At 72.0% G+C, this 57,671-nt stretch carries 46 protein-coding genes and 1 tRNA gene (1 of these 47 cut by a window edge); 28 read left to right on the top strand and 19 right to left on the bottom strand.

Going from position 1 to position 57,671, the window contains the following annotated elements; all coding sequences use genetic code 11:
• Positions 1–228: 228 nt before the first annotated feature.
• The 3 genes from OOJ98_RS28600 to OOJ98_RS28590 form a co-directional block, all read right to left on the bottom strand.
• Positions 229–627, bottom strand: a complete 399-nt coding sequence (locus OOJ98_RS28600; protein ID WP_267057937.1) for a GNAT family N-acetyltransferase — start codon at positions 625–627, stop codon at positions 229–231.
• 123 nt (positions 628–750) lie between these two features.
• A complete protein-coding gene (locus OOJ98_RS28595) occupies positions 751–1,302 on the bottom strand; it encodes an AAA family ATPase (protein WP_267057936.1) in 552 nt (183 codons plus the stop codon).
• A gap of 367 nt (positions 1,303–1,669) precedes the next feature.
• The gene (locus tag OOJ98_RS28590) at positions 1,670–2,185 is read right to left on the bottom strand and encodes a DUF4232 domain-containing protein (RefSeq protein ID WP_267057934.1); all 516 of its coding nucleotides are present in this window, start codon (positions 2,183–2,185) and stop codon (positions 1,670–1,672) included.
• Between the two features lie 313 nt (positions 2,186–2,498).
• Between OOJ98_RS28590 and OOJ98_RS28585 the strand changes: the two genes are divergently transcribed.
• Both OOJ98_RS28585 and OOJ98_RS28580 read left to right on the top strand, forming a co-directional pair.
• Complete coding sequence (locus OOJ98_RS28585; RefSeq protein WP_267057933.1) at positions 2,499–3,476, top strand: DUF4232 domain-containing protein; 978 nt, start codon at positions 2,499–2,501, stop codon at positions 3,474–3,476.
• A 377-nt stretch (positions 3,477–3,853) separates the two neighbouring features.
• Entirely contained in the window at positions 3,854–4,681 is an 828-nt protein-coding gene (locus OOJ98_RS28580) for a PRC and DUF2382 domain-containing protein (RefSeq protein ID WP_267057932.1), read from the top strand.
• 125 nt (positions 4,682–4,806) lie between these two features.
• Here the strand turns inward: OOJ98_RS28580 and OOJ98_RS28575 are convergent, their stop codons facing one another.
• Positions 4,807–5,067 (bottom strand): hypothetical protein, encoded by a 261-nt coding sequence (locus OOJ98_RS28575; protein WP_267058272.1) that lies wholly within the window; start codon positions 5,065–5,067, stop codon positions 4,807–4,809.
• A 151-nt stretch (positions 5,068–5,218) separates the two neighbouring features.
• Here OOJ98_RS28575 and OOJ98_RS28570 point away from each other — a divergent pair, with 151 nt between their 5' ends.
• From OOJ98_RS28570 to OOJ98_RS28555, 4 genes are all read left to right on the top strand, one after another.
• The gene (locus OOJ98_RS28570) at positions 5,219–5,755 is read left to right on the top strand and encodes a hypothetical protein (protein WP_267057931.1); all 537 of its coding nucleotides are present in this window, start codon (positions 5,219–5,221) and stop codon (positions 5,753–5,755) included.
• A 356-nt stretch (positions 5,756–6,111) separates the two neighbouring features.
• Positions 6,112–8,283 carry a M4 family metallopeptidase gene (locus OOJ98_RS28565; protein ID WP_267057930.1) on the top strand — a complete coding sequence of 724 codons (2,172 nt, stop codon included), beginning with the start codon at positions 6,112–6,114 and terminating at the stop codon, positions 8,281–8,283.
• 247 nt (positions 8,284–8,530) lie between these two features.
• Positions 8,531–11,533, top strand: a complete 3,003-nt coding sequence (locus OOJ98_RS28560; protein WP_267057929.1) for a LuxR family transcriptional regulator — start codon at positions 8,531–8,533, stop codon at positions 11,531–11,533.
• A gap of 76 nt (positions 11,534–11,609) precedes the next feature.
• Positions 11,610–11,684, top strand: a tRNA-Trp gene (locus OOJ98_RS28555).
• A gap of 91 nt (positions 11,685–11,775) precedes the next feature.
• On the opposite strand, the gene OOJ98_RS28550 is transcribed toward OOJ98_RS28555, so the two are convergent.
• Positions 11,776–12,720, bottom strand: a complete 945-nt coding sequence (locus OOJ98_RS28550) for an aminoglycoside phosphotransferase family protein (RefSeq protein WP_267057928.1) — start codon at positions 12,718–12,720, stop codon at positions 11,776–11,778.
• A 184-nt stretch (positions 12,721–12,904) separates the two neighbouring features.
• On the opposite strand from OOJ98_RS28550, the gene OOJ98_RS28545 reads away from it, so the two are divergent.
• Positions 12,905–13,864: an SDR family NAD(P)-dependent oxidoreductase gene (locus tag OOJ98_RS28545; RefSeq protein WP_267057927.1), complete on the top strand. Its 960-nt coding sequence runs from the start codon at positions 12,905–12,907 to the stop codon at positions 13,862–13,864.
• 68 nt (positions 13,865–13,932) lie between these two features.
• Here OOJ98_RS28545 and OOJ98_RS28540 read toward each other — a convergent pair whose 3' ends face one another.
• Positions 13,933–15,483: a hypothetical protein gene (locus tag OOJ98_RS28540; RefSeq protein WP_267057926.1), complete on the bottom strand. Its 1,551-nt coding sequence runs from the start codon at positions 15,481–15,483 to the stop codon at positions 13,933–13,935.
• A gap of 132 nt (positions 15,484–15,615) precedes the next feature.
• On the opposite strand from OOJ98_RS28540, the gene OOJ98_RS28535 reads away from it, so the two are divergent.
• From OOJ98_RS28535 to OOJ98_RS28515, 5 genes are all read left to right on the top strand, one after another.
• On the top strand, positions 15,616–16,050 hold the full coding sequence (locus OOJ98_RS28535) for an SDR family oxidoreductase (protein WP_267057925.1): 435 nt from the start codon (positions 15,616–15,618) through the stop codon (positions 16,048–16,050).
• Positions 16,051–16,414: 364 nt separating this feature from the next.
• Entirely contained in the window at positions 16,415–16,804 is a 390-nt protein-coding gene (locus tag OOJ98_RS28530) for a hypothetical protein (RefSeq protein ID WP_267057924.1), read from the top strand.
• 5 nt (positions 16,805–16,809) lie between these two features.
• Positions 16,810–17,601 carry a transcriptional regulator gene (locus OOJ98_RS28525; RefSeq protein ID WP_267057923.1) on the top strand — a complete coding sequence of 264 codons (792 nt, stop codon included), beginning with the start codon at positions 16,810–16,812 and terminating at the stop codon, positions 17,599–17,601.
• A gap of 41 nt (positions 17,602–17,642) precedes the next feature.
• Complete coding sequence (locus tag OOJ98_RS28520; protein ID WP_267057922.1) at positions 17,643–18,032, top strand: roadblock/LC7 domain-containing protein; 390 nt, start codon at positions 17,643–17,645, stop codon at positions 18,030–18,032.
• Positions 18,033–18,106: 74 nt separating this feature from the next.
• Entirely contained in the window at positions 18,107–18,481 is a 375-nt protein-coding gene (locus OOJ98_RS28515) for a hypothetical protein (protein ID WP_267057921.1), read from the top strand.
• A gap of 108 nt (positions 18,482–18,589) precedes the next feature.
• Here the strand turns inward: OOJ98_RS28515 and OOJ98_RS28510 are convergent, their stop codons facing one another.
• A complete protein-coding gene (locus tag OOJ98_RS28510; protein WP_267057920.1) occupies positions 18,590–19,165 on the bottom strand; it encodes a TetR/AcrR family transcriptional regulator in 576 nt (191 codons plus the stop codon).
• A 129-nt stretch (positions 19,166–19,294) separates the two neighbouring features.
• Here OOJ98_RS28510 and OOJ98_RS28505 point away from each other — a divergent pair, with 129 nt between their 5' ends.
• Both OOJ98_RS28505 and OOJ98_RS28500 read left to right on the top strand, forming a co-directional pair.
• On the top strand, positions 19,295–20,029 hold the full coding sequence (locus OOJ98_RS28505; RefSeq protein WP_267057919.1) for an SDR family oxidoreductase: 735 nt from the start codon (positions 19,295–19,297) through the stop codon (positions 20,027–20,029).
• A gap of 157 nt (positions 20,030–20,186) precedes the next feature.
• The gene (locus OOJ98_RS28500; RefSeq protein ID WP_267057918.1) at positions 20,187–20,810 is read left to right on the top strand and encodes an endonuclease; all 624 of its coding nucleotides are present in this window, start codon (positions 20,187–20,189) and stop codon (positions 20,808–20,810) included.
• Between the two features lie 85 nt (positions 20,811–20,895).
• On the opposite strand, the gene OOJ98_RS28495 is transcribed toward OOJ98_RS28500, so the two are convergent.
• The 7 genes from OOJ98_RS28495 to OOJ98_RS28465 all read right to left on the bottom strand — a co-directional run bounded on the left by OOJ98_RS28495 (position 20,896) and on the right by OOJ98_RS28465 (position 32,647).
• Positions 20,896–23,253 carry an Orn/Lys/Arg decarboxylase N-terminal domain-containing protein gene (locus tag OOJ98_RS28495; protein ID WP_267057917.1) on the bottom strand — a complete coding sequence of 786 codons (2,358 nt, stop codon included), beginning with the start codon at positions 23,251–23,253 and terminating at the stop codon, positions 20,896–20,898.
• Positions 23,254–23,414: 161 nt separating this feature from the next.
• Complete coding sequence (locus OOJ98_RS28490; RefSeq protein ID WP_267057916.1) at positions 23,415–24,092, bottom strand: DUF5825 family protein; 678 nt, start codon at positions 24,090–24,092, stop codon at positions 23,415–23,417.
• Between the two features lie 54 nt (positions 24,093–24,146).
• Positions 24,147–26,120 (bottom strand): RiPP maturation radical SAM C-methyltransferase, encoded by a 1,974-nt coding sequence (locus tag OOJ98_RS28485; protein ID WP_267057915.1) that lies wholly within the window; start codon positions 26,118–26,120, stop codon positions 24,147–24,149.
• Between the two features lie 207 nt (positions 26,121–26,327).
• Positions 26,328–28,205, bottom strand: coding sequence for an alpha/beta fold hydrolase (locus tag OOJ98_RS28480; RefSeq protein WP_267057914.1), 1,878 nt, complete (start codon positions 28,203–28,205; stop codon positions 26,328–26,330).
• Entirely contained in the window at positions 28,202–29,602 is a 1,401-nt protein-coding gene (locus OOJ98_RS28475) for an MFS transporter (protein ID WP_267057913.1), read from the bottom strand. The genes OOJ98_RS28480 and OOJ98_RS28475 overlap by 4 nt, the downstream gene beginning before the upstream one ends.
• Before the next feature lie 628 nt (positions 29,603–30,230).
• Positions 30,231–31,955 (bottom strand): acyl-CoA dehydrogenase family protein, encoded by a 1,725-nt coding sequence (locus OOJ98_RS28470; protein ID WP_267058271.1) that lies wholly within the window; start codon positions 31,953–31,955, stop codon positions 30,231–30,233.
• Between the two features lie 134 nt (positions 31,956–32,089).
• Entirely contained in the window at positions 32,090–32,647 is a 558-nt protein-coding gene (locus OOJ98_RS28465; RefSeq protein ID WP_267057912.1) for a PadR family transcriptional regulator, read from the bottom strand.
• 246 nt (positions 32,648–32,893) lie between these two features.
• Between OOJ98_RS28465 and OOJ98_RS28460 the strand changes: the two genes are divergently transcribed.
• The 3 genes from OOJ98_RS28460 (at position 32,894) to OOJ98_RS28450 (ending at position 34,446) form a co-directional block, all read left to right on the top strand.
• A complete protein-coding gene (locus OOJ98_RS28460; RefSeq protein WP_267057911.1) occupies positions 32,894–33,382 on the top strand; it encodes a DUF5709 domain-containing protein in 489 nt (162 codons plus the stop codon).
• 115 nt (positions 33,383–33,497) lie between these two features.
• Positions 33,498–34,124, top strand: coding sequence for a DUF3887 domain-containing protein (locus OOJ98_RS28455; RefSeq protein ID WP_267057910.1), 627 nt, complete (start codon positions 33,498–33,500; stop codon positions 34,122–34,124).
• 85 nt (positions 34,125–34,209) lie between these two features.
• Complete coding sequence (locus OOJ98_RS28450; protein WP_267057909.1) at positions 34,210–34,446, top strand: hypothetical protein; 237 nt, start codon at positions 34,210–34,212, stop codon at positions 34,444–34,446.
• 117 nt (positions 34,447–34,563) lie between these two features.
• On the opposite strand, the gene OOJ98_RS28445 is transcribed toward OOJ98_RS28450, so the two are convergent.
• A complete protein-coding gene (locus OOJ98_RS28445; protein WP_267057908.1) occupies positions 34,564–36,378 on the bottom strand; it encodes a coagulation factor 5/8 type domain-containing protein in 1,815 nt (604 codons plus the stop codon).
• A 470-nt stretch (positions 36,379–36,848) separates the two neighbouring features.
• On the opposite strand from OOJ98_RS28445, the gene OOJ98_RS28440 reads away from it, so the two are divergent.
• The 8 genes from OOJ98_RS28440 to OOJ98_RS28405 all read left to right on the top strand — a co-directional run bounded on the left by OOJ98_RS28440 (position 36,849) and on the right by OOJ98_RS28405 (position 48,864).
• The gene (locus OOJ98_RS28440; RefSeq protein WP_267057907.1) at positions 36,849–37,955 is read left to right on the top strand and encodes a DUF1996 domain-containing protein; all 1,107 of its coding nucleotides are present in this window, start codon (positions 36,849–36,851) and stop codon (positions 37,953–37,955) included.
• Positions 37,956–38,055: 100 nt separating this feature from the next.
• Positions 38,056–39,810 (top strand): discoidin domain-containing protein, encoded by a 1,755-nt coding sequence (locus tag OOJ98_RS28435; RefSeq protein WP_267057906.1) that lies wholly within the window; start codon positions 38,056–38,058, stop codon positions 39,808–39,810.
• A gap of 46 nt (positions 39,811–39,856) precedes the next feature.
• Positions 39,857–42,292: a glycoside hydrolase family 3 C-terminal domain-containing protein gene (locus OOJ98_RS28430; protein WP_267057905.1), complete on the top strand. Its 2,436-nt coding sequence runs from the start codon at positions 39,857–39,859 to the stop codon at positions 42,290–42,292.
• Positions 42,293–42,657: 365 nt separating this feature from the next.
• Positions 42,658–43,698 carry a LacI family DNA-binding transcriptional regulator gene (locus tag OOJ98_RS28425; protein ID WP_267057904.1) on the top strand — a complete coding sequence of 347 codons (1,041 nt, stop codon included), beginning with the start codon at positions 42,658–42,660 and terminating at the stop codon, positions 43,696–43,698.
• Between the two features lie 559 nt (positions 43,699–44,257).
• Positions 44,258–45,574, top strand: coding sequence for a sugar ABC transporter substrate-binding protein (locus OOJ98_RS28420; protein WP_267057903.1), 1,317 nt, complete (start codon positions 44,258–44,260; stop codon positions 45,572–45,574).
• Between the two features lie 14 nt (positions 45,575–45,588).
• Complete coding sequence (locus OOJ98_RS28415) at positions 45,589–46,581, top strand: carbohydrate ABC transporter permease (protein WP_267057902.1); 993 nt, start codon at positions 45,589–45,591, stop codon at positions 46,579–46,581.
• On the top strand, positions 46,574–47,467 hold the full coding sequence (locus tag OOJ98_RS28410) for a carbohydrate ABC transporter permease (RefSeq protein WP_267057901.1): 894 nt from the start codon (positions 46,574–46,576) through the stop codon (positions 47,465–47,467). The genes OOJ98_RS28415 and OOJ98_RS28410 overlap by 8 nt, the downstream gene beginning before the upstream one ends.
• A gap of 17 nt (positions 47,468–47,484) precedes the next feature.
• On the top strand, positions 47,485–48,864 hold the full coding sequence (locus OOJ98_RS28405) for a GH1 family beta-glucosidase (protein WP_267057900.1): 1,380 nt from the start codon (positions 47,485–47,487) through the stop codon (positions 48,862–48,864).
• Positions 48,865–48,904: 40 nt separating this feature from the next.
• On the opposite strand, the gene OOJ98_RS28400 is transcribed toward OOJ98_RS28405, so the two are convergent.
• Both OOJ98_RS28400 and OOJ98_RS28395 read right to left on the bottom strand, forming a co-directional pair.
• Positions 48,905–49,597, bottom strand: a complete 693-nt coding sequence (locus OOJ98_RS28400; RefSeq protein WP_267057899.1) for a response regulator transcription factor — start codon at positions 49,595–49,597, stop codon at positions 48,905–48,907.
• Positions 49,597–50,778 (bottom strand): sensor histidine kinase, encoded by a 1,182-nt coding sequence (locus tag OOJ98_RS28395; protein WP_267057898.1) that lies wholly within the window; start codon positions 50,776–50,778, stop codon positions 49,597–49,599. Before OOJ98_RS28395 ends, OOJ98_RS28400 begins: the two co-directional genes overlap by 1 nt.
• 279 nt (positions 50,779–51,057) lie before the next feature.
• On the opposite strand from OOJ98_RS28395, the gene OOJ98_RS28390 reads away from it, so the two are divergent.
• Positions 51,058–53,295 carry an MMPL family transporter gene (locus OOJ98_RS28390; RefSeq protein ID WP_267057897.1) on the top strand — a complete coding sequence of 746 codons (2,238 nt, stop codon included), beginning with the start codon at positions 51,058–51,060 and terminating at the stop codon, positions 53,293–53,295.
• Positions 53,296–53,350: 55 nt separating this feature from the next.
• Here OOJ98_RS28390 and OOJ98_RS28385 read toward each other — a convergent pair whose 3' ends face one another.
• Together OOJ98_RS28385 and OOJ98_RS28380 are read right to left on the bottom strand one after the other, a co-directional pair.
• Positions 53,351–53,977, bottom strand: a complete 627-nt coding sequence (locus OOJ98_RS28385; protein WP_267057896.1) for a DUF402 domain-containing protein — start codon at positions 53,975–53,977, stop codon at positions 53,351–53,353.
• A gap of 102 nt (positions 53,978–54,079) precedes the next feature.
• A complete protein-coding gene (locus OOJ98_RS28380; protein WP_323177944.1) occupies positions 54,080–55,051 on the bottom strand; it encodes a glycosyltransferase family 2 protein in 972 nt (323 codons plus the stop codon).
• 104 nt (positions 55,052–55,155) lie between these two features.
• Here OOJ98_RS28380 and OOJ98_RS28375 point away from each other — a divergent pair, with 104 nt between their 5' ends.
• Both OOJ98_RS28375 and OOJ98_RS28370 read left to right on the top strand, forming a co-directional pair.
• On the top strand, positions 55,156–57,138 hold the full coding sequence (locus OOJ98_RS28375) for a GtrA family protein (RefSeq protein ID WP_267057895.1): 1,983 nt from the start codon (positions 55,156–55,158) through the stop codon (positions 57,136–57,138).
• 181 nt (positions 57,139–57,319) lie between these two features.
• Positions 57,320–57,671, top strand: the start of a protein-coding gene (locus OOJ98_RS28370; protein WP_267057894.1) for an MFS transporter. It continues 1,385 nt past the right edge of the window; the window shows 352 of its 1,737 coding nt (coding positions 1–352); it begins with the start codon at positions 57,320–57,322; its stop codon lies off the right edge, out of view.

The following is a 57,671-nucleotide window of genomic DNA, read 5'->3' as shown; positions in this document are numbered from 1 at the left end:
ACCGGAGCGGTCTCCCACGACACACGCTCCGGTGCACGATCGGGTTCGGCACGACAGGGGACATGGCCGACCCGATCGAGGATGCCGCCGTCGGCCCCTGTCGGCGGCATCCTCCACGTCCCGGAAGTACGCGGTGCCGCAGGCGAGCAGCAGCCGTCGGGTCCCCGACGGTTACGCAACACCACACAGTGGCGGCTCTTACGTCTGCCCGCCCCATGTGGTGCGCCCCTACACGCAGCGCGTGTACCGGAGTTCGGTCAGCACCACCTCGTCGTACGTGTCGCTCTGCTCGGCGCCGTCGGCCACGTACCCGGCTCGCTCGTAGAACCTGCGGGCCCGCTCGTTCCCGCCGAGCACCCACAGGGCTACGGAGTCGAACCCCTGCGCTTTCGCGGAGATGTGGGCCGCGTCCAGGAGGGCACGGCCGACGCCCTGTCCGATCAGGTCCGGTCGTACGTAGAGGGCGTACACCTCGCCCACGCGTGCCCCGGGTATAGCGCCTCGGTAGGGCCCGACACTCACCCAGCCCACCGCACCGGCGCCGTTATCGGCCACCAGGTCGGTCCCCCGCCTGCGGGGGTCCGACATCCAGGCGCGGCGCCGGCGCGCGTCATCCTCGACAGTCATGCCATCCAGATACGGCTGCGGGACAAGCCCCGCATACGCCGCCTGCCAGCCACGCACCCTCACCCCGGACACGGCCTCGACATCGTCCTCGGTCATCGCCCGCACATCCACCATCGCCCGACCCTATAGGCGGGGTCCACAGGGGGACGGCGGGGGAGGGCGGTCCAGGCCGGTCTCGCGCATGATCAGGCTCACGGTCGCGTCCAGGGAACTGGAGGCGGGGACCACCGTTTCGGTGCCTCCGGGCAGGAGGTCCAGCGCCTGGTACCACTCCCGCAGCTCCTGTTCGCTCACCTCGTGCGCGATGGGCTTGGTGGCGTGCCGGGTCAGGGTTTCCTCGAAGGGCACGTCAAGGTAGAAGCAGTGGGCGCGAGCTGTGTAGTCGGCGAGCAGGCCCTTGAGCATGTCGCCGTAGTGCTGAGTGCAGAGGATGCCTTCGAGCACAGTGTGGAACCCGTGCTCAAGTGCGTGGCGCACGGTCAGGTCGATCAGGCCGATGTTGGCGCCGCCCGCGACATCGCGCTCGCGCAGGACGACCTTCCGCAGGTTGTCCTGCCCGACCAGGGCCAGGCCCTGGCCGTACCGCGCGCGCAGCTCGGCGGCGACGCTGCTCTTGCCACTCGCACTGTTGCCGCGCACCACGACGAGCCGGGCGGGGCCGATTGAGGTCAGCACAGCCTTCAGCCTACTCAACAGGCCTGCCGTACAAGGGCGTTACGGACCAGGGGTGTCAGACGTAGTCAGGTTTCGTACACCGCCAGAGGTGCCGTACGCGGCCAGGGGTGCCGTACGCGGCCAGGTGGGCGGCCGCGCCTCGTGGGCCGCGTCGTAACCGCTCGCGTTGTCAGGCCACATAGCGGCCCACCACATACGCAGCCGTCCCGCCCGTGGCGGGCGCCATCCCTGCGGCGCATCCCCGCCGTCCGCCCGTGGCGGGCGCCCCCTATATGCCGCTATATGCCGTGCCAACCACGCCTGGGGGCGCCGCCATAGGCAGCGCCCCCAGGCACTTGAGCCGGCAGCAACGCGGCATGTACCCCGGTCAGGCGCCGGCCTGGACCGGGCCGATGACCGTGCCCGCGCTGACGGTGAGCTGGCCGTGCGCCGTCGACTTCCCCGGGATCACGCCGCCCGGCGCCCTGAGCGTGAAGGCCGCCTCGTCGGCCCGTGCGCCGCGCTTGCCGTTGGGCACCTGGATGTCGAAGTGGACCGGGTGTCCCGGGCCGAAGGTCACCGCCTTGTTCTGCGCGCCGTACCGCCCGGCGGTGACCTTGTCCGCCGCGCCGTGGTGGTAGAACCGCACATCGGTCGGCGACCCGGCCAGCCTGCACGACTCGTATCCGCGAGCCGCGGTCAGGGTGACACGGTAGTGCCGGTGCCCCGAGGAGGCGGGGGCGGCGGAGATCTTCGCCATGTGGTTCGCCGGGCGGCATGCGGAGGGCGCGTGGGCGCCGAGCGCCCCGACGGCAGAGGGTGACGCCTGCGCCACTCCCCCACCCACGACACCGGCCAGCACGACGGCGGTGGCAGTGGCGGCGATCTTCCGGACGATACGCATCACGCGTACTCCCATCCTGTTCGGCGGCCCCATGAGGGGCCCGCGGAATCCTTGGTCACCCTCCTACCTCCCCGCCGACGCCGTGACCCAATGTCATAAATCCGTCACAACCGGGCAAACGAGAATCGCGGTGCCTCATGGGGGCGGATCACCCCGCCCCGGCGGCACCGTCTTGGCGTGATCGAATTGCGGTGCGTGGAGACCGAGTTGATCTCGGCATCACCTTCAGGAAGAGCGGCCGTCGGACGCTTCCGCGGGCGGAGGTATGGCCTCCACCACACGCTCACGGCACACCTCATGATGAGGTGGCCCCATGCACATACGCCCTTCCCTCGTGCCCGCTCTCGCGGCGACCGCCCTCCTGCTCACGGCGTGCGGAACGGAGCACGCCGGCGCCGGAGGCACGGGCGCCTCCGCCCCGTCGCCCCGTACGGGGATCGACGATCCCGGCAAGGACGGCGTACGCATCACCAAGCTGACCCTGCCGCAGGAATCCCCCACCCCGGACTCCGGCCGTTCCGCCTCCGTCGACGGCCCGCCGTACAGGAACGACCTCGTCGAGGATCCCACCGGGGACTCGGGGATCGCCGCCGCCTTCGAGGTCACCAACACGGCGTCCCAGAGCCTGACTTACACCGTCATCGTCTCGTTCCTGAGCAGCGACGGGGGCGCCATGGCCAGCGGGACCGCGACCGTGCGCGATGTCGGCCCGGGGAAGACGATGAGCGGCTCGGTGCGGGCCGGGCATCTGCCGCCGTCGACACCGCGGGTGACGCGCGCCAAGGTCCTGAAGGTGACGAAGGTGCCCGCGGGCGAGGCACCGGCCGCGTCCGGCGCCTGCCCCGCTTCGGGCATCCGGGTCGGCGCCGACGACGGCGACGCGGCCATGGGGCTGCGCATCGTGGGGCTGCATCTGGACAACTGCGGCACGCGCGACTACACGGTCGAGGGCTATCCGCTCCTTGAGCTGCTGGACACCGATCTGAAGACGGTCCACGGCATCCGGATCCTTGCGGGCAGTGGCGAGATCACCACCGGCGCCGGGCCGGACGAGAAGCCGCGGCGCGTCACGCTCAAGCCCGGCGAGTCGGCGCACTCCTCGCTGGTGTGGCGCAACACCACCGAAGCCGGCCCGGCGGTGAACGTGCCATATGTACGGGTCCGGGCGAAGGCCGGCGCCGAGCCGGTCACGGTGACCCCGAACCTGGACCTCGGAACCACCGGGAAACTCGGCGTGCGACCGTGGGAGAAGGCGGACCCGGCGCACTCGGCCGGCACGCGGCGCCCCTGACCCGCGGGCCGGGCGGTCAGCGGCCGGCATCGGCGGGCTGCGTCAGTGGCTGCGGCGGCGTCCGTGGCGGGGGCGGGCGGTGTGGCCGAAGCCGAAGGTGAGGATGACGGCCATGATGAGTGGCGGCAGCGAAAGCATTGCGAGCGTCATGCAGGTCGCGTGCCCGGGATGCGGGGGATGAAGCTCTGCTCACCCGGTCGGCGTAATGCGCGCATCGCCCCTGGAGGGGCCCAGCCACGGCGTGGAGCGGGTGTCGGCGGGTTTCAGCCGCGCGGTTGCGGTAGCTGGGACGGGCCGGTTGTGGCGGGGTTGGAGGCAGGGACACGGCTTCGCATCCGGATGCCGCCCGCTCCCCCCGACAGTCAGGAGTGATCCGCATGAGCACTGGTGACATGTTCAACCGCCCCGAGGGGCTCAAGGGTCTCGTGGCCTACGACCCCGACGGAGAGAAGATCGGCGGTGTCGAACAGGTCTACCTCGCCGACGACTCGGGCCGCCCGGAATGGGTGACGGTCAAGACGGGTCTGTTCGGCACCAAGGAGTCCTTCGTACCGCTGGCGGGCGCCCGCCAGGACGGCGAGGCCCTCCACGTCGCGTACGCCAAGAGCATGGTGAAGGACGCCCCGCGCATGGACGCCGAGGAGCACCTCGACGTGGACGCGGAGCGCGAGCTCTACCGTCACTACGGCGTCGACGGTCACGGCACGCGCACGCCGGGCCCCGGCGGGGCGGCCGGCAGCGTCGACGTGCCCGGGAACGCGACCGGCACCGACGTGCACGGTCGGTACGCCAAGGACGACGAGGCCATCGTCCGCTCCGAGGAGCGGCTGCGGGTCGGCACCGAGAACGAGCAGGTGGGCCGGGCGCGACTGCGCAAGGTCGTCGTGACCGAGGACGTGTCGACGACCGTTCCGGTCAGCCACGAAGAGGTCCGGGTCGTGCGGGAGCCGATCCGTGAGGGCGACCGGGCGCGTGCCGACATCGGCGAGGCCGAGACCGAGGTCACCCTGCACGCCGAGCGCCCCGTGGTGCGCAAGGAGGCCGTTCCGGTGGAGCGGGTGCGCCTGGAGACGGAGAAGGTCACCGAGCAGCGCGAGGTGACCGACACCGTCCGCAAGGAGCAGATCCAGTACGACGACGCGACCAAGGACGAGCGCCGTCGCGGTGAGGGCCGGGGCGACCGGGGCGACAAGGGTCGCCGCTGACCCGGCCGCGGTTGACCGACCGTCGCCGCCTGCCGTCCCTGGTGATCCGGGACGGCAGGCGGCGACGCGTGTTCACCGGGCGCGCGGCCCGGCGTGGCAGCACGTTCGGCCGCTCACCCGGCCGCTCACCCGGTCGGTTCGTCCGGTACGGGGTGGCCGGGCCGCTTGCTGCCCGAGTGCGGGGCGCCACGGCGGCCGGTGCCCGCCTCGTCGGTGTCGGGGATCTCGGGATCGGGGTGCTCCTGGCTCCGGTCCTTCCCGCCATGGTCGGCGGCGTCCAGGGGGTCGCCCTCGGCACCGGCCTGCTGGTCCGGCAGATCGCGCGGTATGGGCTCGGGCACGGGCGCTCCGGCGTCTCCCGGCCCCTCGGGCCTGCGGTCGCTCACGGTGGGGTGCTCACTTTCGGTCGGCATCGCGTGCCGCTTCGCGTACCCCGGGGGCAGTCTCTTCACCCCGTTCGTCGGACCCCGGCCATACCGATCCTCTACGGTACGAACACGCCGCTGCTCGGCGCGGTCCGTACGGAGGAGGATTCCTGTGCTGTCTCGCTACGGCCCCCAGAACGCTCCCGCGGGCGACGTGGGCACGGCGCTGATGATGGTCGACTCCCGGCTCAAGGGAATTCACAGCGGCACGGCCGGCGGCGATGCCCAACAGCGGGCGCTGACACAGCAGTTCAACGCCTCGCTCGGCCCGGAGGCCGTCGATGACGTGCTGGACGGCACCTGCACCCTGATCTACATGTTCATGACCTGGCTGCGCCAGGCTCACGAGGAGCACGACAAGGACGTCATCGAGTACGTCGTGCCCAACCTCGTGGCGTCGATGCGGATGATGCCCAAGAGCATCCGGCCCGAGGCCATTCCCACCATGGCCGCCCTGGTGATCGCCGCGAGCACCGGCCTGAGCCCCAACCTGTGGCGCATGCAGTACGGGGACTGGACGGACGCGGAGATGACCCCGCTGGAGGCCACCGCCTTCCTCCTGGCGGAGCACATCAACCGCATCACCGACGACCAGGACTTCGCCACCCGCCTCATCGCCGAAGCGCTGCCGTCCTCGGACGACTTCTAGGCCTCCGAGCCGCCGAATCTCCGCGTCCCGGCGCCGTGTTCCGGCGTCCCTGGGACGAACTGCCCTGCCGTAGCGCCGAGTTGTCGGCGCGTCTCCACACGGCAGGGCTTTTCTCGCGCGCCCGGCTCTTCTCTCGCCCGGCACTTCTCGCCCCCCGCGCCGGATAGGGAAACCCCTCGCCCTTCGCGGAGTGCCTGGCCGGCGCCTCCACGGGTGCGGACACTCGTGCGTCGGTGCCGCTTCCCTCACGAGCCGCGCCGTCCGCACCCCCCGCACGTGTCCGCCGCCTTCCTCACGCGCTCTGCCCACCAGCGGCGGCCTCCCCCGTGCACGACGCGAAAGGAACCCCCACTCCTATGGAGATACGAAGAGCCGGGAGACTCTTGACGGCCGCGCTGGCCTGCGTGTCCGCGTCCGCCATCGCCCTGCCCGCCGCCACTGCGGCACCGGTCCCGCAGCCGCATCCCACGCCCGCCGGGCCCGGAGCCTTCGCCGCGGCGCCCTACACCGCCGAGCCCGCTCCGGCCGTCCGCAGCCGTGTCGTGGACGCCGCGCAGAAGGCGCTCGCGGCGCACGCCGGGGCCGCCCACAAGGCCGACGGGGACGCGTTCACGGTCCGCAACCTGGTCGTCGACCGCGACGGTTCCGCCGCCGTCCGCTTCGACCGCACGTACAAGGGGCTTCCCGCTTACGGTGGCGACGTCATCGTGCAGCTGAAGAAGGACGGCGCGTACCAGTCGCTCGCCACGGCTTCACAGAGCTCGGGGGCGGTCTCCACCCAGCCCCGACTGGCCTCGGCCGACGCGGCGAAGGTGTCCCGCTCCGCGTTCAGGGGCAGCGTCGGTTCCGTCTCCGCCCCGCACCTCGCGGTGCAGCTGGCCGGCAGCGACGCCACCCTGGTGTGGGAGACCGTCATCAGCGGTGTGCGCCAGGACCGGACCCCGAGCCGCCTTCATGTCCTGGTGGACGCCCGTACCGGCAAGGTCGTACGGACCAGTGACGAGGTGAGCACGTTCGCGGCCGAGGGGGCCGCGAACGCCGGCACCTCGAAGGTCGGTGCGGCGGCGAAGGCCGCCGCACCGACGGTCGCCGGCACCGGACAGTCGATCTACAGCGGCCGCGTCTCGCTCGACGTCACCCAGAGCGGCAGCGGCTACTCCATGCAGGACCCCTCGCACGGCAACGGGTACACCACCAACCTGAACCACGCGACCAGCGGCACCGGTTCGGTCTTCACCAGCACCAGCGGCACCTTCGGCAACGGCTCCACCAGCGACCCCGCGTCCGCAGGCGCCGACGCGCACTACGGCGCGGCGGAGACGTTCGACTACTACAAGAACGTCCAGGGCCGCAACGGCATCTTCGGTGACGGCCGGGGCGTCCCGTCGCGCACGCACTACGGCAGCGCGTACGTCAACGCCTTCTGGGACGGCACGCAGATGACGTACGGCGACGGGCAGGGCAACGCGCGCCCGCTGGTCGAACTCGACGTCGCGGGCCACGAGATGAGCCACGGCGTGAGCGGCGCCCTCACCGGCTGGGACGAGACCGGCGAGACCGGCGGCATGAACGAAGGCACCAGCGACATCTTCGGAACGATGGTCGAGTTCTACGCCAACAACCCCGTCGACAAGCCCGACTACACCATGGGCGAACTCATCAACATCAACGGCGACAACAAGCCGCTGCGCTACATGTACAACCCGTCCCTCGACGGCTCGTCGCCCAACTGCTGGAACAGCAGCAACGGCGGCCTCGACCCGCACTACTCGATGGGCCCGCTGAACCACTGGTTCTTCCTCGCCGCCGTCGGCAGCGGCGACCACGGGTACGGCAACAGCCCGACCTGCAACAGCTCCACGGTCACCGGCATCGGCAACGACAAGGCCGCCAAGATCTGGTACAAGGCGCTGGCCTCCTACGCCAACAGCAGCGAGAACTACCACCAGGCGCGCACCGACTCGCTGAAGGCCGCCGCCGACCTGTACGGCACGCACTGCGCCGAGTACAACACCATCGACGCGGCCTGGGCCGCCGTCAGCGTCACCGGCGCCGACCCCGTTCCCGGCAGCTGCAACAGCCAGCCGGGCGCACCCTCGGTGACCAGCCCCGGCAGTCAGAGCGGCACGGTGGGCACCGCGGCCTCCCTGCAGATCCAGGCGAGCGACCCCGGAGGCGAGACGCTCACCTACAGTGCGACCGGCCTGCCCGCCGGTCTGTCGATCAGCTCTTCCACCGGCCTCATCTCGGGCACGCCGACCACGGCCGGCACCTACTCCGTGACCGTCACGGCGAAGAACACCGACAACGCCACCGGCACGGCCTCCTTCACCTGGACCATCAGCGGCGGCGGCACCCCGCCGCAGGGCTGCGGCAACCTCCCGGCCTGGAGCGCGAGCACCAGCTACCAGCCGGGTGACCAGGTCGCGTACAACGGCCACAAGTGGTCGTCCCAGTGGTACTCGACCGGCGCCGAGCCGGGCGCGCCCGGTTCCTGGGCCGTCTGGAAGGACGCGGGCGCCTGCTGACCGGGCCACCCCGCGCCACTGGCTGAACAACCGCAACTCGATTGACAGGGCGGGCCGTTGGTCTTCGGACCGGCGGCCCGGTCCGTCATGCCCGCGGCCGGTCGCCGGACGCCGTGCGGGCCGCCGCCAGATCTTCGATTGGTCTTGACCTTTCGTCTCGCGCGGTCCTACATTCGGCGCGGCACCACGAATGGCGGGTTCACGCCCGATGTCACCGGCGTGAACGAGGCTGTGTCCGGGAGGGCTTGTGACGACCGAGCCGACCACCCTGCCGACGAGCCCCCGGCCCCGCGCCGTCGAGCGCACCGCGGTCACCGAGACCGCACGCACCCATCTGTCGCGCGGCGGCGGTGTCCTGCTCACGGGCCCCGCCGGTAGCGGCCGGACCACGCTGGCGGCGCACCTCGTCGCCGAGTTGAGGGGCCGGGGCCACCGGATCCTGCGCTGCTCGCCCTCCCCCGCCGAAGAGGGCACCCCGTTCCTCGGGCTCATCGACCTCCTGACCGACCTCGGCGACCACGCCTTCGCCGTGCTGGCCCCGCACGAGCGGGCGGTCCTGGAGCAAGCCCTGCTCCGCAGCGCGCAGCCCGTGCCGAGCGGCGGGGGCACCGAGCGGGGTCCGGGCGGCGGGCGCGACGCGCTGGTCCTGCGGATCGCCGTCCGCAAGGTTCTCACCGGACTGTGCGGTGCCGGTCCGGTCCTGCTGGTCGTCGACGACGCCCAGTGGCTCGACCGCCCCACGGCGGACATCCTCAAGTACCTTGCGCCGAGGGCCGATTCGGGCATGGCGGTACTGGTCACCGTACGCTCCGAGGAAGGGCCCGGCCCGGTCCTGGCGGGCCGGGGCGACTCCGACCGCGCACCGGGTTCCGGCGACGCACCGGGCTTTGGTGGCGCGTCCGGCTCCCGTCGTGGCGCGGACGGCACCGGCGCCGCGAGCGGCCCCGGCGGTGCGCTGGACGACGCGCTGGAGCTGTGCCCGCACCCGGTCCGCCGGATCCTGGTCCCGCCCATGACCGCCCACGAGACCGGCGAGCTCCTGGCTCGGCACGACCACCCCTCCTGGCCCGGACGGCTGGTCGCCCGCCTGCACGAGGCGAGCGGCGGCAATCCCCGCACGGCCCTGGAGCTCAGTGCCGCCCTCGACGAGCGCGTCCGGAGCGACGGCGCCGACCTGCCCGACCCCGCCGAGCCGCTCCCCGTACCGCACTGTCTGCGCCGGCCGATCCTCGACCGGATCGGCGCTCTGCCCGCCCGTGCCCGCCGCACGCTCGTCGTCGCGGCCGTCGCCGTGCGCCCCACGGTGCGGTTGCTGCGGCGCGCGGGCTGCCACCACGCCCCGTCCGACCTCGAGATCTGCGCACGGCACGGGCTGGTCGGCGGCCCTTCCTCCTCGGACCACGCGACGATCAGGTTCCTGGATCCGCTGACGCCGCTGGTGCTGCGGGCGGAGACCCCGTACGAGAGTGTGGTGGAGGCCCACCGGGCGCTCGCCGACGCCTCCGACGACCCCGTCGAGCGCGCCCACCACATCGCCCGGCTCACCGCCGGACCCGACCCGGTCGTCGCGGGCCGGCTCGCCGCCGCGGCCACGGCGGCGCGGCGCCGGGGCGCCCCGAGGACGGCCGCACGCCTGGGCCAGCTGGCCGCCGAGTACACGCCCGCCGGGCAGAGCGCCATCGACATCGAGCGCAGGCTCACCGCCGCGGAGGACGCCATCGAGGCCGGCGACCTCGGTTTCGCCCGGCACCTCGGGCACGAGGTCCTGGGCGACGCCCGCCGGCCCGCCGACCGCGTCCGCGCCTGGAACGTGGTGATCGACTCCTGCGGGCAGGCGATGGCCGAGATAGCGGACGTCTTCCCGGAGGCGGTACGCGACGCCGGGGGCGACCCCGAGCTGCTGGCCCAGTTGCACTACCGGATGAGCTGGCGCGCGTGGATGGTAGGCGGCTCCGCGGCACGCGCCCACGACCACGCCGTGCGGGCCGCCGGGCTCGCCGCGCGCACCGGGGACCGGCGCACCGAAGTCATGGCACTGACCCAGCAGGCGGCCCTCGAACTCTTCCTCGGGCTGCCGCAGGCCGAGGCGACCCTCGCCGCCGCGCTCACCGCACCGCACGACGTGCACGCCATGACCCATCACAACGGGCCGCTCTACCTCAAACACCGCTTCCACCTGGTCCGCGACGAGCTGGACGAGGCCAGAACCGAGCTGCGCACCCTCGTGTACCGGCTGCGGCAGCGGGGCTCGGCCGACAGCCTGAGCCAGTGCCTCATCGGTCTCGCGCAGGTCGAGATCGAACGTGGACGATGTCGGCCCGCCCTCACCATCGCCCGGCAGAGCCTGCGGATCACCGAGGAGGCCGGGCTGAGCCAGGGGCCCGCCTGGTACGCGGTCGCGCTCGCCGAGACGGCCGGCGGCAGCCTGGGCCAGGCGCTCTCGGCGGCCGAGGCGGCGGAACGGCACAGCGAGGACGACAACGACCGGCTCTTCCTGCCGCGCGCCCTGCATGCCGCGGGACGGATCAGGTTGTTCGCCGGCCAGCACGAGAGGGCCGCCGAACTCCTCTCGCGTACGGGCGCGTTGGAGACGGCGCAGGGTCAGCAGGACCCGGCGACACGGCGGTGGCACGCCGACCTCGCGGAGGCGTTGGCGGCCACCGGCGCGCCGGACGAGGCGGCAGCCGTTCTCGGCGCGGGACGCCGCCAGGCCGAGCGGCTCGGCCGCCCGGGGGTCCTCGCCACTTTGGACAGGGCGGGCGCGGCGATCAATGTGGCGCGCGGTGAACCCGCCCGCGCGGCGGCCGCGTTGGAGCACACGGCGATGCGCCAGCGGGCCATCGGCTACCCATTGGAGGAGGCCCGTACCAGGGCGGCGCTGGGCCGGGTGCGGCGCCTTCTCGGCGACGAGGCCGCCGCCCGCGCAGCCTTCGCCTCGGCCCTGCGCATCTTCACGATGGCCGATGCCCGGCCCTGGGTCGCCATGACGCGGGCCGAACGCGACCGCGCGGCCGACGGCCCCACCCGTGGGCCCGAGCCCGAGGGCGGCTCGTGGTCGGACCGCCTCACGTCGACGGAGCGCAGCGTCGTCGCCCGTGTCGCGCAGGGCGCCACCAACCGCGAGATCGCGGCCGGCCTCGTCGTCAGTGTGAAGACGGTGGAGGCGGCCCTCACCCGCGCCTACCGGAAGCTGGGCGCCAAGTCGCGCGTGGACATCACCCGCATGGTGATGGCTTCACCAACGGCGTGACACGGGCGGGTGTTTGGCCGCGCGACCCCCGCTCCCCCTCCCCGCCGGCACCCTCCCATACGATGCCGGGACGGGCGGGGCCGTAGCGCAGAGGTCGACGCGCGCGGTCTCCAAAACCGCGAGGACGCCGGTTCGAATCCGGCCGGCTCCGCCCCCTGCGACCACCGGGATCCGATGACCTATGCCGTCAACTTCCGTACTGCATGGGCTGGTTGGCTGGATCGTCGACCCGCCACGCGGGCTCACACCGGACGTCGGCCGTTCTCCGTGAGCAACTCGGCCAGCTGTTCGGCGAACTGCGTGATCCGGTCCAGCAGGAGCCCGCCGCGTGCGACCCGGAACCCGTTCAGCCGGCCCCAGAGCGAGGCCTCCACGGCGTGGAACTGGGCCCACCGCCGGACGCGTTCCCGGTCGAGCTCCGCCGCCTCGGAGAACACGTCCAGGATGCGATCGACCGCCTTGCCGAGGTGGTCCGCCCCCATGAGGGTCAGCGCCCGCGACTTGAGCAGGGTGCCGCCGTCGTATGCGGGGTCCCCGACATACCCCTTGGGGTCGACCGCCAGCCACGGCTCACGGTCGGCGCGCAGGATGTTGCGGGCGTGGAGGTCGCCGTGGATGAGGGTGTCCGGCTGGTCCCGGCCCAGTTCGGCGAGGGTCGCGAAGGCCGCGTCCAGGGTGGCGCGCGACAAGCCGTGCGCCACCTTCCCCGCGTTCTCGCGCAGCTGCTCCGCGCGGGCGTCGGCCTGTTCCCGCAGCCGGGGCAGCCCGGTCGGAGCGGGGACGGCGAGCCGACGGTTGAGCCGCCCGGCGACCCTCACCACCACGTCGCCGTCCTCGACCTCCGCGAGGGTCGACGCCCGGACCCGCTCCAGCAGCATCGCGAACCGCTCGTCGCGGCGCTCCAGAAGCCGCACCGCCCCGCGCCCGCCCCACACCGCGAAGGCGTCCGGCTCGTGCACGTTGCCGGGGTGCGGGAACGACACCTTGAGCACGGCGCCCTCACCCGCCCCGCGCCGCACGGGCACGACCACGCCCACACCGCCGTGCATGACCGGCCCGTCCGGCACACACCCCCACCGCGCGAGCAACTCCTCAACCAGGAAAGGAAGTTCATCGACCCACACGGACCCGGCCCGCCCCTCCCGCGCGATGGTGGTCCGCGTGAACTCCTCCGGCATCACGATCATCCGTGCACGATACGGCGCCCCACCCCCAGCCGGTCACCACCCGATCGCCGGGCCCCTGTCGGGGACCTGTCGGTGGCGGCGTCGGTCTGTCGGTGCCGTATCGGGACGGGCTGACACCGTGAACGAGTGCTCGGCCGCACCACGCACCCCGAGCTCTCAGTCCCGGCACAAGGAGCCCGTCATCATGTCCAACCCCTCCCCTCGAACCCGGCCGTGGGACGTCCGGCACCTGCCGTCCGCGGTGGGTAAAGCCGTCCTGGTCACCGGTGGCAACGCCGGAATCGGCTACTTCGTCGCGGAGCAGCTCGCCGCCACGGGCGCCGTCGTCGTGCTCGGCAGCAGGGACCCGGCGAAGGCGGACGCCGCCGCCGGCTCGATCCGCTCGCGGGTCCCCGGCGCGGACGTACGGCACCTCCGCCTCGACCTGGCCGACCTGACCTCCCTCAAGACGTCCGTGGACACGCTCGGTCTCGGTCACCTCGACGCCGTCGTCCACAACGCGGGGATCGCTCTCGACGACCCGCCGCGCAGGGAGTCCGGAGACGGCCACGAGCTGATGTTCGCCACCAACCACCTGGGGCACTTCGCGCTCACCCGGTGGCTCGCCCCGCTCCTGTGCGCGGCTCCGGCGGCCCGCGTCGTGACGGTGGGGAGCTTCGCGGCGCGGTCCGAGCGTCTCGACCTCGACGACCTCCAGTCGACCCGCGACTACCGGCCCAAGCGCACCTACGGCCGCTCCAAGCTGGCGCAGATGTCGTTCGCCTTCGAACTGGACCGGCGTCTGCGCGCCGTCGGCAGCACGGTGCTCAGCGTGGTCGCCCACCCCGGTGGCGCCCTCGACTCCCTCACCCCCTCACGCCCTCCGGTCCACGTCACCACACCCCGCGAACGGCTCCGCTCCGCGCCGGCCGGACTCGTGGTGCAGGGCAAGGACGCCGGGGCCTGGCCGATCGTGCGCGCCGTCCTCGACCCGGAGGTGCGGGGCGGCGAGCTGTGGGGACCCAGGGTGTTCGGCCTGAAGGGGACACCACGGTGCGAACCCGCGCTCCCCCACATGACCGACCTGTCCGTGGCGACCCGCCTCTGGTCCGCGAGCCTCGACCTGACGGGCGTCTCCGATCGGTGGCTCGGCTTCGGCCACTGAGCGGTGCGGCGAAGAGCGTCACCTGCGCGTCGTCGTCTTCGTCGGGTCTGCATCGGCCGTCACCGTCGTCATCGTCTCCTGATGTCTTCATCGGGCATGGACGCCGCCTTGGCCATCGCGGCCATCACGTCGCCCGGCAGGGATGGGTTGGCTGCGGCTGCCTCGACCACCTGCCAGTCGTCGTCGGTCAGCAGATGGGAGATGGCCCCGGGCGGCAGCGCGGGGTGCCCGGCGGCCGTGCGCCTGGCCCGTTCGTCGGAGAGGCAGACGAGCAGCGCGGCCGGCGTCGCACGGGGATGCCCGGCGATCGCGCGGAGCGCCTTGCGTGCCGGGGGTCGCCGGCCGGCGAGGTCGTCGAGGAGTTCCGACGTGATGTCCGGGTTGGCCGCCACCTGGGCCGCGACCCGGACGCCGTGCCGGTCGAGGATCGCGCGCAGTTGCGCCGGGCGCAGCCCGGGGTGCGGGGCGACGGCGGCGACCACGCCCGCGTCGGAGTCGGCCGCGAGGGCGTCGCGGAGTGCGGCCGGCAGGTCACGCCGCCGCGCCACCAGCGCCCTGACGGCGGGGAGCGGCGATCGAGCCAGGCGCTCCGTCTCGGTGGGCGTCGCCGCGTCGATGCGCGGCAGCGGTGCGCCCCCCTTCCTCATGGCTGCGGCGAGATCGCTCAGTACGTCGAGTGGTACCGACGGATTGCGGGCGACGCGGCGGCGTACGTCGCTGTCCTGATCGGCGCCCAGGGCGCGAAGCACCTGCTCGCCGACGGCGGGGTTCTCCGCCAGGTCGGCGCGCACACCGGGGACGGGGTCGGCGGCGAGCCGCTCGTACACCTCGCTCGGCAGACCCGGGCGTCGGGCGACGGTCCAGCGGAGCACCATCGAGTCGTGGTCGGCGAAGGGGGCGACGGCTCCGGCGGGTGTGGCGGGGTTGCCCAGGGCCGCCGCGTGGACGGCGTGCGCGGCCGACTCGTGGGTGCCGTCGCATCGGGCGCCGCCGGGCAGCGTGCAGTCGAGCCGCGGGCAATGGCGGTCGTGCACGAACGGAATCTGCTCGCGCTCGCAGACCTCGCACCGCGCGGCGGGCGGCACTCCGCCGTCGGTGAGGAGCGCCGCGAGCAGGTCCGGAGGGGTCGCCTCATTGGCTGCCGCCGCACGACGCACCGCGGTGTGCGGATGCCGGACCAGCTCCGCGACGACGTCCGATGCCCTGCTCCAGAGCGCGAGTTCCGCCACGACCGTCACGACGGGGTCCGCGGCGAGCCTCTCCGTCACGTCGGACGGAAGGTCCGGACAGGCGGCCAGCCGCTCTCGGCGCTCCGCATCCGGTTCCACGACGAGCCGTCGCGCCCACTCCGGGGCGCCAACGCCGTTGTCCAGCAGGGCGAGAGCCACATCGGGGTGCGCTACGGAGTCGATGTCCTCGACGGCGAGTCGGCCTGCGTGCGCGAGCTGTACGGCGCACTCCTCACCGCGCGCGGCCAGCGCCCGCGCCTGCGCACGGCTGAGGTCCTCGCGAGCGGCCAGCGCCGGGGCCAGGTCGCCGTCCGCGACGGCTATCAGCCGGTCGACCAGGTGGGACGGAAGAGCGGGATTGGCGGCGAGCCCGCACAGAATATGGTGCACCGCTCCCATCCTGCCGGAGATCTCACTTTGACAGCACACCACGGTGCCCCTTCGCCAGGCGCACCCTTGCGCGTCGCACCCCGGATGAGCGGGGCAGCCCGGACTTCGCACACCAGCGACCGAAGGGGAGTGATGGACGAAGCGTCGATCACCTCGCTGATCCTGGACGTCGCCGAGGAGTACGGCCGGCTGGACGTCCTGGTCAACAATGCCGGCGTCGCCGTGCCGGGCACCGTCGAGCAGATGGACACCGCAACATGGCGCCATGTCCTCGCCGTTGATGTGGACGGCGTCTTCTTCGCCTCCCGCGCGGCGCTGCCCCATCTCCGCGGCAGCCAGGGATGCATCGTCAATGTGGGTTCCGTGTCCGGGCTCGGCAGCGGTCATGAACACGTGAGCCCGGGACAGTTCACGTCTGAGCGGTTCGGAGCGGAGAGGATCGCTCGGCGGCCGAAATTTGCCCATGCTCTGTTCGGATTCGGGCCGCGCGACGGCGGGATAGCCGAACCAGCCGCCGTTGAGGCGCAGTTGGCACGTTCGGCTCTTCCGGTCGCCGCCCGTACCTGAACACGAGGTGACGCGGGTCGAACGGTTCATGCTGTGGGCGGCCGAACCCGTCCTCATGACCGCACACCGCCGGGGCCGACGAACCGGCGAACCCGTCGCGGGGACCCGCGGATCCGCCTGACGGCGGCCGGTCATCCATGGCTCAATGGCTGAATGCCGTTCCCACACACGGCACTTGATCGCTTCCAGGGCGCCCCTCGGCACCGCGCGCGGCGCGGATCGTAGCCATCGGCGGCATGTTCCACTGGAAAATGCCAGAAGTTCCTCCTTCTCGCGACACGGGGCGTAACTTCTCCGTCACTGCGGCAACGGAGTCGTGCCGCGGCGATCTGTCATCACGTGACGCCAAGGAGGGGATCTCCGCGTGCCCGGAATCGACGAGTGCCTGCTGGAGACGATGCGGCTGCCCGGCGCGCTCGGGGCAGCTCTCGTCGACTGGACCAGCGGGCTCGCTCTCGGCACCATCGGCGATTCGCCGGGCGGTGATCACGAGGCGGCCGCCGCGGAGGCCGCCGAGTTCGCGCGGAGCGCCGTCGAACACCCCGTCTTCGCACCGGGATCGGGGGACGCAGCGGAGGAGCTCCTGGAGGACGTGCTCGTGACGGCACAGGGCGGCTACCACCTGCTGCGCTTCGTACGGACGGCGTACGACAGCAGCATCTTCCTGTACTTGTGGCTCGACCGCGAGCTGGGCAACCTGGCCCTCGCCCGGCTGCGGCTGCGCGATCTCGCCGAGCGATTGGTGCTGGTGTGATCCGCATGGCGCCCCCCACCGACGAACGTCAACTCTCGCCGATGCTCAGCAGGTTGGTGGCCGAGCGGGCGACCGGGGCGCTGCTGCGCGACAGCGGCACGCTCTACCTCGTCGACGGCCAGGTGGTGCACGCCGAGAGTCCGGCGGCGCCCGGCATCGACGTCCTGCTCACGGTGAGCGGCAGGCTGCGCCCCGAGGGGTGGCAGTGGGCCATCGACCAGGCGGGGGCGCGCGGCGCGGTGGGCCGGTTCCTGGTCGACAGCGGGCAGGTCACCGGCGGCGAGCTGGAACTGTGCCACCTGGGCGCCCTGTTCGACGCGGCGTTCTTCACGCTCTCCCCCGGCAGCGGACCCACCCGGTTCCGCTACGGGGTGGCGCACTGGATCGGTCCGGTGCGGCCGGTGCCGGCGTGCTCGGTGGCGCGCGAGGCCGCCCGGCGCCGGGAGTTGCTCTTCCGGCTCTGGCCGCACCCGGAGGTCGACACCGCTCCGGTGGTGACCACGCCGGGACTGGGCGGGGCGCCGGTCACCGCGCGCCAGCGGGCGCTGCTCGCGCTGGCCGACGGTGTCCGTACGCCGCAGGACATCGCGCGGCTGCTCGGCCGCCCGGCGTTCCACACCTTGGTCGACGTACGCCGTCTCGCGGCGTGCGGTGCCATCGAGACCTCGCTCGCGGCGCCGCCGCGGCAGGACGTGCCGCCCCCGGTGGCGCTGGCGCTGGCGTCGACGGAAGCGGAGTCCGTCGCGGACGTGGCTCTGCTGCGCAGGCTGCGTGACGGCCTGGAGGCCACGCTGTGATCCGCGTGCGCAGGCAGCGCGGCGCCGAAAGGAGACAGATGATGGCGGCAGAGGCGGAGGTCCTCGCCGAACTGCACAGACTGCGGGTCCGGTTGCCTCAGCTCAGCGGGGCGATGGCGGCCAGCGTCGACGGCCTGGTGCTCGCGCAGGACGCCACGGACGAGGCCGAGCCGCTCGCGGCGCTGACCGCGGCGGCCCTCGGCGTCGCCCAGCGGCTCACCGACACCGCGGGCCAAGGCGCCTTCCGCGAGCTTCTGTTGCGCGGCGACGACGGCTATGTGGCCACCTACGCGGCGGGCTCGTCCGCCGTGCTCACCCTCCTCGCCCAGCCCCGCATCAACGTGGGGCGGCTGCATCTCGAAGCACGCCGGGCGGGCGCCCGGATCGGCGACCTGGTCGACGGCAGCCTCGGCCGACTGGAGACCCCATGACTCCCACCCGTCCCCGTGCCGACCGGCCGGGGAACACATCGGACGGAAAACAGCGGAAAGGAAGCACGAATCCCATGGCCAACACGGAAGCCGCGCTCAAGGAAACGATGACCAGCATCGACGGGACCATCGGTGTGGCCCTCGTCGACTACAGCAGTGGCATGGCCCTCGGCACGCTGGGCGGCGGCAAGGAACTCGACCTCGCGGTGGCCGCCGCGGGCAACACCGACGTGGTGCGGGCGAAGGTGCGCACCATGGAACTGCTGGGCCTGAAGGACGAGATCGAGGACATCCTGATCACGCTGGGCACGCAGTACCACCTGATCCGGCTCCTGACGGGGCGCAACCACAACGGACTCTTCCTGTACCTGGCCCTCGACAAGGAGCGCTCCAACCTCGCCATGGCGCGCCACCAGCTCAAGAAGATCGAGGCCGACCTGGAGGTGTGAACCGCGCCCGTCGCGACATCGCCCTGTGTGGCGCCGCACCCCTCTGGGGGCGGCGCCCACAGGGCGCGGACGTATCAGGGCCGTGGCGGGGTCAGCCCCGATGCGGGGTCAGTCCCGATGCGGGGTCAGCCCGTCGAGGGTGAGACCGAGCAGTCGCTCGGCCTGGCCTCGCTGGTCGGCGGCCGCCGACGTGAGGGCGATCCCGGCGAGGGCGGCGAACATGTCGCTGGGGCGGATGTCGGAGCGGAGGTCCCCGGCCGTGACACCGGCCTCCATGAGCGTGGTGATGGCCGCCTGGATCATCTCGCGGCTGTGCCCGTAGGGGTCGCTCCCCGAGGCGACGACGGCCCGGAGCGCCTCGGCCATGCCGAGTTTCGCCGTGGCGTAATCGATGAAGTGGCCCATCCAGATGCGCAGCGCCTCGCGCGGCGGCTGCGCGGCCAGGAGGCCGGGCACGGCGTCGCACAGCCGGGCCACCTCGTTGCGGTAGGCCGCCTCGATCAGCGTCTCCCGGGTCGGGAAGTTCCGGTACAGGGTGCCGGTGCCGACCCCCGCCTCCTTGGCGATGCGCTCGTAGTGGGCGTCGAGCCCCTGCTCCGTGAACACCCGCACCGCGGCCGCGAGGATCTTGTCCCTGTTGCGTTGCGCGTCCGCCCTCAACGGGCGCCCCGTGTCCTGTGCCATCGACGACCCACTCCCTCGCCCTCATTGCTAAGTGGAGGCTCCTCCACTTAGTGTGGAGCCAACCGGCGGCGCCTCCGGTTTCACCGTAGAGCATGCGCCGCACCCATCTCTTCTCCGGGAGGATCCACCATGTCGGAAATCGAGGGCAAGGTCGTCGCGATCACGGGCGCCAGCAGCGGGATCGGCGCGGCCACGGCCCTGCTGCTCGCCGAGCGGGGCGCGACGGTGGTGCTCGGCGCGCGCCGCCCCGACCGCCTCGCAGCGCTGGCCGCCCGCATCGAGAAGGCCGGCGGCCGGGCCGCGTACGCCCCCACGGACGTCAAACGCCGTCAGGACCTCGACGGCCTGGTCGACCTGGCCTGCGACCGGTACGGCAGGCTCGACGTCCTGGTCAGCAACGCCGGCGTCGGCCCGATCTCCCCCCTCGACGAGCTGCGCGTCGAGGACTGGGAGGAGATGATCGACGTCAATTTCAAGGGCGTCCTGTACGGGATCGCCGCCGCGCTGCCCGTGTTCCGCAGGCAAGGGTTCGGGCACTTCGTCAACACCGTCTCCACGGCGGGGCTGCGCATCGTGCCGACCCAGTCCGTGTACGCCGCGACGAAGAACGCCGTACGCACCCTCTCGGAGGGGCTGCGCCAGGAGGCCGGCGGCAACCTGCGCGTGACGGTCGTCTCGCCGGGTGTGACGCGCACCGAGTTCGCGGACTCGATGGCGCCGGAGATGAAGAGCGAGATCCTCGACAGCATGACGAAGATCGCGATCCCGCCGGAGGCCATCGCCCGCGCCATCACCTTCGCGATCGAGCAGCCGGCCACCGTCGACGTGGGCGACATCGTGGTACGCCCCACGGCACAGGGCTAGCCGCCCGCGGGCGCACTGCGGGCCGCGGGGTCCGCGCGGATTCCGGAGGCAGGCGGCGCCCCGCAGCGCACGGCCGGGGCTCAGCGATGTCGCGGGGCCCGGCGGTTATGTTCTGGAGCGACCGCCGAGACCTGCCCACCCGAGGAGCGAGACTCTGATGACCACCGAGGACACGCTGGCCGGGCTGCTGCGCGAGCACGGACGGAGCTACGCCGAGGAGGCCGGCATCACCCTGCGCGACAAGCCGTCCCCGCTCTACCAACTCCTGGTCCTGGCCGTCCTGTGCTCGACGCGGATCAAGGCGGACATCGCTACCGACGCCGCACGCGAACTGTTCCGCACCCGGCTGCGCACCCCTCGGGCCATGGCGGACACACCGTGGCAGACGATCGTGGACGCCCTGGGCCGGGCGCACTACCGCCGCTATGACGAGAGCACCGCCACGGCCCTGCTGGAGGGGGCCGCCGTCGTCCAGCGACGCTGGCGCGGAGATCTGCGCCGTCTGCGGGACGAGGCGAACGGCGACCCGGGGGCCGTACGCGAGCTGCTTCAGGAGGTGCCGCGGATCGGCCCCGTCGGGGCGGGGATCTTCTGCCGCGAGGCGCAGGGCCTCTGGCCGGAACTCCGGCCGTTCTTCGACGACCGGGCACGGGATGCCGCCGCCGCGCTGGGCCTTCCCGGCACCGCCGAGGGCCTGGCACGCCTCGTCCCCGCCGACGAACTCCCGCGCCTGGCCTCGGCGTTGGTCCGCATCCACGTGCAGCACCGACCCCCGACGTGAGCCGGAAGGGAGCGGGCGGAGAGGCCGAACGCGACCGGGTCGACCCGCACGCGTGGCCGGCTGGCCGCACGCCGGCTCGTCCTCCTCAAGCCCCCTCTCGTACGCATTCGATGAGGTAGTCGCCGGTGTCCGGGTCGATGACCGCGCCGTGTGCCTCGCTGTGGAAGCCGGGGAAGGCGCGGTCGAAGGATTCCAGGGCGCCGAGGTAGCGCAGGACCGGGCCGTCGGGGGCGCCCAGGGCCTCTCCGGGCATGAGGACGGGGATGCCGGGCGGGGTGACGGTGACCATGGCGGCGGCCACCCGGCCGGGTGCCTCGGCCAGGCGGAGGCGTTCGGTGCCGCCCCGGATGAGCTGCTGGTAGCAGCGCTGCGGCGGGACGACGGGGTGGGGCAGGTCGCGGAAGGCGGTGTCCAGGGCGTCGATCAGGTCGGCGTGCGTGAGGTGTTCGTGCATGTCCTGGCACAGGCCGCGCAGGGTGGTGTCGCCGTAGCGCCGGGGGTGGCTCTCGACCAGTCGGGGCAGCACCTGCCGCAGCGGGGTCTCGGCGTCGTGGAGCGCCTTGAAGTCCATCAACGCGTCCATCAGCGTGCCCCACTTGCCCTTGGTGATGCCCATGGAGAAGAGGATGAGCGTGGTGTACGTGTCCGTCTTCTCCACCACGATGCCCCGCTCCGCGAGGTAGGCGGTGAGGATGCGGGCCGGGATGCCCCACGGTTCGCTCGCGCCGGCCGCCGTGACGCCGGGGCAGGTCAGCGTCACCTTGATAGGGTCGAGCATGCACTGGCCCCGGCTCAGGCCCGAGAAGCCGTGCCAGTCGGCGTCGGGATCGAGCTCCCAGCAGTGCGGGTCGGTGGCCAGGAGCACCGGGGACGCGTCCGCGAAGGGCGTACGGGCCCCGGTGGCCGGCTCGGGGACCGTGTCGGGCTGCCAGACGCCGAAGAACCAGGCGGGCCGGTCACCCGCGTCGGCGATGCGGCGTCCGGTGCGCACGACGGCCTGCCGGAACCGGACGGCCTCGGTGACGGCCTCGTTGATCAGCCACTCCCCCTGCGGGCCGTCCATCATCGCGGCGGCGACGTCGAGGGAGGCGATGGCCGGGTACAGCGCCGATGTGGTGCCGTGCATCATGAACGCCTCGTTGAACCGGTCGTGTTCGACGGGGGCGCGCGGCGAGGACCGTACGTGGACCATGGCCGCCTGGGACAGTGCGGCGAGGAGCTTGTGCGTGGACTGGGTGGAGAAGACGGTAGGCCGGTCCTCGCCCTCGAAGGTATCGGGACCCACGGCCATCCCGTAGCGGCCGGCGTAGAGGGGGTGGAAGCGTGCGTAGGCGAACCACGCCTCGTCGAAGTGGAGCCGCGGGGTGCTGGGGGCGAGGGCTCGTGCGGTGCTCACCGTGTCGTAACACAGGCCGTCGTAGGTGGAGTTGGTGATCACCGCGTACTGGGGACGGGGTGAGACCGCGCCCGGTGTCAGGGGGTGGGCGGCGATCCGGGCGGCCACCGCGTCGGGCGCGGTCTGGGTGGCGGGGAGCGGGCCGGCCAGCCCGTAGCCGTTGCGGGTCGGCACGAGGTAGACCGGCCGGGCGCCGGAGATCACGAGGCCGTGCAGGACGGACTTGTGGCAGTTGCGGTCGACCAGGGCGATCTCGTCGGAGGTCACGCAGTAGTGGCCGACTATGCGGTCGGCGGTGGAGTCGCCGTGCAGGACGAAGTAGGTGCGGTCGGAGCCGAAGATCCGCGCGGCGTTGCGCTCCGCGTCGCCGATGGGGCCGCTGTGCTCGAAGAGGGAGCCCAACTCCCCTACGGAGATGGAGAGATCGGTACGGAAGAGCCGTTCACCGTAGTAGTCGAAGAACGCCCGGCCCACCGGGGATTTGAGGAATGCGACGCCGCCGGAGTGCGCGGGGGTGTGCCAGGAGTATTCGTGGGCGTCGTCGAACCGCCGGAGCGCCTTGAAGAACGGGGGCAGCAGGGCGTCCTGGTAGCCGTGCGCGGTGTGGGCCACGCGGCCGGCGATGAACGAGGGGGTGTCCTCCAGCGGCCAGACGTATCCGACGACGGTTTCGGCGACCCACAGCGGCAGCCGGTCGAGGCCGTGGTCGGAGTCCTCGGCCATGACGACGAAGACCGGCAGGTCCTTGAACCGGCGGGAGATCTGCCGCAGCACGGCGGCGCCCCCCGCCTCCGTGCCGTCTCCGCCGTCCGGGGCGCCGGTCACGGCGGTCCCGCCGCGCTCCGACGGCAGGTCCCACGCCACCATGGCCGCGGTCAGGCCCGCCTCGGTCCGCAGCGCGGCGCGGGCCCCTTCGGCGGTCCGCGCCCACCGGACGTCGAGCCCCCGGTTCTCCAACTCCTTGCCGATCCGGCGCAGTTGTTCCGTGTCGACTCCGCCGCCGAGGGCGTCCTCCCGCAGGGCCAGCAGGACAGTGCCGTTCGCCATGACCATCTCCACGCCGCTCCACGAGCCCGACCGATAGGCGGCCAGCATCCTGCGGGCACGGACGGCGGCACTCCCGAAGCGGGCGCAAACCACCTGTACGGGTCATGCGCCGCGCCCCGGGTGTGACCGGCCGGACGGGGCTGGTCAGCGGCCTTCGGCCGTCAGATCGCCATGGCCTCCTGGATCCAGCGGCTCACGCGGTACGGCAGCCACCACGCGAGGTCGCCGACCTGGAGCGCCAGTCGTTCCTCCAGGAAGTCGGCGAGCACGGCGGCCGGGACCGATGCCGCGGGGGCGCCGTAGGTCAGGTCCGCGATGACCTGCTGGTACTCGGGCTCCTCGGCGGTGAAGCGGCGCAGGTCGCCCCAGCGGCGGTCGCGGATCTGGACGAAGCCGGGGCCCTGCCGCCACAGGCACTTGCAGAGGTAGTGCCCTTCGCGCCAGCGGCGCAGGTCGGCGGCCGCGTCGGCGGCGCCGTGCAGGGCGGCGGGCGGCTGGAGATGGCTGAGGGCGCGCCAGGTGTCGTCGGGCGCCGACGGGTCCAGGCGCAGCTTCCACTCGACGAGGACGGCCCGTGCCGTGAGATCGCGCACCAGACTCAGCAGGCGTACGGCACGGTCGGCGGCGCCCGGGGCGGTGAGATCGGCGAGGTCGACGGGGTCGTGCAGCCGGACGCTGCGGACGCCGGACTCCCACAGCCGGTCGCTCTCCTCGCCCATGGGGCCGGCCAGTTCGATGTCGCCGAGGAACATGCCGGGCAGGGCGCGCGCTTCGGGGTCGTAGTCGCGCCACGCGGAGACCGTGAGGGCCTCGGTGGCGGTGGTGAGGGCGGTGCTCATCGGTCTTGTCCTCCTGCTCCTGTGCCGGACACGCGCGGCTCGACGACGCGCGGGTCAGACACTGACGGGCTCGGGCCGGGCGGGCTGTGCTGCGGCGTCGGCGTCTCCTGCGGCGTCGGGGTTCGCTTCGGCGTCGAGCGCGGCCTGCGCGTGGCGCATGAAGTCCAGGCGCAGCAGGTCCTCGTTGACGGCGGAGGGCGCGATGTGGACGTACTGGCCGCCGTCGGTGAAGACGAGGCCGAGTTCGACCCAGGTGTCCAGAAGTCGCTGCACCTCCTGCTCGTCGCGCGCGGCGCCCTTGGCGCGGGCCGCCGCCTTGCGGGTGAGCGCGGCCGTCGCGTGCGGCTGGTCGAGGAGGCGGAAGACGGCGAGTTCGAACGGGTCGGTCAGCTCCATCACCCGCCAGGCGAAGGCGCGCCGCCGGCTCACCAGGACGATGCGGTCGCCCAGGTCGGCGTGGGTGAGCCGGGCGTCGGCGTGCTGCTTCTTCCAGGCGTCGAGCGCCTTGTTGAGCGCGCCGACGGTGGGCTCGCCGATGCCGCGCTGCGGCGCTTCGAAGACGTACGCCAGGTCGTAGAGCTCGGACTCGGGCAGGTCGTAGGTGAAGCGGTAGTGCTCTTCGGGGCGCAGCCCGTCGAAGCCGAGTTCGGGCCGGTTGAAGTAGGGGCTGAAGCGCTCGATCGCGATGCGCGCGGACAGGTCGACGGGCGGGTCGAGGTGTTCCAGTGCGGGGATCTGCGCGATGACGGGGTCGTAGTCCTCGGCCGTCTCGCCGGGGAAGCCGTGCAGGTAGTTCCAGGCGACGGAGAGGCCGGTCTCGGCTCCGTCGCGGAGCATGCGCACGTTCTGGCAGCCGCTGACGCCCTTGTCCATCAGGTCGAGCACCCGGTTGTTGAGGCTCTCGATGCCGGGCTGCACGTAGATGAGTCCGGCTTCGGCGAGGGTGCGCAGCTGACTGCGGCGCATGTTGGCCTTGATCTCGATGTGCATCCTGAGGTCGTAGCCGCTCTCCATGATGCGGGGCAGCACAGTGGTGAGGTAGCCCATGTCGAGGATGTTGTCGACGAGGTACATGTCGAGGACCCGGTGTTTGCGGGCCAGTTCCATGATCTCTTCAAAGAAGGTGTCGGGGCTCTTGGAGCGGAACTGCATGAACGAGCCGTTGAGACCGCAGAACGTGCAGTGGTGCTTCTCGCCCCACCAGCAGCCGCGTGCTCCCTCGACGACGAGTTTGGGCTCGGCCCAGTTGCGGGCCACCGAGGCGGCGAGGCGCTCGAAGTAGCCGCTGTAGTCGGGGGCGAGGATGGTGGCGGGCGGCAGCGGGCTCGTCGCCATCGGGTTGACGATGCTCTTGCCCTCGGCGTCGCGGTGGCACAGGCCCGGCACGGTGGCCAGTTCGTCGCCCCCGGCGCCTTCGGCGATGGCGGTCAGGAGCTGCGGGAACGCGGCCTCGCCCTCGCCGCGGATGACGTGGTCCACGAACGGGAAGTTGCGGTGGACGGCCTCGCCCTGTTCGCCGTCGCAGTTGGCGCCGCCCATGACGGTCACGATGTGGGGGGCGAGACGCTTGACGTGCTTGGCGGCGGCGAGGGCCGCGGTGTTCTGCTGGAAGGTGGAGGTGAAGCCGACGACGTCGGGTGCGTACTCCACGATCTGCCGGGCGATCATCTCGACGAACTCCGGTGCCTGGCGGTGGAGTTCCTGCGACATGTGCAGCCGGGACTTGCGGAGTTTGCCCTTCATCGCGGCAGCGAACTCCTCGTCGCGCCACGTGGGGTCGTCGTAGAGGGCGGAGGAGAACACCCAGTCGCCGCAGCCCATGAAATAGGAGGAGAGCGCGTAGTACTCGTAGTCCTCGGCGGTGAATTCGGTGCGCTTGGTGATCCAGTCGGTGTATTCCAGATTGGCGTGCAGGACCTCGGCGCGGGCGCCGGGCACTCGTTCGTCCACGCTCCGTTTGAGAATTCCGAGGGCGAGCGAGGGAAGGTCGATCGGCGACCAGGGCATATTGACCAGCAGGACACGCATGTCGGCTCCTCGGTGGGTGCGGAGACGTGACGGGACGGGGGCCAAGGGGCCGGGGGCCAAGGGGCCGAAGCTGTGCCGGCCCGGCGGCGAACCGCCGGGCCGGCACACGAGGATCAGTCCTCGTCGCCGTCTTCGGCGTTGCGGAACGGAACCGTCACCGTGATGCCGATGCCCGGCTTGCGGTTTTCCTCGTCACCCGCGAGCGGGTCATTGTGGATGATGTCCTTCTGCATGACAGGAACTCCTCTCTGTGTGGCTGGTGCCTTGTCCGGCGGACGCCGGCAAGTACACCCGTCCGTTGTCCCCGGCCCGGTCGGAGCGGGGAGTCATGGGGGCGGCGGCACGGGGCCGCCGCCGGCGCAGTTCGCGGTCGAGGAAGACCACGGCACGGCGCAGTACGGCCACGTGGTCGTCGGCTTCGTAGCCGTCGTGGCCGGTGTCCAGCCACATCGACTCGTGCCGTACGCCCGCGTGGTGCAGGGCGGTGAGGTAGTCGCGCACCTGGCCGGGCGGACACTTGACGTCCCGGCTCGCGGCGACGACCAGCAGCGGGGCCCGGACGGCGGCGGCGTAGTGGAGGGGTGAGCTCCGCTCGTACCGTTCGGGCACCTCGTCGGGGGTGCCGCCGAACAGCCGCTCGTCCAGGGCGCGCAGGGCGGGGGTGGTGGTGCGGTGGGCCGCCGCGCAGTCGGCGACCGGTTTGACGGCCACGCCCGCCTGCCACAGCTCGGGCTGCACACCGAGGGCGAGCAGCACCAGGTAGCCGCCCCAGGAGGTGCCCCACAGGCCGGTCGCGTCGGCGCGGACGACACCGCGCTCGACGAGGTCGGCGCGGACCGAGGCGAGGTCGGCGATCTGGGTGAGGCCGACGCCTTCGCCGAACGCGCGCCGCCAGCGCGGGCCGTATCCGGTGGAGCCGCGGTAGTTGACGCGGACGACGGCGAATCCGGAGGCGACGAGGGAGTGGACCACTCCGTCGTAGGCGTCCCGGTCGTGGTCGGCGGGGCCGCCGTGCACCAGGAACACCGCGGGGACCGGGTGGCTGTGCCCGTCGGGCAGGCTGAGCAGCGAGTGCACCGGGCCGTCGGGGCCCGCCGTCCATAAGTCCCGGTGCTCGCCGGGCACGTGGGCGTCGATGCCGTGGCCGGGCGGTAACGCGGTGCCGGCGGTGGAGACGATGCGGGGCGAGGTCGCCGTGTCCGTCCAGAGGTAGTGCACGTCGTCGCCGGTGCGGGGCGCGGCGTCGAGCAGGGTGCCGCGCGGGGTCGGTACGGGTCGGACGGTGCGCTCGGCCAGGTGTACGCGGTGCAGGGTGCTGCGGCCGTACCGGTCCTGGCGGACGAGGACCGAGTGCCCGTCGGGGTGCCAGTGTGCGGTGATCTCGGTGTCGAAGGTGCACCAGGAGTGGGTGACGGTCCCGCCGTCGGGGCTCCAACTGGCCAGCGCGTAGCGGTTGTTGCTCTCGCGGACCAGCAGGAGCTCGACGCGGTCGGTGACGGGGGCGAAGCCCAGCGACCAGAGGCGGCCGTGCGGGCCGTCACCGGCGAGGACCGCCCGCAGGGTGCCGTCGGCGGCGAGCACGGTCACCGCCCGCGCCGAGCCGGCGGCGGCGCTGAGCGACAGGAGGCGTCCGTCGCGGGTGATCCCGGACAGGGTGGCGTGACCGTCGACGCGCGTCACTTCGCGGCCCGTCGCGCCGCGCGGGCCGGCGTGCACGGTGGTCGACCGGGGATCCCCCAGGCCCATGGCGACGAACGCGTCGTCGCTGACGGCGAGACCGCGCGGCTCCCCTTCGGGTACGCCGAGGAGGCCGGGCAGGTCGGGTCCCCCGGCGAACGGCTGGAACCGCCAGCGTCCGGTGCCGTGCTCGTCCTCGTCGAACCACCACACGTTGCCGTCGTGGTCGATCGCGCCGTGCAGCGTGCCGCGCGGGCGGTCGGTGACCCGGCGGGCCCGCAGCTCGGCCGCGTCCCAGGTGAACACCTCGCACCGGCCGTCGGCGTCGGCGGTGAACACCATCCGGGTGGGATCGGCGGCGCACACCTCGGGGAGCGCGGCCCGGTAGACCTGGTAGCGCCCGGTCATGCGATCGCCCCCGACAGCCGGGCCCGCACGACGGTCGTCCACCAGGCCAGCACGGCCAGCGCACCCGCGCAGACCACGGCGGGCGCGGCGGTCCCCGCGCGGGTCACGGCCACGCCGGCCAGCACCGGCGCGAGCGCGGCCGACCCGCCGACGGTGCTGGAGAGGACCGCGCCCGTGCGGGCCTGGAGGCCCGGCGGGGTCTCCTGCAGGGCGCGGGACTGGAGTACGACGCCGACGAGCGGCATCAGCAGGCAGAACGCCCCGAACAGCGCCCCGTACGTCCAGGGCCCTTCGGCCGTGGCGAGCCCGGCCGCGAGCGGGACGAGCAGCCAGGTGATCGTCACCAGGAGCCGCGCGGCGTCGAACCGGCCGGCGATGCGCGGCGCGGCGAGCGATCCGGCGAGCCCGGCGGCCCCGGAGAGCGCGAGGACGAGTCCCATCGGCCAGCCGCCGTGGCCGCTCTTCTGGAGGGTGAAGACGGCGCCGTAGTAGAGGGCGACGATCACTCCGTTGACGGTGGCGGTCCAGATGACGACGAGGCGCAGCGTGGGCGAGGTGCGGACGAGGGCGAGGCCTGCGCCGAGCTCCGCTCGGACACGGGACACGCGGCCCGGCCGGCGGGTCCCGGTGCCGTCGGGTCCGGCGGCGGGCGAAGCCGGGGCGACCGGGGCCTCTTCGGGGGCGGCGGACCGCGAACCGCCGCTGTTGTGAGGGGAGTTGGGGATGGCGGCATCGGCGGATTTGCGACCCTCGATGCCCGAGGTCGTCGCCCGCGCGGCAGCGCGGGTTCCGGGCCGCAGGTCCGACTCCAGTGCTCGTACGCATCCGGCGGCGACGGCATACGTCACGGCGTCCGCGAGGAAGGGCAGGGCGCGGGCCACTTGGTAGAGCGCGCCGCCCAGCGCGGGGCCCAGGATCAGTGCGCCCTGTTCGCCCGCCGACAGCCCGGCCACCACGCGGGGGCAGTCGGCGGGCGGGGCGATCATGGCCACGGTGCCGGCCGCGGCGGCCTCGTACACGGCCGTCGAGAAGCGCTCCACCAGGACCGCGCCGAGTAGCAGGGTGAGGGGCGGGTTGCCCACGGCGGCGGCCGCGGCGACGCCGGCCATGGCGAGCGCGGAGACCGTGGCGGACCAGAACATCACCGGCTTGCGCGCACCCCGGTCGGCCGGAACCGCCGCCAGGGGGGCGAGGAGCAGCCCGGCCGCGGTGGACACCCCCGCGACGAGACCCACCACCGCGGCGGAGTGGCCGAGGCCGAGGAGCAGCAGGGGCAGCACGACTCCGGACGCCTGGGTGCCCAGCGCGTCGGATGCGTTCGCCCACCAGAAGAGGCGGACGTCACGCGGCACAGGGCGGCGCGCAGCACGCCCGGCGGTGGCGAGGCCGGGGCTCATCAGAGCCCCGCCGGCGCCGCAGATGTCCCCGGAGACGCAGGGGAATCCGTTTCACGCACAGCCACCCCACAGTTGGTCAGGTTGCGAAGAAAATGTGCAGGAATCGAAACGAGCGGGAGCCTAACCAGGCGTCGGCCGGAGCCACAAGAGGTGGGTCGCCGAGGCCGGAATCGAACTCGGTAAGCACCCGGCAAAGAAACCGATTGCTTCCTGGCGTACGCGCCCCTCGCGAGGGATCGCCCCCGCCCGAGAGGCCGGGGAGGCGGTGCCGCCGTCGCCCCGCACGGGGAGCCACCGGGGCGCCGCCGCCTTCCGCTTCGCTCGGGCGAACACCCGGGCCCCACACATCTGTTCGTGCACGCCGCCTGGCATATGCACATTCCCACCGGCGAAGCACACCGGTCCCCGGCGCCCGGCCCGGCCGTGACCCACCGGTCCGTGCACCGAGCCGCCCGGGGGCCCCCGGCACGGTCCGGCGCTCCCGACCCGCCCTCCCGCGGAAGGGTTCCATCCGTCACGGTGATTGGCTGGAAACAGCTGGGCCCCGGTCGCGTCGACGACCGGGGCCCAGCTTCTGTTCGCGTCGACCGGGGCGGCGGAAAACCGCGCCCGGGTGCCACGGAGGGTGTTACGGCGCCATCTCGTACGCACCCGCCAGCGCCTCGACGCGCTGCCACACGCGGGCCGAGCGCTCCTCGTCGACCACGGGACGCCGCACCGCGCCCAGCGCCCAGCCCTGCTGGGCCTCGGTGGCGGAGTCCTTGCCGTGCAGCTCGACGGCGTGCGCCGAGAAGTCGCGTACGAGCACGGCGAAGAGCTCGTCGAGCACGTCCTGCTCAAGGCCGGTCAAGTGCGCCTGCTCCAGGATCAGTTGGCCGTGCACGACCAGCGCGAACAGCTGGCCGACGGCGAGCAGGAGGTCGAGGTCGCGGCTCTGCTCCTCGTCGGGCGCCGCGGTGGTGACGAACGCGCACAGGGCGTCCGCCTGCTCGCGGAAGCGCGCCACGTTGGGCACATCGGCGAAGGCGTCGAAGGCGGTGCGCCAGTCGTGGAAACGGATGGCACCCAGGCCCCGCGCGGGCCCCTGGCGGAACAGGAACGCGTCGTCGGCGGCGTCGAGGCGGCTCGGCACGGGTGCGTACTCGACCGGGCCGAGGAGGTGGTTGCCCATGAACTTCAGGATGAGCGCCAGGTTGACGTGGACGGTGCCCTCCAGCTTGGGCAGCCCGCGGATCTCGACGGCCGCCTGCGCGAAGTAGTTGTCCTTCTCGAAGCCCTTGGCGGCGATCACGTCCCACATCAGGTCGATGACCTTCTCGCCCTCCGTGGTCACCTTCATCTTCGTCATCGGGTTGAAGAGGAGGTAGCGGCGGTCGTCGGGGCCGGCCGAGCGGAAGTAGTCGACGGCGCGGTCGCTGAACAGCTTCATCCCGACGAGGCGTACATAGGCATCGGTCAACTCGCGGCGCACGTGCGGGAAGGCGGTGACGGGGCGGCCGTAGAGGACCCGGTGGTGGGCGTGCGTGACGGCCTCGTACATGGCGTGTTCGCAGATGCCGATCGAGGCGGTGCACAGGTTGAACTTGCCGACGTTGACCGTGTTGAGGGCGGCGTCGAAGGCGGCACGGCCGGTGTGCAGGATGTCACCGGGACCGACCGGGTACTGCGCCAGGCGGAACTCGCTGACGTACTTGGAGGAGTCCACGACGTTCTTCACCAGGTGGTACGCCTCGTGGCGGCTGTCGGCGGCGAAGAAGACGTAGCCGTCGGGGCCCTCGACATCGGTGCGGCGGCCGAAGACGGAGACCAGGCCCGCCGCGTTGCCGTTGCCGATGTAGTACTTGGAGCCGGTGGCCAGGAAGCCGCCGTCACCGTCGGGTTCGAGGAGCATGTCGGTGGAGTAGATGTCGGCGCCGTGGGTCTTCTCGGAGAGTCCGAAGGCGAACACCTCGCCCTGGTCGAGGAGTTCGGCGGCGCGGGCGCGGGCCTCGGCGTTGTCGCTCTGCCAGACCGGGCCGAGCCCGAGGATGGTGACCTGCCAGGCGTACCAGTAGTCGAGCCCGTAGAAGCCGAAGATCTCGTTGAGCGCGGCGATCCGGGCGGTGTCCCAGCGCTTGTCGTCCTGCCCCTGCCCGGCGGCGGACGCCGGGGTGAGGAAGGTCGCGAAGAGCCCTTCCTTGGCGGAGAACGCGAGGAAGTCCGCGAGCCAGGCACGGGTGCGGTAGTCCTCGATCAGCCGGCGCTTGCCGCGCTCCTCGAACCAGTCGATGGTCGCGCGCAGCAGCCTGCGGGTCTCGGGGTCGAAGTGCGTCGGGTCGTAGGTGCGCGGGTTGAACAGCAGCGGGTCGGCCACGGTCATTTGCCTTTCCGGCTAGGGAAGTTGGGGAGAAGGTGCTCGTGGAGCGGACGGGTTCGGGGGCGGCGCGCATCGGAACGGACGCGTGCGGGCTTCGCGGCCGGCACCGGTCGCGGGCCGCCGGCCGTGGATCAGTGACCGGCGCCGAGCCGGTGCAGGGTGGCGATGACGTCGTCGAGCCAGGTGAGCGTCATCCGCTCGTACGCGATGCCGCCGCGCAGGACGACGTGCTGCAACTCCCGCCCCGCGTCCGGGGGTTCGGGAGCCTCGGCCTCGGTGAAGTCGCGTCGCTCGCCCGCGAGATAGCGTGCGAGCCGGTCGGCATGGGCCCTGCGGTGCCGCTCCACCTCGCGAAGGAGCGCGGCCGGGTCGTCGAAGGCGGCTCCGCGGATCTTGACGGCGAGCTCGTGCCGGACGCTCTCCGGCTCGATCGGCTCGTGCAGCCACCGCCCGAGGGCGTCGCGGCCGGGCGCCGCCACGGAGTACTCCTTCTTGTCCGGCCGGTTGTCCTGCGCCACCTCGCGGACGTCGATCCAGCCGTCGCCCTCCATGCGCTTGAGGACGCGGTAGATCTGCTGATGGGTCGCGGCCCAGAAGTAGCCGATGGACCGGTCGAACCGCCGGGCCAGCTCATAGCCGGAGCCCGGCTTCTCCAACAGCGAGACGAGAATCGCGTGCTCAAGCGCCATACCCGAATCCTTCTATGCAACGAGTTGCATAGACAAGCGGCACCGTCCAGGTGAGACACGGCTCACCCGTCCGGGCACCGCGACGCGGCCCGGAAGATCGTGTCGTTCCCGTTTGGGAGGGCGCGGCACGGGCACTGGCAGGGACCGGAGCGGAAAGCGCGGAAAGCGTACGAATACGGCATGTCCCGGCTGTCGGGCGCCCGCGCGGACCGCATCGAACCGACCCACGGAACCACGAGGTAAGTCATGAGCGACGACGGCATGGCGGACGACGTCTATCAGCCCACCGACGGCAACGAGGAGCAGCAGGACGCCGCTCCGCTCGACCTCCAGGACGCGATCGACGAGCGCACCTATGACGACATGCTCGACGAGGGGTACTCGCCGCCCGAGAAGCCCCTGGGTGTCACGAAGACGGGCGTCACGGCGGCCGAGCAGCACGAGGGAGAGTCCCTCGACGAACGGCTGAGCCAGGAGGTTCCGGACGCGGAGCCGCCCGCGGGCGACGAGATCGGCGATCTGCCCTACGGCGAGGGCGAGCCGCTCGACCCCGAGTCGGGCGCGGAGCGGGCCGGGCGCCTGGTGGCGCCGGACGAGGGGGTCCGCGCCGACACCACGAAGCAGCTCGTCGCGTCCGACGAGGGCATCGACGCGGGGGCGGCGGGCGCCGAGGAGGCGGCGGTCCACGTCGTGCCCGAGGACCAGCTGCCGCCGGAACCGGGCGACACGCTCTGACCCCGGCCCCCTTAGCCGCCGCTTCCCCCCGCCCCGCCCCGCCACTGCGCGGGGCGGGGCGGCCGCGCGTAAAGGATCACTTGACACCGTCGCCGCGTAAAGACACTCTTTACATGTGACCGATACCCCTCCGTCCCTCGCCGCCCTCAGCGCCCTGCTCGCCGAGCAGGCCTCGGTACTCGCCGCCTCGGCGAGCCCGTTGACCTCCCCGGCCTATCTCGACCTCGTCCGGCGCGCCCAGCACGTCGACTCCCTGGCCGAGCAGGTCCTGAAGCTCTGTGTGCAGCAGTCGCGGGACGCGGGTCATACCTGGCAGGAGCTGGGAGACCTGCTGGGGGTCACCCGCCAGGCAGCGTTCCAGCGCTTCGGCAAGCCCATCGACCCCCGGACCGGAGAACCCATGGACAAGACAGTGCGCATGACGGACGCATCCGAGCGTGCCCTCCAGATCGTCACGGATGTCCTGGAGGGCCGGATGGACGCGGCACGGCCCACGTTCAACGCGGAGGTCCTGGCCGCGTTCACCGACGAGGTGCGGGCCAACGGCCTGGCCGCCGTCGCGGGGACGGTCGGCGCGTTCGAGGGCTTCGGCGACGACGACCCGTTCGTCCGCCGCATCGGGGACTACACGGTCGTCGACATTCCCCTGCGGTACGAGGCGGGGGACATGAAGGCGCGGGTGTCCTTCGACGCGGACGAGAAGGTGGCGGGCCTCGTCGTCATCTCGGAGGAAATCCCTTAACCGGAGCGGCGCCTGACGGTGCATCGGCTCACGACGCCGAGACTCCTCACCTCCCCCCACTCCCCTCGTCCGGAGGGGACCGCCCATGTCGGCCGACTCCCTCGCCGTCGCGGGGGCGCCCACGCCGTGGATGGCGATAGTCCCCCTGATCGCCGTCCTCCCGGCCGTCATCTGCATGGTCGACATCGCCCGCCATCCGCACACGCGCCAGTACCCGCCGCGCGTGTGGCTGGCGATCTGCGCGTGCGGAAACGTGTTCGGCTGGTGGCCTACCTGCGCTTCGGCCGGACCGAGGACCGCTGACGCGACGAGGCCGGGGTAGACGGAACCGGAACGGGCAGCTGGACGACGGCGCCCTGCCTCACCGGGCTTCCCTCCCCCGAAGGGAAGCCCGGTGAGGCAGGGGGTCAGGGGGTCAGGGGGTCAGGGGGTCAGGGGGTCAGGGGTAGGAGACCACCGTGGACGGGACCGTCGAGGTTCCCGAGGTCGGGGAGCCCGCTTCGTTGATGACGTGTTCGTACTGGCCGTTGCCGCCCAGGGAGACCACCAGGACCCCGTGGAACTTCACGCCCGCGGTGTTGGGCGCGGCGAAGCCGTGGTGCTGGACGATGCCCGTGTCCGCGGTGTAGTTGCAGTAGCTGCCCAGGCCCCACGCCTCGTGCGTGGTGACGTTGGGGCCGACCTTGTACGCGGCGTAGCCCTTGACGTTTCCGTCCTGGACGGCGGCCTGGTTCGGCGCGTCGTACGCCTTCTCGTTCTGGAAGAAGACGGTGCGGCCCCGCTGGCCGAACCACTGCACGTCGTACTTGTTGAAGTGCTCCACGAACAGGCCGGTGCAGAGCACGTCGTCACCGTTGACGACGATGCCGTAGTCGGCCCGGTTGGTGTCCCAGCCGACGCCCGTGCCGTGGTCGGCGCGCCAGATCCAGGTGTGGTCGACGATGGTGTTGCGGTTGTTGATGACCATGCTCGTGGTGGCCTTGCCGGCGCCCGCGCCTCCGATGCGTACGAACACGTCCTGCACGGTGGTCGGGTTGGCGGAGTGGTCGCGTGACGCGCCGGTCGGACCGACCTCCAGCAGGGTCGCGGAGTTGACCGGCCCCGCGTCGATGAGGAAGCCCGCGAGCCGGACGCCGTCCACGTCGGCGACCCGCATCGCGGTGACGCCGTTGTCGGGCACGATGGTCGCGTAACCGAGGCCGAGGACCACGGTGTTGGCCCGGTTGATCTGGAGCGGCTGGTCGACGTAATAGATGCCCGGGGTCAGGAGCAGGTGGAGCCCCTGCGCGAGGGCCTGGTTGAGGGTGGCCGCACTCACCCCGGGCTTGGCCACGTAGAACTGGGACAGCGACAGTGAGGTGCCGCGCGGTGTGCCGTTGCCCCAGGTGACCCCGCGTGCGTTGGTCCGCTTCTCGGGCAGGAAGACGCGGTATTCGCTCCCGTTGAGGTACAGGAAGGGCTTCTCGCGCGAGACCGGTGTCGTGTCGAGCGTGGTGTACGGCGGGTTGGGGAAGCTCTGGGCGGGGGCGCCCTGCACGCCGGAGAACACCATGTTCCACACCGCGTTGACCCAGCCGCCGATCACACTGTCGCGCGTGTACCACTGCTGCTGCGAGTACGGCCCGACCTGGCCGTCGATGCGGCTGTCGGCGATGTAGCCGCCGCTGGCCCAGCCGTAGCCGGCCGGAGCCAGGTTGAGGCCGCCGCGTACGTGCATGCGGCGGAACGGCGCGGCCTGCGCCACGGCCCAGCGGTCGGTGCCGCTGACCGGGACGAGCGCCAGGTTCTCCGCGGAACGCCAGAAGTTCTGGGTCGCGTTGCCGTTGGCCCAGCCCGCGTCGACCGTGACGTCACCGTTGATCGTCGTGTCGTCCGGGGAGAGCCCCAGGCCCGCTATCGAGGTGTAGAAGCCGATCTGCGCGTTGAGGCCGTTGTACGTGCCGGGCTTGAACAGGAACGCGTAGCGGCCGGTGCCGAACTGCGCCGACTCCTGCTGGTGGAAGACCTGGTCCAGCTTGGCCTGGATGCCCGGCGTGGCGGGGTCGAAGACCACCACGTTGGGGCCGAGGTCGCCGCCTCCCGGCAGCAGGCCGGGACTGCTGGGAACGGCGGACGTGGGCGATGCCGCGGCGGGCGTCGCCAGACCCGTCAGGAGGGGGGCCGAGGCCGCCACCGCGGCGGCGGCGCCGAGCACGGTGCGGCGGGCCATGGAGGAGGGGCGTCCGGTCGGGGCGTCGGGCGGAACTGGGGGCATGGGGAGACTCTCCTGGTTCAAGAGGTGAACGAAGGGGGGCGGGGGAGCGCTCTCTCGCCGGGGAATGCTTCATCCCGGTGAACTCAACGTCAAGGGTTCCGGCAGAAATCCCCGGGGTTTGCGTTCACATGTCGTCACATGCCTGGTGAGCGGGGGTCCGAGGGCGGGAACGCATCAACTCGCCTTCCTCAGTGCGTCGTTGCGGCCGCCATGCGGACCCCTCCGCAGCCCCGGGTTCTCCCGTCACGCCCCTTGACACTGCCGCGTCGGCGCCCGGAGACTCCAGCACTGGGAGAGCGCTCTCCCAGTGAGTCTCCCAGCTTTCGACCACGGTTCAGCGTCCGGCCGGTGCCCGCACGGCCCGGGGAACCCGGTCCCGCTCACGGGCCCCGGGGAACCGCGCCACCGGCGGTCCCGGCCGCACCCTCCTCTCCCCGCTCCCCCAACTCCGTCATCTCCAGGAGGACTTCATGCCACGGAGATCGCGTCTCCTCTCCGGCACCCTGATCGCCGGCGCCATGCTGCTGACCACGCTCGGGCTCGGCGGCGTCGCCATGAGCGCCGGCACGCCCGCACCGGCCGGCGCGGCCACGGCGCCGCTCGCGACCGGTCACACCGCGCACACCATGGCCATGACCATGGCCGCGTCCACCGCCACTTCGGGGGACGACCCCGACGGCGACGGCTACATCCCGGCGAACCCCCCGGTCACCGGCGTCTCCCCGTCCACGCAGGATCCGCCCCACCGGTACTTCCACGAGTTCCAGGCCAACTGTTCGGTGACGCACACCGCGCCGGACGACCCGATCGTCTACCCGCAGCAGCCGGGCAAGTCCCACGACCACACGTTCATGGGCAACACCACCACCAACGCCAACAGCACCACGGCCTCCCTGGACGCGGGCGGCACCACCTGCAAGGCGCCCGGCGACAAGTCCGGCTACTGGATGCCGTCGCTGTTCAACGGCGACCAGAAGATCCTTCCGGTCGGGCCCCAGACGATCTACTACAAGGCGGGCGTGACCGACTACACGAGTGTCCGGCCCTTCCCCAAGGGCCTGCGGTTCGTGGTCGCCAACCCGATGCAGTCGGCCGACGAGTTCCGCCACCACCCCGGATTCGTCGAGGGCTGGGAGTGCGGCGACAGTTTCTTCAACGTCGCCTTCCCCACCGACTGCCCGAGCCGGGCCGACGTCCAGCTCAACATCCGCTTCCAGGCGCCCAGTTGCTGGGACGGCAAGTACCTCGACACCCCCGACCACAAGGCGCACATGGCCTACCCCGTGGTCAAGCCCGGCACCAACGACAACGTCTGCCCGGCCGACCACCCGGTGGCCCTGCCGATGATCGAGTTCAAGATGGCGTTCCCGGTCAACGGTGACCTCTCCCGGGCGAAGCTCGCGAGCGGGCCGAGCTACTCGTTCCACTACGACTTCTTCAACGCGTGGGACGACGCCACCCTGAAGGCCCTGGTCGACCACTGTGTCGTCGGCGGTCTGCAGTGCGACGCGCGCGGCTACGACCAGACGCACCCCGAGGCGGGCGCGGCCCTGGACGCGAACTACCGGCTCCCCTGAGGGAGCGGCGCCCCCGCCGCCCCTTCCCGTTCCGGCCGGCCCGGCCGCTCACCGTCCCGCCACGGCCGGGCCGGCCACACTCCCCACAGAAGAGGACACCGTGACCCCACCACCGCGTATCCGATCCCGCCGCCTGCTGGCGCCGCTGGCAGCCGGCGCCCTGACCGTCGGGATGCTCGCCGCCCTGCCCGCGGCCACGGCCCACGCCGCAGGAAGCGTCGCCAAGGTGACCGGCGCCCAGGGCAACTGGCAGTTGTCCGTGGACGGGCAGCCGTACCAGATCAAGGGCCTGACCTGGGGGCCCTCCGTCGCCGACGCCGACAAGTACCTGCCCGATCTCCAGTCCATGGGCGTCAACACCATACGGACCTGGGGCACGGACGCGTCGAGCAAGCCGCTCTTCGACTCGGCCGCCGCGCACGGCATCAAGGTCATCGCCGGGTTCTGGCTCCAGCCCGGCGGCGGACCGGGATCGGGTGGCTGCGTCAACTACCTGACCGACACCACGTACAAGAACCAGGTGCTCGACGAGTTCCCGAAGTGGGTGCAGACCTACAAGGACAATCCCGGGGTCCTGATGTGGGACGTCGGCAACGAGTCGGTGCTCGGTCTCCAGAACTGTTACAGCGGCGACGAGCTGGAGCGCCAGCGCGACGCGTACACCACGCTCGTCAATGACATCACCAAGAAGATCCACAGCATCGATCCGAACCACCCGGTCACCTCGACCGACGCCTGGGTCGGTGCGTGGCCCTACTACAAGAAGAACGCCCCCGACCTGGATCTGTACGCGGTCAACTCCTACAACGCGGTCTGCGACGTCAAGTCGGCCTGGCAGCAAGGTGGTTACACCAAGCCGTACATCATCACGGAGACCGGTCCCGCCGGCGAGTGGGAGGTGCCCGACGACGCCAACGGGGTGCCGCAGGAGCCGAGCGACCAGGCCAAGGCCGACGGCTACACCAAGGCGTGGGGCTGTGTCACCGGGCACAAGGGGGTGGCGCTGGGCGCGACGATGTTCCACTACGGGACGGAGTACGACTTCGGCGGCATCTGGTTCAACCTGCTGCCCGCCGGGCAGAAGCGGCTGTCGTACTACGCGGTGAAGCGGTCCTACGGCAAGGACACCTCGCACGACAACACGCCGCCCGTCATCTCCGCCCTGGACGTCGAGGGCGGCTCCGCGAACGTGCAGGCCGGCCGCGACGCCGTCCTGGACGTGCGGGCCACGGACCCCAATGGTGACCCGATCACCTACGAGGTGCTCGACAACAGCAACTACCTCGACGGCAGCAAGCAGCTGGTCTCGCTGCCCTTCACCGATCTGGGCGGCGGTCGGCTGAAGTTCACGGCGCCCGACCGGCCCGGCGCGTGGAAGGTCTACGTCAAGGCGACCGACGGCCACGGCAACGTGGGCGTGGAGACCCGCTCCCTGAAGGTCGTGCCGCCCGTGGTGAACGGGACCGACATCGCGCGCGGCAAGCCCGCCACCGCCTCGTCCTTCCAGGCGAGTTACGGCGACTGCCCGTGCACGGCGGCCAACGCGGTGGACGGCAACCCCACCACCCGCTGGGCAAGTGACTGGAGCGACCCGCAGTGGCTCCAGGTCGACCTCGGCACCCGTACGTCCTTCCGGCACGTGCAGCTGGTGTGGGAGGCCTCGTACGCCAAGGCGTACACGATCCAGACGTCGGACGACGGCCAGAGCTGGCGGACGGTGCGGACCGTCACCGACGGCAACGGCGGGGTGGACGACTTCGACGTCAGCGGTACGGGCCGCTACGTGCGGGTCGACGGGACGGCGCGCGGCACCGGGTACGGCTACTCGCTGTACTCCTTCGGCGTCTACAACTGACGGTCCATCAGGGAGCGGGTGCAGGGTGAAGGACGAGGGGGCGGGGATGAACGACGACGAGCTCGACCGGCTGATGGACAAACTCACGCTGCGGGCCAAGGCCGGGCTGCTCACGGGGGCCGACACCTGGAGCACGGCGGCGGAGCCGGCGGTCGAGCTGCGGCCGTGGGTGATGTCGGACGGGCCGGCCGGTGTGCGCGGCCCGTCGTGGGACGAACGGCACACCGCCGTCCTGCTGCCCTCGGCGACAGCGCTCGCCGCCACGTGGGACGAGTCCCTCGTCGAGCGGCTCGGCTCGCTCCTCGCCCTCGAGGCGCGGCGCAAGGGCGTGCACGTGGTCCTCGCGCCCAACCTCAACCTGCACCGCAGCCCGCTGGGCGGCCGGCACTTCGAGTGCTTCTCGGAGGACCCGGAGCTGACCGGCCGCATCGGCGCCGCCCTGGTCCGCGGCATCCAGGCGCACGGGGTGGCGGCCACGGCCAAGCATTTCGTGGCCAACGACTCAGAGACCGAGCGCCTGACGGTGGACGTACGGGTCGGCGAGCGCGCCCTGCACGAGGTGTACCTCGCCCCGTTCGAGGCGGCCGTGGCGGCCGGTGTCCGACTGGTCATGGCCGGCTACAACGCGGTCAACGGCACGACCGCCACGGCGAGTCCGCTCCTCGACGGCGTGCTGCGGGAGGCGTGGGGCTTCGACGGCGTCGTCGTCTCGGACTGGGGGGCGGTGCGCGCGCTGCGGCCGACCGCGCGCGCCGGACTCGACCTGGTGATGCCGGGGCCCGAGGGGGTGTGGGGCGAGGCGCTGGTGCGCGCGGTCGAGGCGGGGGAGATCGCCCTGGAGGCCGTGGACGAGAAGGTGCGTCGTTTGCTGCGGCTGTCGCACTGGCTCGGCGCGCTCGGCGCGCCCCGCGCCCGCGCGCGGGCGGGCCTGCGTCCGGGGCGGACGCGGGCGCTGCTGCGCCGTGCCGCGGCGGCGGGCACCGTCCTGCTCGCCAACCGCGGTGTCCTGCCGCTGGACGCCGACGGCCTGGCGACGGTCGCGGTCATCGGCGCGCACGCCGCCAGGACCCGCACCCAGGGCGGCGGCAGCGCCGGAGTGTTCCCGCACGCCGAGGTCGGCGTCCTGGACGGGATCCGGGCCCGGCTGCGGGGCCGCGCGAAGGTCGTGCACGTGCCCGGCCCCACTCCGGCCGGACCGCCGCCCGCCCTCGACGACACCTGGTGCACCGCTCCGGACTCCGGGGCGCCCGGAGTCCTGCTGCGCGTCCTGGACGCGGGCGGGCGCGAGCTCCACACCGAACTACGTTCCTGTGCACGGCAGTTGGAGCCTCCGGTGCCGGCCGGGGCGCACACCGTGGAGATCAGCGCCCGGCTGCATCCGTCCGAGACGGGCCTCTGGACCCTGGGCATCGCGGGGTTCGGCCGCATGAGCCTGCGCCTGGACGGCAGGGACGTCCTGGCGGGCGACTTCGCCCGGGAGACGGACGACCCGGCTCTCGTCCACGTCACCCCGCCGCTGCACACCGCTGCCGTGCGTCTGGCGGCGGGCAGCACTCCGGTGCTCGTCGCACGGCGCGAGCTGGCGCCCGGCAGCGGTCGCGCGATGATCGTCAGCGCCGCGCCGCCCGTCCCGGACCCGGCGGCGGCCGTCGCCGCGGCCGGCCGCGCCGCGCGCCGCGCCGATGTGGCGGTCGTGGTCGTCGGCACGACGGAGTACGACGAGTGCGAGGGCCGCGACCGCGAGAGCCTCGCGCTCGGGCCCGAACAGGACGCCCTGGTACGGGAGGTGGCCGGCGCCAACGCCCGCACGGTCGTCGTCGTCAACAGCGGCGGACCGGTGGAGATGCCCTGGCGGGACGAGGTCGGGGCGCTGCTCCTGTCCTGGTTCCCCGGGCAGGAGGGCGGCACGGGCCTGGCCGACGTCCTGTTCGGCCGCGCGGAGCCCGGCGGGCGCCTGCCCACCACATGGCCGGCGGTGCTCGCGGACGCCCCCGTCACCGACACGCTCCCCGCCGACGGACGGCTCGCCTACAGCGAGGGGATCCACGTCGGGCACCGCGGCTGGCTCCGGTCGGCCGGGACGCCGGCGTACTGGTTCGGACACGGGCTGGGCTATACGACGTGGTCGTACGAGCAGTTGACGGGACCGGACGCGGTGCGCGCGGGCGACCCGTTCACCGTACGCGTACGGCTGCGCAACACCGGAACGCGCACGGGACGCGAGGTCGTCCAGGTGTACCTGGCACGGCCCGGCTCCCCGGTGGAGCACCCCGAGCGGTGGTTCGCGGGGCATGTCGCGGTGTGTGCCGGCCCGGGGGAAACGGTGACGGCGCGGGTGGAGGTGCCGGGGCGGCTGCTGCGGCACTGGGACGAGGAAGGCGGTGGATGGCGTGTGGAACCGGGGCCGTGCCGGGTACTGGCGGGCCGTTCGGCGGGCGATGCGCCGCTGGAGCACATCCTGGAGGTGCGGGCGGTGGAGTGAGCGGGCCGGGCCGGGCGGCCGGTCAAAGCCCCTCGGCCTGGCGCAGCCGGTCACCCACCAGCAGGTTCCAGTCGGTCCGGTCACGGTCGTGGTGCGCCACGACGAAACGGCTGACCGGGGGTTCGTCCTCCCGGGACCGGGCGCCGCGGCCGGAGCGCCGCGGCAGGACCTCGCAGCCGACCGCGTGCGTCAGCCACCGCCCGACCCGTCCGGCCCGGCCGTCCCGCCGTCCGCCGACGCGGCCGCTCGGGCCACCCCCCGCACACGCGCCGGCCCTCCCCCGCCGCTCCGCGCCGCTCCCCGTCCGCCGCGGGGCGAGGAGAGCGCTCTATGCCGTGTCCCCGGCGGGCCGTTAGGGTGCGGGCATGAGCAGGCAGGCCCCCACCCTGGAGGATGTCGCCCGCGAGGCAGGCGTCTCCCGTGCGACCGTTTCCCGGGTCGTGAACGGCGTCCGCAATGTGGACCCGGCGATCCAGGAGATGGTTCAGCGCGCGATCGCGCGGACGGGCTACGCGCCCAACCGGGCCGCGCGGTCGCTGGTGACGCGGCGCGCGGAGACGATCGCCCTGGTGGTCTCGGGGGCGGGCAGCGGGCCGGGCGAGAGCCAGGAGGCGTTCGCCGCGCGAGTCTTCGCCGACCCGTTCTTCGGCAGGGTGGTCGCCGGTGTGGTCGGCTTTCTGCGTCCGCGCTCGATGCATCCGGTGCTGATGTTCGCCGAGTCGGCCGAGGACCGCGACGAGGTGCTCACGTATCTGCGGCAGGGCCGCGCGGACGGTGCGCTCATCGTCTCGACCCACGCCGACGATCCCCTCCCCACGCTTCTGGCCGCGGCGAAGCTGCCCGCGGTGCTGTTCGCCCGTCCGACGCGGCCGGTGCCGCTGAGCTATGTGGATCTGGACCACCGCGACGGGGGGCGGCTCGCGGCGGAGCGGCTCCTGGCACGCGGCTGCCGGCGGCCCGCCACGGTGGCGGGGCCGCTCGCGGTGAGCGCGAGCCAGGAGCGGCTCGCGGGCTTCCGCGACACCATGGCCCGCAACGGCCATCCCTACGTGCCGGTCGTCGAGGGCGGATTCACCCTGGACAGCGGGGTCGCCGCGATGGCGCGCCTGCTGGACGAACTCCCGGACGTGGACGGCCTGTTCGCGGCGAACGACCTGATGGCGCAGGGCGCCTGCCAGCTGCTGCGCGAGCGCGGGCGGCGGGTTCCGGACGATGTCGCGGTGATCGGCTTCGACGACTCCGGGATCGCCACGGCGTGCCGTCCACCGTTGACGACGGTGCGGCAGCCGGTGGAGGCGATGGCGGGGGAGATGGCTCGGTTGCTCGACGAGCACGTCCGGGGGCGGCGTACGGATCCGACGTCGGTCGTGTTCGACCCCGAACTGGTCGTACGCGAAACGGCTTAGCGGGTTTCCGCCACCCCGGGCGGCCTTCCCGTGCCGGGCCCGCCGCTGGCGGGGCAGCCCCGCCTTCGGCTGCGGACCGTGGTCGCGTCTCGCGCAGTTCCCCGCGCCCCTGGGTGGGTGGGCCTTGGCGGCATGCCCATCCCGGGCCACCTCAGCCTGTCCGGCGATTGAGGACGAGCGCCCTCAAGGCGCGACACGGGGTCTGGGGCCGAGCCCCAGCAACCCCGCCTTCGGCTGCGGACCGTGGTCGCTTCCCGCGCAGTTCCCCGCGCCCCTAGCGGGGTCGGCCTGGGCGGCATGCCCATCCCGGGCCACCTCAGCCTGTCCGGCGATTGAGGACGAGCGCCCTCAAGGCGCGAACGGGGTCTGGGGCGGAGCCCCAGCAAGCCTGCCCCGGGCGGGCATCTCGCCGCGGCACGGCGTGAGTTCGTTGGATGAGACACCCTGCATTACCCCTTGACGCCCCACTCACGACGCCGCTTAACTCACGTCTTAAATTAAGCCCTGTCCCCCTCGCAGGCACCCCCACTCTCGACTCCCGGAAAGGGACCACCAGGCCATGCGCACCATCAGAGCCGCGGCCGTAGGCGCCGCCACCCTCTCTCTCGCCCTCGCGGCCACGGCCTGCGGCGGCGGATCGTCCACCGGCGGCGGGTCCAACGACTCGCCCAAGACGCTCACTTACTGGGCCTCCAACCAGGGCGCCAGCATCTCCGTCGACGAGAAGGTCCTGCGGCCCGAGCTCGACAAGTTCGAGAAGCAGACCGGCATCAAGGTGAAGCTGGAGGTCGTGCCCTGGTCGGATCTGCTGAACCGGATCCTGACCGCGACCACCTCCGGCCAGGGCCCCGACGTCCTGAACATCGGCAACACGTGGAGCGCCTCGCTCCAGGCGACCGGCGCCCTGCTCCCCTGGGACGCGGCCAACTTCGCCAAGATCGGCGGCAAGGACCGCTTCGTCGACTCCGCCCTCGGCTCCACCGGCGCCCAGGGCAAGGACCCGGCCGCCGTACCCCTGTACTCGATGTCGTACGCGCTGTACTACAACAAGCAGGCCCTCGCCGATGCCGGCATAGCCAAGCCCCCCACCACCTGGGACGAACTCGTCGCCGACGGGAAGAAGATCGAGGCGAAGGGCAAGAACGGCCTCGGCGCCGAGGGGTCGAACCTGTCCAACAACATCCACCAGGTCTTCGTCCTCGCCAAGCAGCACGGCGCGGACTTCTTCACCGCGGACGGCAAGCCGAGCTTCACCAGCGACGGCGCGGTCGCCGCGGTCAAGCAGTACGTCGACCTGATGGCCAAGGACAAGATCGTCAGCGACAGCAACGCCGAGTACGCCCAGAACCAGTCCCTGAGCGACTTCGCGAAGGGCAAGACGGCGATGGTGCTGTGGCAGACCGCGTCGGCCACCTTCAAGTCGCTCGGCATGAAGGACTCCGAGTGGGGCGTGACCGCCGCACCCGTGCAGTCCGGCGCGCCCGGGGCCGGTGCGCAGACCAACTCCATGGTGGCCGGCATCAACATGGCGGTCTTCAAGAGCACCCACAACCTCGACGGCGCCGCCCAGTTCGTGAAGTTCATGACGAGCGACGCCGAGCAGAAGATCCTCAACACCGCCTACGGCTCCATCCCTCCGGTCAAGGCCGCCCAGTCGGACCCGGCGTTCAACTCCCAGGCCACGGCGGTGCTCCGCCAGACCCTCGCCTCCAGCGCGCAGGCGCTGCCCCAGGTGCCGGACGAGTCGCAGTTCGAGACGGCCGTCGGCACGGCGGTCAAGGACCTGTTCGCCGACGCGGCGGCCGGCCGCGCGGTGACCACCGACTCGGTGAAGGCCCGGCTGCGGAAGGCCGAGCAGCAGATGCCCGCGAAGTGAGCCCGGACACCGTCATGACGACCACAGCCCCCGAAGCCGGCCCCCGCACGGCGCCCGAGGACTCCCCCGGGGCGACGCGCGGCCCGCGCCGCCCCGGGCGGATCCGGCGCATCGGACTGCCGTATCTGCTCCTGCTGCCCGCCCTGCTCCTCGAACTCCTCGTCCACCTGGTGCCGATGGTCATCGGCATCGCCATGAGCTTCAAGGAGCTCACCCAGTTCTACATCCGCGACTGGGGCACCGCCCCCTGGTCCGGCCTCGGCAACTACAAGCTGTCGGTGGACTTCGACGGACCGGTCGGCGAGGCCCTGCTGCACTCCTTCCTCGTCACCGTGGCCTTCACCCTGCTCTCCGTCGGCCTGTGCTGGCTGATCGGCACGTCGGCCGCCGTCTACATGCAGGACACCTTCCGCGGCCGGGGCCTGCTGCGGGCGATCTTCCTCGTGCCGTACGCGCTGCCGGTGTACGCGGCCGTCATCACCTGGGCGTTCATGTTCCAGCACGACAACGGCCTGGTGAACCACGTCCTGCACGACCAGCTGCACCTCACCGACAAGCCGTCGTTCTGGCTCCTCGGCGACAACAGCTTCTACGCCCTGCTCGTCGTGTCGGTGTGGAAGGGCTGGCCGTTCGCCTTCCTCATCGTGATGGCCGGGCTCCAGAACATCCCGCGCGAGCTGTACGAGGCCGCCGCCCTGGACGGGGCGGGCCTGTGGCAGCAGATCCGCCGCATCACCCTGCCGTCGCTCCGCCCGGTCAACCAGGTGCTCGTCCTGGTGCTCTTCCTGTGGACGTTCAACGACTTCAACACGCCGTACGTCCTGTTCGGCAAGTCGGCTCCGGAGGCCGCCGACCTCATCTCCATCCACATCTACCAGGCGTCGTTCGTCACCTGGAACTTCGGCACCGGCTCCGCCATGAGCGTCCTGCTGCTGCTCTTCCTGCTGGTCGTGACGGGCGCCTATCTCCTGGTGACCTCCCGAGGAAGGAAGACGGCCGATGCCTAGCACCGTCGCGGCGCCCCGGCCGCAGCACCGCACTCCCCCGTCGCCGATGGCCCCGCCGCGGTCGTTCCTGTGGTCGCGGCGCATCTTCCTCACCGTGCTCACCGGCTTCGTGCTGCTGCCCGTGTACGTCATGGTGTCCAGCTCGCTCAAGCCGCTCCAGGACGTGTCGGGCAAGTTCCGCTGGCTGCCGAGCGGGCTCACGATCCGCCCCTACATCGACATCTGGTCGACGGTGCCGCTCGCGAAGTACTTCATGAACTCGCTGGTCGTCGCGGGTACCGCCACGGTCTGCTCGGTGGCCATCGCGGTCTTCGCGGCATACGCGGTCAGCCGCTACTCCTTCCGCGGCAAGCGGGTCTTCACGATCACCGTGCTGTCCACGCAGATGTTCCCGGGCATCCTGTTCCTGCTGCCGCTGTTCCTGCTGTACGTCAACATCGGGAACGCCACCGGCATCGCCCTGTTCGGCTCGCGCGGCGGGCTGATCCTGACGTACCTCACCTTCTCGCTGCCGTTCTCCATCTGGATGCTGATCGGCTACTTCGACTCGGTGCCGCGCGATCTGGACGAGGCGGCGCTCGTGGACGGCTGCGGGCCGCTCGGCGCACTGTTCCGGGTGGTGGTGCCGGCCGCGATCCCCGGCATCGTCGCCGTCGCCGTCTACGCCTTCATGACCGCCTGGGGCGAGGTGCTCTTCGCGTCCGTCATGACCAACGACGCCACCCGCACCCTCGCGGTGGGGCTGCAGGGCTACTCCACCCTCAACGACGTGTACTGGAACCAGATCATGGCCGCGTCGCTCGTCGTCAGTGTCCCCGTGGTCGCGGGCTTCCTGCTGCTCCAGCGCTACCTCGTCACCGGTCTCACGGCGGGCGCCGTCAAGTGACCGTCAACTCCCGTACGATGAAAGGGACTTCCGTGTCCGCACCGATCGACTTCGCCGCTCTTCCGCACGACTTCCTGTGGGGCACGGCCACCTCGGCGTACCAGATCGAGGGGGCCGTCGACGAGGACGGCCGCACGCCGTCCATCTGGGACACCTTCTCCCACACCCCGGGGAAGATCGACAACGACGACCACGGAGACATCGCCTGCGACCACTACCACCGCTGGCCGCAGGACATCGATCTGATGCGCCAACTGGGCGTGGACGCCTACCGGTTGTCGATCGCGTGGCCCCGCGTCGTGCCCGGTGGCGACGGGTCCGTCAACCCGAAGGGCCTCGACTTCTACGACCGGCTGATCGACGGACTGCTCGCCGCGGGCATCACCCCCTCCGCGACGCTGTACCACTGGGACCTGCCGCAGACCCTCCAGGACCGCGGGGGCTGGCCCGAGCGCGCGACGGCCGAGCACTTCGCCGCGTACGCCTCGGCCGTGGCCGAGCGCCTCGGCGACCGGGTCTCCCACTGGGCCACTCTCAACGAACCGCTCTGCTCGGCCTGGATCGGCCACCTGGAGGGCCGGATGGCGCCGGGTCTCACCGACCTGACGGCGGCGGTCCGCTCCTCCTACCACCTGCTCCTCGCCCACGGCCTCGCGGTCCAGGCCGTCCGCGCCGCGGCCCCGGGCGCCCAGATCGGCATCGTCAACAACCTCTCCCCCGTGCACGCGGCGACCGACCGGCCCAAGGACGTGGCCGCCGCCCGGCGGATGGACGGCCACACCAACCGCTGGTGGCTCGACCCCGTCCACGGCCGCGGCTTCCCCGCCGACATGCGCGAGGTGTACGGCGTCGAACTCCCCGAGCGGCCGGGCGACTTGACGACGATGGCCGCCCCGCTGGACTGGCTCGGGCTCAACTACTACTTCCCGGCGTACGTCACCGCGGACCCCGAAGGCCCCGCCCCGTACGTCCGTTCCGTGCGCCGCGACGGCGTGCCGCGCACGGGCATGGACTGGGAGATCGACGCCGACGGCATCGAAAGCCTGCTGCTCCGCCTCACCGACGACTACGGCGCCCGGAAGATCTACGTCACCGAGAACGGCTCCGCCTACCCCGACACGGTCCGCGCCGACGGGGGCATCGAGGACCCCGAGCGGCAGGACTATCTGGAGCGCCACCTCGCCGCCTGCGCCTCCGCCGCCCGCAAGGGCGCCCCGCTCGCCGGCTACTTCGCGTGGTCCCTGCTCGACAACTTCGAGTGGGCGTACGGCTACGACAAGCGCTTCGGTCTCGTCCACGTCGACTACGCCACGCAGGCCCGCACCATCAAGGGCAGCGGGCACCGGTACGCCGAACTCATCCGGGCGCACCGCGAGCGGGCCGGCCGGGCGGCCTGATCCGATGCCGGGTGCGGGAGCGTGAGGTCCGCGCGGGCTCTCACGCGTCGCGGCCGAGACCGACCTCGACCGCACCGGCCTCGTACGCCGCGATCACCGCCTGGGCCCGGTCGCGCACCTTGAGCTTGCCGAACAGGCTGGTGATGTGGTTCTTCACCGTCGACCCGCTGACGCCCATGACCTCCGCGATCTCCGTGTTGTCGCGGCCGGTCGCGATCAGCCGCCACACCTCCGCCTCCCGCGGCGTGAGGTCGGCGGGGTGGGTGCTGGGCAGGTCCGGGCGGAACGGGGCCCTGACGAAGGTGGAGATCAGACGGGTCAGGAGGCGGGGGGCGACGGCCGCCTCACCGCTGTGCACCACGCGGACCGCGGCCACGAGGTCCTCGGGCGACACGTCCTTCGGCAGGAACCCGCAGGCGCCCGCGCGCAGCGCCGCCACCACGTACTCGTCCATGTCGAAGGTGCTGAGTGCCAGGACCCGGCAGCCGGGAAGCTCCTGGGCGAGTCTGGCGGTGGCGGCGACGCCGTCCAGGACGGGCATGCGGATGTCCATCACGACGACGTCGGGGCGCAGCCGGTGGGCGAGGGCCACGGCCTCCTCGCCGTCGCCGGCCTCGCCCACCACGTCGAGGTCGGGTTCCGGGGCGAGGATCAGGGCGAGCCCGCGCCGTACCAGGGGCTGGTCGTCCACGATGAGGACCGTGACGGCCCGTCCGGTGTCCGTTCCGTCCATCACAGCGCTCCCTGTCCCACGGCCAGCGGGAGGGTGGCCGCCACCCGGAATCCCGCCCCGTCCAGGGGCCCGGCCTCCAAGGTGCCGCCATGCAGCACCGCGCGCTCCCGCATGCCCATCAGGCCGTAGCCGGAGCCCGTGCCGCCGCCGGTCCGCGCGGGTCCGGCGCCGGTGCCGTCGTCCGACACCTCCACCGACACCGCGCGCGGCTCGTAGGTGAGCCGCACCTCGGCGCGGGCCGTGCCGGCGTGCTTGCGGGCGTTGGTCAGGGACTCCTGAACGATCCGGAACACGGTGAGGCCGACGCTGGGCGGCAGCGGGCGCTTCTCACCCCGCACGGCGAGGGCGGTGGGCAGTCCGGCGCGGCAGGACTCGGCGACGATCCGCTCCAGGTCGTCCACTCCGGGCTGGGGCTGGGTCGGCTCGTCCTCGACGTCGTCGCCCGCCCTCAGGACGTCGAGGAGCTGGCGCATCTCGTGCAGGGCGGTGCGTCCGGAGCCCTCCAGGGTCAGCAGGGCCTCCCTCGCCACCTCCGGGTCGCGGGCGAGGTTGGCGCGGGCGCCGCCCGCCATCAGCTGCATGGTGGTGATGTGGTGGGCCACGATGTCGTGCAACTCCCGTGCGATGCGCCGCCGTTCGGCGGCCACGGCACGGTCGGCGAGTCCTCGGCGCCGGGCCTCGGCGTCGCGCTGCCAGCGTCCCACTTCGACGGCGGCGACCACCACGATCACCGCGGCGGCGATGTTGCTGAGGCCGTCCATGAGCGAGGGCCGCGGCCAGGACGCCGGGTCGGAAAGGAGCAGCAGCACGCCGAGGAGCGACGCCGTCACCACGGCCGGCCGGCAGGACCGTACGACGGTGTAGAGCCCGACGACGACCGCGGCGGTGAAGTGCTGGGTGATCGACACGGTCAGGTTCAGGACGAGGCCGAGGGCGACGATCGCGGCGAGCGCCGGCACCGGGGCGCGGCGCCGCGCGAGCAGGGGCAGCGCGATCGCCACGACGAGCAGACAGCCGCCGACGGAGACGTGTCCCAGCTCGGACTGGCTGGTGAGACTGAACCCGATGAGGTCGAGGGCGGCGACCCCGATCGTCACCAGGGCGTCGTTGCGCGACCATGGCAGCGCGTCGTCGGCCGGCCGGGTGCCGGTGGCACCGGGGCCGGGGCGCGTCGTCACCATGGGTGTCCCCTCTCCCGCCGGGCGGTGCGCCACGGCTGTCTGACTGCTGGCTGGCTGGCTGGCTGGCTGCTCAGGGGTTCAGTTTCGCATCGCACGCGGGTGCGGTCCGACGTCGGGCGGTCGGGTTCTCCCTCTGGGAGCCAGGTCCCAGAGCGGCCGCGTCCCGGCCCCCGCTCCCAGACGCGTTCTCCTTCCACGCTCGGACGATTGCGGCCGTTCTCGCTGGTGAGCTGGGTGCATGCCGAACACACCGCACCCTGCCCGTCGTCGGAGGACTCCGTGATCCGTGCTCTGACGCAGTTCTCCACCCGCAACCCGTGGAAGGTCGTCGCCCTGTGGGCGGTGGTGGGTTTCTCGCTTCTCTTCGTCGCCCAGATGCTGATCTTCCGCGTCACGCAGACGCAGAGCGGCGACTTCCTTCCCCCGACGTACGACTCGGCCGCGGCCCTGAAGGTCGCCGAGGAGAAGTTCGGGGCGAAGCCGGACGCCAACGCGGTGACCGTGCTCGTCGCCCGGCAGGACGGCAGCCCCCTCGGCCGGGCCGATGAGCAGCGCATCGCCTCGACGGCGAAGGAGCTGAGTGCGCGACGCGTGACGATGCCTCCGGCCAAGGACGACGAGACGTCGTTCCTGGCGGAGGACCACTCGCAGACTCCCCGCGTCGCGCCGGTGATGGTGGCGCCCGACCGCGGGTTCGAACTCCTCAACGTGCAGCTGACCGGGAACTCCATGGACCCCGGGATGCACGACCTGTACCGGGCCTTCCGCGACACGGCCAGGGGCGCGTTCGCCGAGGACGGGATGCGGACCGGGTTCACCGGTGGCCTGGCCGATCAGGCGGACACCCAGGAGGCGCAGGAGACCACGTCCAAGGTGGTCGGCGCCGTCATGGTGCTCCTGATCATGGTGATCAACGTTCTGGTGTTCCGCAGCGTGCTGGCCGCGTTCGTGCCGCTGATCGCGGTCAGCCTCATCAGCGGGGCGGCGACCGGCGCGGTCGCGGGCACCGCGATGCTCACCGGGGTCAAGCTCGACGCCTCCACTCCGAGCATGATCAGTGTGGTGCTGCTCGGGGTCGGCATCGACTACTTCCTCTTCCTGCTGTTCCGCTTCCGGGAGCAGTTGCGGGCCCGCCCCGACGCCCACGCACGGGCCGTGGCGGCCGATGTCAGCGCTCGGGTCGGCACCGCGATCACCTCGGCGGCCCTGACCATCGTGGCGGCGTTCGCCACGCTGGGTGTCGCCACCTTCGGGCAGTTCCGCGTCCTGGGTCCGGCGATCGCCGTGTCGGTCCTCGTCATGCTGTTCGCGAGCCTCACGCTGATGCCGGCGCTCCTGGCGGTGACCGGGCGCAAGATGTTCTGGCCCTCCCGCTCCCTCACACGTGAGCCGCGCCCCGGCCTCGCCGCCCGCGTCGGGGAGCTGGTCGCGCGCAGGCCGTTGACCATGGTCGTGGCGTCGGTGGCGCTGCTCGGGGCGCTCGCGGCCGGGCTCGCCGGCATCCGCATGGACTTCTCGCAGTCGGCCGGGGACAACGACACGGCGGCCGCGGCGACGGCCGCCGAGATCCGGCGCAGCCTGCCGGCCGGGGTGTCCGATCCGACCACCGTGTACGTAACGGCCGAGCCGGGCCGCACGCTGACCGCCCGTTCGCTCGACGCGCTGCCCGCGGCGCTGACGAAGGTCGACGGGGTGGGCAAGGTCGGCGCGACCGTCCTCAACGGCGACCGCACGGCGGCCCGCATCGACGTCTACCTCACGGCCGACACGCAGAGCGCCGCCGCCCGCGATCTGGTCTCGGGTCCCGTACGCACCGCCGTCGCCGGCCACACTCCCCCGGGGACGCGCGCGCATGTCGGGGGGACCGCCGCGATCTTCGCGGACATCTCCACCGCGGTCGACCACGACCTGCGGACGGTCTTCCCGGTCGCGGCGGCGCTCATCGCTCTGATCCTGCTCATTCTGCTGCGCAGCCTGCTCGCCCCGGTCGTCCTCATGATCTCGGTGGGGCTCGGTTTCGCCGCCACCCTCGGCGCCTCCGCCCTCTTCTTCCAGCACCTGCTCGACAAGCCGGGCGTCAACTTCGTCCTGCCGCTGGTCCTGTTCCTGTTCGTCGTCGCCCTCGGTACCGACTACAACATCCTCATCAGCGACCGCATACGCGAGGAGATGGCCCGCCCGGGTCCGGCCAGGGCCGCCGTCGCCCGCGCGGTGCGGCACACCGCCCCGGCCATCGCGACGGCCGGCATCGTGCTCGCCGCCTCGTTCGGCAGTCTCGCGGTCACCCCGTCGCCGTCCACCCAGCAGATCGGCTTCGCGACCGGTCTCGGCATCCTGCTCGCCGCGTTCGTCCTGTCCATCGTGCTGGTGCCCGCGCTCACCGCGCTGATCGGCCGCGCCATCTGGTGGCCGACCCGCGCGGCCCGCACACCCGGCCACGACCGGGCGCGGCCGCACGAGGAGCGGAGCGAGCACGCGGAGCGGAGCGAGGAGGGCCGGAGCGCATACGTCCACTGAGGCACTCCCCGGCCCTCAACTCTCCCTTTCCGGGGCTGAGTTGAGGGCTCAGCGTTCAGCGGTCCGCGCGGCGCGCGGCCTGCGGGGAGGGTGATGCGGTGAGGGCGACGGGCCCCGGCACCTCGAAGGATCCCGGCGCCGGGCGCCAGTCGCGCCACTGCTCCCACCATCGGCCGTCGTTCTCGATCCGCTCCATGACCTCGGCGGCGGCCGCGCGCACCGCCTCCGCCTCGCCCGGCCCGAAGCCGCCGGCCCGCACCCGCTCCTCGAAGTGGTCGACGTCCTTCCACGTCCAGGAGGAGCCGTCGGCGGCGATCACGAGGTCGAGTTCCTGGTCGAGCGTGTCGAAGCCGTCGGCCGTACGGCGCAGCGGCTCCTGGAAGTTGACGTACCAGTCCTGGAGATCGCCGCCCCTGAACCGGGCCCATACGGAGTAGCCGTCGCCGGCCCGCTGGAGCTGGAGCACTCCGTCCGACTGCCAGGTGTGGTCGAAGTGGACCCAGGGGTGCGGGCCCCAGGTGAAGGTGCCGCCGCCGAAGGTGATCGGCGTGCCCGTCGCGAGGTAGGCGGCGAGCAGCACCCCGTCGTCGGCGACGACGCGCAGGGGGTAGACCATCCACTCGCGTCCGTCGAGGATCTCTCTTCTGGCGATGACGTCACCGCTGCGAAAACGTGGCTCCATGCCGAACCACCCTAGAGACCCGGTTCCGTTCGGCCGGAATGGGGGCGCAATTGCGCCGAAGGGCGGCTACGCATCCGGAATGGGCCGCCCGGGTGGGCACGTTCAGGAACCGGCGGCCGAGTCGCGCAGCAATTCCGGTACGAAGTCCGCGCCGCGGGTGGGCGCCGGATATCTCAGATGGGCCAGCCGGGCCTGCTCCTGTCGCATGTGCATGAAGGACTCCAGGATGTATCCGACCATCAGCACAAGGACAGCGATGATCATGATCGCGGCAGCGAGCACGGCGGTCGGCAGGCGGGGCACGGCGCCGGTCCTGACGAATTCGGTGACCAGCGGCAGGCCGAGGATCAGCGAGACCAGGGTCAGCAATGCGGCGATGGCGGCGTGGAATTGCGAGGGGCGCTGACGGCGGGCGAGGCCCAGAATGAGTTTCAGAATGCGCCAGCCGTCCCGGTAGGTGCGCAGTTTGCTGACGCTTCCGGCCGGCCGGTCCTTGAAGTCGACCTCCATCTCGGCGGTGGGAAGGCGCAGACTGAGGGCGTGCACCGTCATCTCGGTCTCGGTCTCGAACTCCCGCGACAGGGCGGGGAAGGACTTGACATAGCGGCGCGAGAAGACGCGGTAGCCGCTGAGCATGTCGCTGACGTCGTTGCCGAACAGGGAGCGCACCGTGCCGGTGAGCAGCCGGTTCCCGACGGCGTGGCCGGCCCGGTAGGCGGTCTCGACGATTTCGCGGCGGGCGCCGACCACTTGGTCGTAGGGCCCTTCGAAGAGCAGGTCCACCATTTCGCGGGCGCGCGAGGCGTCGTAGGTGTCGTCCCCGTCGATGATGAGGAGTGCGTCGGCCTCGATGTCGGCGAAGGCGCGGCGGATCACATTGCCCTTGCCCTTGCGCGGCTCGTGGCGCACCAGGGCGCCGGCCGTGAGGGCCTCGGCGACGGTGTTGTCCGTCGAGGCATTGTCATATACGAAGATGACCGCCTCGGGAAGGCTGGCCCGAAGGTCGCGGACGACCTTTCCGATCGCGGCTTCCTCGTTGTAACAGGGAATGACACACACAATCGCCGGATTCATCAGAGGACCCTCATTATGTGAAAAAATCCAATGCTTCTGGGCGCTGAGTGAGCAGATCGTACCTCAGCTTGTTCATTGAGCTTCCTTACCTTTACGTTCTAGTCATGCTGCAACTCACGGATTTGAGGCGAGTCGTATCCGAATGGGTGCGGAGGATCTGGCGGGAGGTCGCGGCCTTCGGTGTCGTCGGCGCTGTCGCATTCGTGGTGGAGACGGCGAGTTTCAATCTGCTGATTCTCGGACCGCCCTCCGCCGGCGGTGGCATCATGAGGGCGACGCCCGCTCTCGCCTCCGTGGTGGCCACCCTGCTGGCGATGGCGGTGAGTTGGTTCGGCAATCGCCATTGGACCTACCGGGACCGGCGTGGCGCGGTCGACCGTCGCGAGGTGGCGTGGTTCGTTGCCATCAACCTCGCGGGCATGGCGGTGACGGCCGTTCCCGTGTTCGTCTCGCGTGAACTCCTCGGTCTCGGTTCACCGTTGAGCGACAACGCGGCCCGGCTCGTCGGCTGGGCGGCGGCAACGGTGCTGCGCTTCGTCGCGTACCGCACCCTGGTCTTCACGCCCGCCGGAAAGGACCCCGCCCCCGTGCCCGCAACCGTCAGCAGATGGACGAAGGACCTGAACGGCGCCTGGCGGCGCGGGTCGCTCTGGCCGTGGTGCCTCGGCGCCGTCGCCGCACTCTGCGCCCTGGCCGTGAACGCCGTCTTCCACCCGGGGTATCTGAGCCAGGACAGCGCCGACCAGTTGCAACAGGCTCTGGGCGAGCGGCCGGTGACCGACTGGCATCCGCCGGTCATGGCCCTGCTGTGGCGGATCCTCATCCACACGACCGGCGCCATCTCCGCCATGGCGGCGCTGCAGAGCGCCGTGCTGTGGGCGACGCTCTGGGTCCTCGCCCGGCTGGTGTGGCGCAGGACCGGTAGCCGCGGCCTCTCCCTGGCGATGCTCGCCGTCGGGCTCACCCCGCAGATCCTGACCTTCACGGGTGTGGTGTGGAAGGACGTCCACATGGCGTACGCCCTGCTCGCGGCGGTCGCGGTGGCGCTCACGGCACGTGAACTGCCGCCCGGCCGGGCCGGGGCGCGCTGGGCGCTGCTGGTCCTGGGCGTGCTGTTCCTCGCCTACGCCGTCCTGGTCCGCAAGAACGGCCTGCCCGCCGTGATCCCCGTCTTCGTGCTGCTGGTGCTCGCGGTGTGGCCGTCCCCCGGGCGTCGGCGCTGGCTGGCCGCGTCGGGGATCCTGCTCGTGACCACGGCGGTGTGCAGCGTCGGCGTGTCGGAGGCCACCGACCCGGTGGCGACCCGTCAGTACGCGCAGATCCCGCTGGACGACCTCACCCATGTGCTGACCGCGGCGCAGATCGGCCCCGCCGCCGAGAAGGCCGGTGCGAGCGCCGACTTCCGGGCCCGTCTGGTCACCGCGACGGCGGTCTGCGCGAGGCGGCACGTCCCGGCCGACGTGTACTTCAACTGCTACCCGAGGAACCCCTCCCTCGGCGTCACCGAACTCGGGCGCAACGCCGACGTGCTCACCCGGATGTGGACCCAGCAGATGCCGGGACACTGGCAGGGCTACATCGCCTACCGGGCCCGGGTGTTCTCCAAGCTGCTCTTCCAGGGCAACCTGCCGTTCTACGACGGCTCCACGACCAGGCTCGACGCCCTCAAGAGCGCGCCGGTCAACCAGACCCTCATGTCCACCGTGCGCGACTACGTGTTGGGCTTCGTGCGCGACGTGCCGATGCTCTTCCAGGGCTGGTTCTGGTTCGCCCTCTCCCTGGTGTTCGCGCTGCGCCGCCGGTGGGCCGGCCCCTACTCCAGGGAACTCCGGCTGCTCGGGGCCAGTTCGGCCCTGTACATCCTGGCCTACCTGCCGACGGCGCCGCAGTCCAACTTCCGTTACGTGTACTGGCCCGCGCTCGCGGGGACCGTCGGCGTGGCGACCGTCCTGATCGGCCACCTGGCACGCCGCCGCGCCGCCGTCACCGGGCCCCTCGGCTCCGGGGCGGCAGCGCCGACCGCCCCGCCCGTCCCCGCGGGGGCGGACGACGCCGGCCCGCACGAGGACGTCACCGTCGCCGGCTGACCGTGCGGGCGACTCCGCAGGCAATGGAAAGGTCAAGCGTTTCCCATCCAGGTCAAGATTCGCGCCCGTACGGCACTTATCGGACGCCTACGGAATAGTCGCCTGGGGAAACGGGTTTATGCCGCACGTACCCCCTCGCGGGTGCCGCCGCCGACCACTCCACGCCTCCGGAGGCCCCGCAATGTCCCAGCCGACACCTCACCAGCAGGCCGCGTCCCGCGGCACCCGCGGTGTCGTCCCCGTCCTCGCCTTCGCCGGCATCACGGTCGCCGTGATGCAGACGCTGCTCGTGCCGGTCATCAAGGACCTGCCGGTCCTGCTCAGCACCTCCCCCTCCAACGCCACCTGGGTCATGACCTCGACCCTGCTCGCCGGCGCCGTGGCCACCCCGATCATGGGCCGGCTCGGCGACCTGTACGGCAAGCGCCGCATGCTCCTGGCCAGCCTCGCCATCATGGTGGTCGGCTCGCTCATCGCCGGCTTCACCAGCCAGCTCCTCGTGATGATCGCCGGCCGCGCCCTCCAGGGCTTCG

It is taken from the genome of Streptomyces sp. NBC_00083 (assembly GCF_026343295.1).
Lineage (GTDB): Bacteria > Actinomycetota > Actinomycetes > Streptomycetales > Streptomycetaceae > Streptomyces.
The sequence above is the reverse complement of the archived record's forward strand: the minus strand, read 5'-3'. Positions and strand labels throughout refer to the sequence as shown.

Coding starts and splice junctions, on each gene's coding strand:
- OOJ98_RS28520 (WP_267057922.1), top strand. CDS start 17,643: ATGGCGGCAGAGGCGGAGGTCCTCGCCGAACTGCACAGACTGCGGGTC.
- OOJ98_RS28515 (WP_267057921.1), top strand. CDS start 18,107: ATGGCCAACACGGAAGCCGCGCTCAAGGAAACGATGACCAGCATCGAC.
- OOJ98_RS28375 (WP_267057895.1), top strand. CDS start 55,156: ATGCTGCAACTCACGGATTTGAGGCGAGTCGTATCCGAATGGGTGCGG.
- OOJ98_RS28545 (WP_267057927.1), top strand. CDS start 12,905: ATGTCCAACCCCTCCCCTCGAACCCGGCCGTGGGACGTCCGGCACCTG.
- OOJ98_RS28490 (WP_267057916.1), bottom strand. CDS start 24,092: ATGAGCACCGCCCTCACCACCGCCACCGAGGCCCTCACGGTCTCCGCG.
- OOJ98_RS28525 (WP_267057923.1), top strand. CDS start 16,810: ATGGCGCCCCCCACCGACGAACGTCAACTCTCGCCGATGCTCAGCAGG.
- OOJ98_RS28535 (WP_267057925.1), top strand. CDS start 15,616: ATGGACGAAGCGTCGATCACCTCGCTGATCCTGGACGTCGCCGAGGAG.
- OOJ98_RS28495 (WP_267057917.1), bottom strand. CDS start 23,253: ATGGCGAACGGCACTGTCCTGCTGGCCCTGCGGGAGGACGCCCTCGGC.
- OOJ98_RS28380 (WP_323177944.1), bottom strand. CDS start 55,051: ATGAATCCGGCGATTGTGTGTGTCATTCCCTGTTACAACGAGGAAGCC.
- OOJ98_RS28445 (WP_267057908.1), bottom strand. CDS start 36,378: ATGCCCCCAGTTCCGCCCGACGCCCCGACCGGACGCCCCTCCTCCATG.
- OOJ98_RS28550 (WP_267057928.1), bottom strand. CDS start 12,720: ATGATCGTGATGCCGGAGGAGTTCACGCGGACCACCATCGCGCGGGAG.
- OOJ98_RS28430 (WP_267057905.1), top strand. CDS start 39,857: ATGAACGACGACGAGCTCGACCGGCTGATGGACAAACTCACGCTGCGG.
- OOJ98_RS28505 (WP_267057919.1), top strand. CDS start 19,295: ATGTCGGAAATCGAGGGCAAGGTCGTCGCGATCACGGGCGCCAGCAGC.
- OOJ98_RS28405 (WP_267057900.1), top strand. CDS start 47,485: ATGAAAGGGACTTCCGTGTCCGCACCGATCGACTTCGCCGCTCTTCCG.
- OOJ98_RS28415 (WP_267057902.1), top strand. CDS start 45,589: ATGACGACCACAGCCCCCGAAGCCGGCCCCCGCACGGCGCCCGAGGAC.
- OOJ98_RS28590 (WP_267057934.1), bottom strand. CDS start 2,185: ATGCGTATCGTCCGGAAGATCGCCGCCACTGCCACCGCCGTCGTGCTG.
- OOJ98_RS28385 (WP_267057896.1), bottom strand. CDS start 53,977: ATGGAGCCACGTTTTCGCAGCGGTGACGTCATCGCCAGAAGAGAGATC.
- OOJ98_RS28465 (WP_267057912.1), bottom strand. CDS start 32,647: ATGGCGCTTGAGCACGCGATTCTCGTCTCGCTGTTGGAGAAGCCGGGC.
- OOJ98_RS28580 (WP_267057932.1), top strand. CDS start 3,854: ATGAGCACTGGTGACATGTTCAACCGCCCCGAGGGGCTCAAGGGTCTC.
- OOJ98_RS28410 (WP_267057901.1), top strand. CDS start 46,574: ATGCCTAGCACCGTCGCGGCGCCCCGGCCGCAGCACCGCACTCCCCCG.
- OOJ98_RS28480 (WP_267057914.1), bottom strand. CDS start 28,205: ATGACCGGGCGCTACCAGGTCTACCGGGCCGCGCTCCCCGAGGTGTGC.
- OOJ98_RS28600 (WP_267057937.1), bottom strand. CDS start 627: ATGACTGTCGAGGATGACGCGCGCCGGCGCCGCGCCTGGATGTCGGAC.
- OOJ98_RS28400 (WP_267057899.1), bottom strand. CDS start 49,597: ATGGACGGAACGGACACCGGACGGGCCGTCACGGTCCTCATCGTGGAC.
- OOJ98_RS28425 (WP_267057904.1), top strand. CDS start 42,658: ATGAGCAGGCAGGCCCCCACCCTGGAGGATGTCGCCCGCGAGGCAGGC.
- OOJ98_RS28420 (WP_267057903.1), top strand. CDS start 44,258: ATGCGCACCATCAGAGCCGCGGCCGTAGGCGCCGCCACCCTCTCTCTC.
- OOJ98_RS28485 (WP_267057915.1), bottom strand. CDS start 26,120: ATGCGTGTCCTGCTGGTCAATATGCCCTGGTCGCCGATCGACCTTCCC.
- OOJ98_RS28450 (WP_267057909.1), top strand. CDS start 34,210: ATGTCGGCCGACTCCCTCGCCGTCGCGGGGGCGCCCACGCCGTGGATG.
- OOJ98_RS28460 (WP_267057911.1), top strand. CDS start 32,894: ATGAGCGACGACGGCATGGCGGACGACGTCTATCAGCCCACCGACGGC.
- OOJ98_RS28500 (WP_267057918.1), top strand. CDS start 20,187: ATGACCACCGAGGACACGCTGGCCGGGCTGCTGCGCGAGCACGGACGG.
- OOJ98_RS28440 (WP_267057907.1), top strand. CDS start 36,849: ATGCCACGGAGATCGCGTCTCCTCTCCGGCACCCTGATCGCCGGCGCC.
- OOJ98_RS28510 (WP_267057920.1), bottom strand. CDS start 19,165: ATGGCACAGGACACGGGGCGCCCGTTGAGGGCGGACGCGCAACGCAAC.
- OOJ98_RS28565 (WP_267057930.1), top strand. CDS start 6,112: ATGGAGATACGAAGAGCCGGGAGACTCTTGACGGCCGCGCTGGCCTGC.
- OOJ98_RS28585 (WP_267057933.1), top strand. CDS start 2,499: ATGCACATACGCCCTTCCCTCGTGCCCGCTCTCGCGGCGACCGCCCTC.
- OOJ98_RS28475 (WP_267057913.1), bottom strand. CDS start 29,602: ATGAGCCCCGGCCTCGCCACCGCCGGGCGTGCTGCGCGCCGCCCTGTG.
- OOJ98_RS28395 (WP_267057898.1), bottom strand. CDS start 50,778: ATGGTGACGACGCGCCCCGGCCCCGGTGCCACCGGCACCCGGCCGGCC.